Origin of the sequence: Kocuria sp. SL71 (genome assembly GCF_026672465.1) — a bacterium.
In the GTDB taxonomy this organism is placed as follows: domain Bacteria; phylum Actinomycetota; class Actinomycetes; order Actinomycetales; family Micrococcaceae; genus Kocuria; species Kocuria palustris.
The window spans coordinates 852,823-910,493 of the sequence record NZ_JAPPRE010000001.1 but is presented as its reverse complement, the minus strand read 5'-3'; the positions used below and the strand labels follow the sequence as shown (position 1 = coordinate 910,493).

The following is a 57,671-nucleotide window of genomic DNA, read 5'->3' as shown; positions in this document are numbered from 1 at the left end:
GCGGGCGCCCTTGCAGACCTCGCACGGGACGTAGACGTCCGGCAGGAAGTTCATCTCGATCTTCAGGGTGCCGTCGCCGGCGCAGGCCTCGCAGCGCCCGCCCTTGATGTTGAACGAGAACCTGCCCGGCTGATAGCCGCGGATCTTGGCCTCCTGGGTGTCCGCGAACAGCTTGCGGATCCGGTCGAACACACCGGAGTAGGTGGCCGGGTTGGAGCGCGGGGTCCGTCCGATCGGCGACTGATCCACGTGCACGATCTTCTTGAGCTGGTCCATGCCCTCGATGCGCTTGTGCCGCCCGGGGACCTGCTTGGCGCCGTTGAGCTCATTGGCCAGGCGGGTGTAGAGGATGTCGTTGACCAAGGAGGACTTGCCCGATCCGGACACGCCCGTCACCGCGGTCAGCACGCCCAGCGGGAACTCGACGTCCACCCCGCGCAGGTTGTTCTCCTTGGCGTCGATGACCTTGAGCATGCGCTTCCGGTCGATCGGCCGGCGCTGAGCGGGCACCGCGATCTCCCGGCGACCGGCCAGGTAGTCGGCGGTGATCGACTCGCGGTTCTCGAGCAGCTCGTCATAGCCGCCGGTGTGCACGATCCTGCCGCCGCGCTCGCCGGCGCCAGGGCCGACGTCGACGATCCAGTCGGCCTCCCGGATGGTGTCCTCGTCGTGCTCGACGACGATCAGCGTGTTGCCCATGTCCCGCAGCTTGATCAGGGTCTGGATCAGGCGCCTGTTATCGCGCTGGTGCAGGCCGATGGACGGCTCGTCCAGGACGTAGAGCACGCCGACCAGCCCAGCGCCGATCTGCGTGGCCAGGCGGATGCGCTGGGCCTCGCCGCCCGAGAGCGTGGCGGCCGGGCGCTCGAGGTCCAGGTAGTCCAGTCCGACGTCCAGCAGGAAGTTCAGCCTGGCGTGGATCTCCTTGAGCACCTGGTCGCCGATCTGCGCCTCCCGGGTGGAGAGATCCAGCGACTGGAAGAACTCGAGGGCCTCGCGCATGGGCAGGCGCGTGGCATCGGCGATGGACAGCCCGCCCACGGTCACGCTGAGCATGGTGGGGTTCAGTCGCTTGCCGTCGCAGGCCGGGCAGGGCACCACGCGCATGTACTGCTCGTAGCGCTCCTTGGCCGAGTCCGACTCGGTCTCCTCCCGCTTGCGGCGGATGTAGCCGTAGACGCCCTCGAAGCCCTGGGTGTAGCGGCGCTCGCGGCCCCAGCGGTTCTTGTAGGAGACGGTGACCTTGAAGTCCTTGCCCTCGAGCAGCGCCTTGCGCGCCGCCTTGGGCAGGTCCTTCCACGGAGTGACGAGATCGAAGCCCATCTCCTCGCCCAGTCCCGCCATGAGGCGGTTCCAGTAGTCGCTGTGGGCCTTGCCCTGCGACCACGGCTGGATGGCGCCCTCGACCAGCGTGAGGTCCTCGTCCGGCACGACCAGGGTCTCGTCCGCCTCCAGGCGCGAGCCGATGCCGTCGCACTCCGGGCATGCGCCGAACGGAGCGTTGAACGAGAACGACCGGGGCTCGATCTCCGCGGCCCCGATGGGGTGGTCATTGGGGCAGGCCAGGTGCTCCGAGAACGTGTGCCGACGCTCCACGCCCTCCGGCAGCTCCTCCCCCTCGCGGGTGACGATCTCGATGACGACGCGGCCGTCGGCCAGCCCCAGCGCGGTCTCGACGGAGTCGGTGAGGCGGCGCTCGGCGCCCTCCTTGATGACCAGGCGGTCGACGACGACCTCGATGTCGTGCTTGATCTGCTTCTTGAGCTTGGGCGGATCGTCCAGCGAGATCTGCTCGCCGTCGATCACGGCGCGCGAGTAGCCGGACGTGGTCAGGGAGGACAGCAGGTCCTCGAACTCGCCCTTGCGACGGCGGACGACGGGGGCCAGCACCTGGAAGCGGGTGCGCTCCGGCAGCTGCATGACGCGGTCCACGATCTGCTGCGGGGTCTGTCGCGTGATCGGCTCTCCGCACTGCGGGCAGTGGGGGTGGCCCACGCGCGCCCAGAGCAGACGCATGTAGTCGTAGATCTCGGTGATCGTGCCGACCGTGGAGCGGGGATTGCGCGAGGTCGACTTCTGGTCGATCGACACCGCCGGAGACAGGCCCTCGATGAAGTCGACGTCCGGCTTGTCCACCCGCCCCAGGAACATGCGGGCGTAGGAGGACAGCGACTCGACGTAGCGGCGCTGGCCTTCCGCGAAGATGGTGTCGAACGCCAGGGACGACTTCCCGGACCCGGACAGGCCGGTGAACACGACCATGGAGTTGCGGGGGATGGTGAGGTCGACGTCCTTGAGATTGTGCTCGCGGGCGCCGCGGATCACGATCTCCTTCAGGTCGGCTCCGGGCGCGGTGCTGCGGGGGCTCTCAGGAGCGTGCTGGCTGGGGGTGAGAGTTCGTTCGGACACGTCCGGAATGGTATCGGCAGGAGCCGACACCGCAGGCACGGATCAGCCCACCGCGAAGGCCCCGCCAGGCGACTCAGTGCAGGCCGCGCCGGTAGGCCACCAGCAGCCAGCCCACGTTCACGAAGATCCCGATGATCGCCGGCAGCGCGACCCCGAAGCTCCACAGCAGGCCCGTGGCCGCCGACAGCGCGAAGACCACCAGCCCCAGGAAGCACAGCACCGCCATGACGTGCAGCATCCAGTGCTGGCCCCACAGCCAGATCAGCAGCGGCACGACGTAGAGGATCGTCAGGCCCAGGGCTGTGGTCAGCGAGGGGCCCGGCTCGGTCCCCTGGACCTCGGGCAGGGAGGAGGCCTCGACGATCTCGGCGTCGTGGCTCTGCACGTAGATCATGGCCAGGAAGCTGAGCAGCGAGGCGAGGCTCAGGACGATCAGCCGCGGCGGACGACGCGTCTCCCAGACCTCGTCGGCGGGCGGGAGGATCTGAGGCACGGCGGGCTCCTGGGGGTCGGCGGACGGCCTGGTCGGTCTCGAGCGTGGCAGCGCCCGCGGCCAGGGTATCGGGGTCGGACCCGTGGCACGTCTCCGCAGCCGAGGGGTGAGAGGGGCCTCACATCAGTGCTGTCAGGTGCCACGCCGGGGTGCCGCGGGCCGGAAGAATCTCTACAGTGGGCGCCATGAACGTCACCGAGACCGCCGCCATCGAGCTGGCGGAGATCACCGTCCGCCGCATCGTGGTCGGCGAGATGCAGAACAACGTGTACCTGCTCACCTCCAAGGAGCACGGCTCCCAGGTGCTGATCGATGCTGCGGCCGATGCTCGCGCCATCGCCGGGCTCGTGGGCGCCGGCTCCACGGACTGCTCGCTGTCGGGCAGCCTGCAGATGATCATCACCACGCACTCCCACCACGATCACATCGGGGCGCTCGAGGAGGTCAAGTCCCGCTCCGAGGCCGTCACGGCCTGCGGCACCGACGACGAGGACGACATCGACGTCGAGATGGACCTGACGCTCGATGACGGAGACGTCGCCGAGTTCGAGGGCTTCGACCTGGAGGTCATCGGCCTGCCGGGTCACACCCCCGGCTCCATCGGCCTGGTCTACCGCGACCCCCAGGGCCCGGTGCGCATCTTCACCGGTGACGCCCTCTTTCCGGGCGGCGTCGGCAAGACGAACTCGCCGGAGGCCTTCCAGCAGGCCTACACGTCAGTCGTCGAGCGGATCTTCGACCGCTTCGACGACGACACCGTGATCCACCCCGGCCACGGCGAATCCACCACGCTGGGCCAGGAGCGCCCGTCGCTGGACGAGTGGCGCGAGCGCGGCTGGTGAGCCGCAGCCCGTCCGCAGCCTCCGCCCGCTGAGATGGAGATCCAGCGCAGGTCCTTCGACCCGGATGAGCTCGGCGCTCGCGAGACGACGCTGCTGGTCAAGTCCCTGTTGATCCCGCGGCCGATCGCCTGGGTCGGCACCCGCGACGCCGACGGCACGGACAACCTCGCGCCGCACTCGTTCTTCACGATGGCCTCCGAGGATCCGCCGATCGTGCTGTTCACCTCGAGCGGGCGCAAGGACACCCTGCGGGCGATCGAGCAGACCGGCGAGTTCACGATCTCGCTCATCAGCGCCGCCCAGCGCGAGGCCGCGAACCAGACCTCAGCGCCCTACGCGCCCGAGATCAGCGAGTTCGACGCCGCACGCATCCCGGCTCTGCCCTCCCAGCTCGTCTCGGCCCCGGCGGTCGCCGGCTCCCCCGCCGTCCTGGAGTGCCGGTGCGAGCAGGTCATCCCGGTCGGGGACAGCTTCGTGGTCCTGGGACGCGTCCTGCACGTGAGCGTGGACGAGTCGGTCCTGCGCACCGACGACCGCGGCCGGACCCTGCCCGATGCTCGGCTGCTCGATCCCATGAGCCGCCTGGGGCGCAACGAATGGGCGCAGCTGGGGACCATCCACGCGATGGACCGGCCGCAGCAGGCCTGAGTGCTGCACCGGCGGGCACCGGGCTGCGGCGGTGCTGCGCTGTCGTCGGGCCTGGCTAGGCTTGGCCCACGATGACACTGCTGAGCGCCCTCTCCCCCGCCCTCGCCGCCGCCGGCTCCCGCTATCTGCGCGGTGACTTCGCGCGCAACCCTCTGAGCTCGGATGAGATCTACGAGGGGTTCCACGGCTGGGCCGCCGAGGCCGGGATCGAGCTCTACCCGCATCAGGACGAGGCCGTGCTCGAGTTCGCAGGCGGCGCCAACGTCATCCTGGCCACGCCCACCGGATCCGGGAAGTCGCTCGTGGCCATGGGCGCGCACTTCGCGGCCATGGCCCGGGGACAGCGCTCGTACTACACCGCCCCGCTCAAGGCGCTCGTGTCGGAGAAGTTCTTCGCGCTGTGCCAGGCCTTCGGGGCGGAGAACGTCGGCATGGTCACCGGCGACTCCGCGGTCAACCCGGACGCGCCGATCGTGTGCTGCACGGCGGAGATCCTGGCCAACATCGCGCTGCGCGAGGGCTCGGACGCCGACCTCGGGCCCGTCGTCATGGACGAGTTCCACTTCTACGCCGACCCGCAGCGCGGCTGGGCCTGGCAGGTGCCGCTGATCGAGCTGCCGCAGGCCCAGTTCCTGCTGATGTCCGCCACCCTGGGCGACGTCACCCGGTTCGACGACCGGATGCGCGAGCTCACCGGTCGGGAGACCGCCGTCGTCGACGATGCCGAGCGCCCGGTCCCGCTGAGCTACTACTACTCGGAGGTCCCGGTCCACGAGCAGATCGATGAGCTGGTGAGCACGCACCAGGCGCCCGTCTACGTGGTCCACTTCTCCCAGCTGCAGGCCATGGACCAGGCACAGGCGCTGATGAGCGTCAACGTGCTGTCCAAGGAGGAGAAGGAGCAGGTCGCCGAGATGATCGCCGGCTTCCGCTTCGCGGCCGGCTTCGGCAAGACCCTGAACCGGCTCGTGCGCCACGGGATCGGCGTACATCACGCGGGGATGCTGCCCAAGTACCGGCGGCTCGTGGAGCAGCTGGCCCAGCGCGGTCTGCTCAAGGTCATCTGCGGCACCGACACCCTGGGGGTGGGCATCAACGTCCCCATCCGCACCGTGCTGATCACCGCGCTGTCCAAGTTCGACGGCAACCGCACCCGGCGGCTCAATGCGCGCGAGTTCCACCAGATCGCAGGCCGCGCGGGGCGTGCGGGATTCGACACCCAGGGCACCGTCGTGGTGCAGGCTCCCGAGCACGACATCGAGAACAAGCGGGCGCTGGAGAAGGCGCGACGCAAGCATGGGGACGATGAGAAGAAGCTGCGTCAGATCCCGCGCAAGAAGCCCCCGCAGGGCTTCGTGGCGTGGTCGCGCAAGACCTTCGAGACCCTCATCGCGGCCCAGCCCGAGCCGCTGCGGGCATCGTTCCACATCACGCACGCCATGCTGCTGAACCTGCTGCAGCGCCCCGGAGACCCCGTCCGGGCGACCGCCCATCTGATCGCCCACACGGACGCCCCAGCACCGGAGCGCCGCCAGATGGTCCGCGACGCCCTGTCGATCCTGCGCGAGCTGCTGGCCACCGAGGTCGTCGAGAAGCTGCCCGAGCCGGATGAGCACGGCAGCCGCTACCGTCTCACGATCGACCTGCAGGAGAACTTCGCCCTCAACAGCCCGCTCTCGCCGTTCGCCCTGGCCGCGCTCACCCTGCTGGATCCGGAGTCGCCGGAGTACACGCTGGACATCGTCTCCGTCATCGAGGCCACCCTGGACCGTCCGCGCCAGGTGCTGATCATGCAGGAGAAGAAGGCCAAGACCGAGGCACTGGCCACCATGAAGGCCGAGGGCCTCGAGTACAACGAGCGGATGCGCGAGCTCGACGAGATCACCTGGCCCATGCCGCTGCGAGAGATGCTCGAGGACGCGTTCGAGACCTATCGCACCTCCGCCCCCTGGGTCGCCCAGCACGAGCTGACGCCCAAGTCGGTCGTCCGCGACATGTTCGAGCGCGCCATGACCTTCGGGGACTACGTCCAGTACTACGGGCTGGCCCGCTCCGAGGGCATCCTGCTGCGCTACCTCTCGGACGCCTACCGCGCGCTGCGCCAGACCGTGCCCCAGGACCTGCGCACCGAGCCGTTCGACGACCTCGTCGAGTGGCTCGGCGAGACCATCCGCCAGACGGACAACTCCCTGCTCGACGAGTGGGAGAAGCTCACCGAGGGCGGCTCCCCCGCCGGCACCCCGCAGGACTCCGTCGAGGAGCTGCTCGAGGAGCAGGCCCCCGCGATCACCCGCAATCCTCGGGCCTTCCGGGTCATGGTGCGCAATGCGCTGTTCCAGCGCGTGGAGCTGTTCGCCGACGAGAAGGAGAAGGTCCTGGGCGCCCTCGACGGCGAGTCCGGCTGGGACCGGGAGCGCTGGGCGGAGGCCATGGACGCCTACTTCGGCGAGTACCAGGACATCTACACCGATGCCCAGTCCCGCGGTCCCGCACTGATCCGCATCGATGAGAGGCCCGAGGGCCTGGACGGCTTCTGGAGCGTCCAGCAGGTCTTCGACGACCCCGACGGCCACCACGACTTCGGGATCAACGCCAGGATCGACCTGGCGGCCTCGGACGAGGACGGATTCCCCGTGGTGCGCGTCGACAACGTGGGCCCCCTCACCGAGACCGGCAGATAATGCGCTTGCAGCACCATAGTGGTCTATGATGCGTTCAGATCCGCATAGGGGGACATCATGTACGCACTGACGGTCGATCGTCGCCGCTCGCGCTCGGAGGGGGCCGAGCTGGACATGGCGGGCGCGCGCGATCGGCTCAACCAGCGGCATCCGGAGGCGGTGCTCCCCTGGAGCATCTCCGCCGGCGACGAGCTGCAGGCCCTGTTCGAGGATCCGCAGACAGTGGTGACCGCCGCCCTGGAGCTGGCCGAGACCGGCCGCTGGCACGTGGGGATCGGCCTGGGGCCGGTGGAGACGCCGCTGCCGGAGACGGTGGCCGAGGCGACCGGGCCGTGCCTGGTCCTGGCCCGCGACGCCGTCGAAGCCGCCAAGAAGCTGACCAGCCGCACCGCGGTGCGCGCGCCGCGCCCCGGTGCTCGTGCGGCTCGCGACGCCGACGCCCTGCTGGCGCTGCTGTCGGTCATGCGCCAGCGCCGCACGGACGCCGCCCGTGAGGCGTCCCGGTACGCGGATCAGGGCATGACGCAGGAGCAGATCTCTCAGGTGCTGGGCATCGATCAGTCCTCCGTCTCCCGACGACTGCGCACCGCCCTCTGGTACGAGGAGTCCGAGGCGCGCACCGTCCTCGTGGATCTGCTGGGCCGGGCCCACGAGCGCGGCATGGACGCAGAAGCCAAGCTGGTCTCATGACCTCCGCGGCTTCCCCCGAGCCCCGCTTCACCTCCGGATCGCTCGCAGGCCTGCGCGGGGCGCTGACCGTGTGGCTGCCGGGGGTCGTGCTCGCTGCGACTCTCCTCTGGTGGCTGCTCGAGGGAGTCCCCCTGTGGTGGTCGGCCCCCGCTCTGACGGTCGCCGGTGCTCTGCTGGGCGATCCGGCGGTGCGGCTCGTGCTGGAGATCGCCCGGGACACGGAGACCGCCGAGCGCGCCCGGCTGGAGCACCTGGAGCAGCTGCGCGCGGACCCGGTTCTCAGTGCACCGCAGCCGGAGCCCTCCGAGCAGGAGGAGCAGGACGCCCCGCCGCTGCGCGGAGGTCTCGTGATCGGCGTGCTCGAGCGCATCGCCGTGAGCGTGTGCGTGATCAGCGGCTACGCGACCGGCATCGCCGTGGTCGTGGCGATCAAGGGCCTAGCCCGGTACGGGGAGTTCACCTCGCCGAGCCAGCGCGAGCAGTTCATCATCGGCACCCTCGCCTCGCTGCTCTGGGCCGCCGGCACGGCCGGTCTCGTGCTGCTGGTCTCCCCCGTCGGCTGAGTGCAGCCCCGTCAGCAGAGTCGAGCCCTTCCAGATCCTGCTGCCGCGCGCCTGACGAGCATCGAGCTCCAGGCCGTCGAGCATCGCGCTCGCCGAGCCGGGTCCTTCGGATCCACGAGCCTGCTCGAGCGGACAGATGAAAGACCCCGCCGCCCCAGAAGGGGCGGCGGGGTCTTCGCTCAGGCACTGCGGCCGATGATCAGCGACGCCGATCATCGGGTCAGGCGGTCACTGATCAGCGGCTGTGCTGCCGGTGCCGTTCGCGGCGGTATGCGAGCCGTTGTCTGACGAGGTGCCGGGGACGGCGTCGGTGTCCTTGGGGACGGTCACCGGCTTGGGCGCTTCGCCGGTCCGCTCGTACTCCTGGTGGGCGCCGCGGGCGCGCTCCACGAGGTCCTGGTAGGCGCTGTGGTCGTCGATGAGCTCGTCGCGGTGCTTGTCCTTGATGGACGGCATCTTCTCGACCAGGGCGGCGCCCTTGGCGGCCAGCTTCTGGCGCTGCTCGTCCGAGGCGTCCTTCGGCAGGGCGATGTACTCCTTGGACACGCGGCGCAGGCCGTCGACCACGCGCAGGGCGCGGCCCTTGGGGCTGAGCAAGGAGGCCACGACGGTCACGAGCAGGACGCCGACGATCACGGACAGCGACTGGCCGATGGTGACCTCCGGCGGGAAGTGCACGGCCTCGCCGCCGTTGATGAACGGCAGATCGTTCTCGTGGAGGGCGTGGACGATCAGCTTGTAGCCGATGAAGCCCAGGATGACCGCCAGGCCCCAGGAGAGGTAGATGAGGCGATCGAGCATGCCGTCGATCAGGAAGTAGAGCTGGCGCAGGCCCATCAGCGAGAACGCGACGGCGGTGAAGACCAGGTAGGTCTCCTGGGTGAGGCCGAAGATGGCAGGGATCGAGTCGAAGGCGAACAGGATGTCCGTGCCGCCGATGCAGACCATCACGAGCAGCATGGGGGTCATGGCCCGCTTGCCGTTCTCGTAGGTGAACAGCTTGTCGCCGTCGTAGTAGTCGGTGGTGTGCATGTACTTCTTGGCGGTGCGGACGATGAAGTTGTCCGCCTCGTCGTCGTCCTCGCCGGACAGCTCGCCCCGGATGAGTCCGATGGCCGTGAAGATGAGGAAGGCGCCGAAGATGTAGAACAGCCAGGCCAGCTGGTTGATGGCCGCGGCGCCGATGAAGATGAACGCGGTGCGGGCCACCAGGGCGAAGGTGATGCCGAAGAGCAGAACCTTCTGCTGATCAGCGCGCGGCACCTTGAAGGAGGCCATGATGATCAGGAAGACGAAGAGGTTGTCGACCGACAGCGCCTTCTCCGTGATGTAGCCGGCGTAGTACTCGGTGGCGTAGACCCCGCCCCATTCGATCAGTACGAACAGGCCGAAGATCAGTGCGACTCCCACGTAGATCGCCGACCAGATGGCGGCTTCCCTGATGTGCGGCTCGTGCGCCTTGCGCACGTGGAAGAAGTAGTCGAAGGCGAGCATGCCGATGATCACGGCGATGGTCAGCCCCCAGACGAGGGGTGAGACATCCATGGGGAGGTCCTCTCGATGGCAGATCGGGGCGGAAACGCAAGTCTCTCCATCGGCCCGACCAGTTCAGCGCGCTGTGCGCGCTGAACGACGGCGGCCCGATCACTGCACCCGGCGGGGTTAGGCGCCCCGCGTGCTGACGTGCACAGTGCGATCGGATACTCCCCTACGCTGACCTGCATCTTACACAGGCAGCTCTTGCGATCCGGCTGTGCCGCTCAGGCAGTGCTCAGGATCCGCTGGCCTCGCGGACGTGGCGGATCTCCCGCTTGACGTCGTGCAGCTCGTCGCGGATGCGCGCGGCGAGCTCGAACTTGAGGTCCATGGCCGCCTGGTTCATCTGCTCCGTGAGCTGCTGGGCCAGGTCCTCGAGGCTGTCCGCCGGGACGTCCGAGCGCGACTCGCGCAGCTTGGCGGCCTCGGCATCCGCCTCCTTGGTGCGCTCGTCCCGCCTGCCCTTGGTGGGCGCCAGCTTGCCGCTGGCCCCGGCACGCGCGGCCAGCAGCTCGTGGGTGTCCTCCGACTCGCGGGCCAGCTGCTCGGTGATGTCCCCGATCCGCTTGCGCAGCGGAGTGGGGTCGATCCCGTGCTCCTTGTTGTACGCGATCTGGACGTCGCGGCGGCGATTGGTCTCATCGATGGCGGTGCGCATGGAGTCGGTGATCTTGTCCGCGTACATGTGCACCTGGCCGTCGATGTTTCGCGCGGCACGGCCGATGGTCTGGATCAGCGAGGTGGTGGAGCGCAGGAAGCCCTCCTTGTCCGCGTCCAGGATGGCCACCAGCGAGACCTCCGGAAGGTCCAGGCCCTCGCGCAGCAGGTTGATGCCGACCAGGACGTCGAACACGCCCTGCCGCAGCTCGGAGAGCAGCTCCACCCGGCGCAGGGTGTCCACGTCCGAGTGGAGGTATTGGACCTTGACGCCGTGCTCGAGCAGGTAGTCGGTGAGGTCCTCGGCCATGCGCTTGGTCAGCGTGGTGACCAGGACGCGCTCGTCGCGTTCGGTGCGGGCGGTGATCTCGTCCATGAGGTCGTCGATCTGGCCCTTGGTGGGCTTGACCACGATCTCCGGGTCGACCAGGCCGGTGGGGCGGATGATCTGCTCGACGTAGCCGTCCGCCTGGCCGAGCTCGTACGGTCCGGGCGTGGCGGACATGTAGACCGTCTGCCCGATCCTCTCCAGGAACTCGTCCCAGGTCAGGGGGCGGTTGTCCAGCGCCGAGGGCAGGCGGAAGCCGTGGTCCACGAGCGTGCGCTTGCGGGACATGTCGCCTTCGTACATGCCGCCGATCTGCGGGATCGTCACGTGGGACTCGTCCACGATGAGCATGAAGTCGTCCGGGAAGTAGTCCAGCAGGCAGTGCGGGGCGGAGCCGGGGGCGCGGCCGTCGATGTGACGGGAGTAGTTCTCGATCCCGTTGCAGTAGCCCATCTGCTCCATCATCTCGAGGTCGTACGTGGTGCGCATGCGCAGCCGCTGGGCCTCGACGAGCTTGTTCTGGGACTCGAGCTCCTCCAGCCGATCCCGCAGCTCGTCCTCGATCTGGCCGATGGCACGGGACATGCGCTCGGCTCCGGCGACGTAGTGCGAGGCCGGGAAGACGTACATCTCCTGCTCATCTCGGATGATCTCGCCGGTGACGGGGTGCAGGGTGTAGATGGCCTCGATCTCATCGCCGAAGAACTCGATGCGGATCGCGTGCTCCTCGTACATGGGGATGATCTCCACCGTGTCCCCGCGCACGCGAAACGTCCCGCGGTGGAAGTCCATGTCGTTGCGGGCGTACTGCATGTTCACGAACTGGCGCAGCAGGCCGTCGCGATCGAGCTGGTCCCCCACCCGCAGGGTGACCATCTGCTGGATGTACTCCTCCGGGGTGCCCAGGCCGTAGATGCAGGACACGGTGGAGACCACCACGACGTCCCGACGGGTCAGCAGAGCGTTCGTGGCCGAGTGCCGCAGCCGCTCGACCTCCTCGTTGATCGAGGAGTCCTTCTCGATGAAGGTGTCCGTCTGCGGGACGTAGGCCTCCGGCTGGTAGTAGTCGTAGTAGGAGACGAAGTACTCGACCGCGTTGTTCGGCAGCAGCTCCCGCAGCTCGCTGGCCAGCTGGGCGGCCAGGGTCTTGTTCTGGACCATGAGCAGCGTGGGCCGCTGCACCGACTCGATCAGCCAGGCGGCCGTGGCCGACTTGCCGGTGCCGGTGGCGCCGAGCAGGACGATGTCCTTCTCCCCGTCCTCCACGCGCCGCGTCAGCTCGGCGATGGCCTTGGGCTGGTCGCCGGCGGGCTCGAACTCCGAGATGACCTCGAACGGGGCGACGACGCGATGGATCTCCTGGGCCAGACTCATGGGTCCAGGCTACGGCCAGGCACCGACAGCACAGCAGCCCTCCACAGCTGCGCGGACAGCGCAGCTGTGGAGGGCGATATCGGGGCACCCGAAGGTCGGTCGGCGCGGGTACGGCGTTCAGCGGCGGCGGCCCGCCGCCGCGGTCTCGTCCGAGTCGACGACGTCCTGCTCGCCGGTGCGGCGGCGGTAGTCCTGCACCACGTCAGGCTGCTCCGGGTGCTCGAGCTCGGGCGAGTGCTCCGGCTCCGTGCCGTGGTAGTGATCTGGGGCGATCACGTACTCCGGATCCAGCTCGCCGGTCTGCGCACGGCGCTCGTACTCCTCCGGCGGCAGCGTGCGCCGCCAGCGGCGGCTCTTCAGCGGAGCCACCTCCCCGGCGTCCTCCCGCATAGCGCGCAGCAGCGACCACATCTGGAAGTAGCCGAGCACGAAGAACGGCAGCCCGATGAGGATCGCGACGTTCTCCAGGGCGCTGAGACCCGACTTGCCGGCGCCGACGAGGATCGTGGCCGCCACGAGGCCGATGGCCACGACCCACCACACCCGCTGGTGCGCCGGTGCGGCGTCGTCATGCCCGCTCGCCATGTTGTCCATGACGAGTCCTGCCGAGTCCATGGACGTGATGAAGAACAGCGTGACGATCACGATCGCCAGCACCGAGAGCGCCTCCGTGAGCGGGAAATGGCCCAGGAAGGCGAAGATGGCTCCGGGGATGTCTCCCTCCCCCACGACCGTCTCCACGAGACCACCGCCCTGGTTGAACTCGATGTCGAACACCGCCGTGCCGAAGATCCCGAACCAGATCACGGAGAACAGCACGGGCAGACACAGGACTCCGCCGATGAACTGACGGATGGAGCGCCCCTTGGAGATCTGAGCGATGAAGATGCCCACGAACGGCGACCAGGTGATCGTCCAGGCCCAGTAGAAGACCGTCCAGCCGTTCTGCCAGCCGGTGTCCTCGAGGGTGTCGTTCCAGAACATGAGTCCCGGGAGCTCCTGCATGTACACGCCGAACCATTCGATGGTGCCGCGCAGCAGCATCACGGTCGGGCCCGAGACCAGGACGAAGACCAGCAGGCCGATCGCCAGCAGGATGTTCGTGTTGGACAGCACCTTGATGCCTCGGTCGAGTCCCAGTGCCACGGAGACCGAGGCCACGAGGGTCACTGCGGCGATGATGAGGATCTGGCTGAGAGCGGACTCGGAGATGCCGAAGAGGCTGGCCAGTCCGGCGTTGATCTGCAGCGTGCCCAGGCCGATGGACACGGCCACGCCCGTCAGCGTCCCCACCAGCGCGACGATGTCGATCAGCTTGCCGATGGGGCCGTGGATCCGGGCCCCGAGCAGGGGCTGGAACATGGAGGAGACTCGCGGCGGCAGGCTGCGCTTGTACATGAAGTACCCGAAGCACAGCGCAGGCAGGGCGAAGATCGTCCAGGTGTGCAGACCGAAGTGGTACAGCGTGATGGCCATGGCGCTGCGGGCAGCATCCTTGGATTCCGGCTCGACTCCTCGGAAGGGTGGTGCAGCGAAGTGGGAGATCGGCTCGGCGACCGCCCAGAACATGAGGATCGTGCCAATGCCTGCCGCGAAGAGCATGGCGAACCACGCCAGCGTCGAATGCTCCGGACGGGAGTCCTGGGTCCCCAGCCGGAGTCCGCCGAACCTGCTGATCCCCACGTAGATCAGGAAGAGGAGGAAGACGGAGACACCGAGGATGTAGAACCAGCCCAGGTTCTCCATGACCCAGCCCGCTCCGGTGACGAAGACCGCGTTCATGGTCTCGGTGAACAGCAGCGAGCACAGGACGAAGCCGAGCACGATGGCCACGGCGGAGAAGAAGATGATCGGATTGGTGCGAAGACGCGCAGCGTCGTGGAGTCTGTCGAGCATGAGAGCGTCCAGGGCCGACTCGCATGCGCCGCTGCGTCGGCGGAGGTGGTGGGTGACGAGTGCGGAGGTCGCCCATGCGTGCTCACCAGCAGCGATGAAGCATGGACTCTAAAGCCGCCTCGAGCGCACTTCCACAGTAGGCCGACGACGGCACTGACCCCAGGCCGAACGGAAAACGCCGAGCTGACCTGGGGCTTCGTCCACGTCACACAATCCTCCTCTGCCACCATGCGTCCACTGCGGCCTCGAGCTCGGCCACGGTCCCGTCATTGACCAGGACGTCGTCGGCGGCCTCGCGGCGCTGCTCGTCGGTGGCCTGGGCTTCGATGCGCGCGGCGGCATCCTCCGGGCTCATCCCCCGGTCCTCGACCATGCGCCGGATGCGCTGGGCGCGCGGGGCCTCGATCACCAGGACCAGGTCCATCTGATCCGCCTGCCCGGTCTCCACGAGCAGGGGGATATCCCGCACGATCACCGCATCGGGGCCCTTCTGCGCCCTGGCCTGCTCCACGAGCTCGAGGGAGCGATCCCTCACCAGGGGGTGCACGATCGCGTTGAGCTGCTCGCGCGCCTGCGGATCGGAGAAGATCCGCCGTCCCAGCGCGGGACGGTCCAGGGCGCCGGCGTCGTCCAGGATCCCCGGCCCGAAGGCCTCCACCATGGGTGCGATCGCGGCACCTCCGGGAGCCTGCAGCTGCCGCACGACAGCATCCGCGTCGATCAGCACCGCGCCGTGGTCCTGAAGCCGTCTGGCCGCCGTGGATTTGCCGGAGGCGATGCCTCCCGTGAGCCCGATCATCGTCATGGGCCCAGGCTAGCGCCCGTCGGCGGGCTCCTCCTGGGCTCTAGGATCGTTCGCATGCCCCAGCGCTACACCGTCCTGGCCCATCGCCGCGAGATCAGCCATGAGATCGAGATCAAGCGATCCCGCTTCCTGTGCGTGCTGCGGCGCGTGCAGTCCGAGGACGAGGCGCGCGAGCTGATCGCAGAGCTGCGTCGCCGCCACCACGACGCCCGGCATCACTGCAGCGCCTTCGTGCTGGGGGCCGATCGGATGATCCAGCGCTCCAACGACGACGGCGAGCCCTCCGGCACGGCCGGGGCGCCCATGCTCGAGGCGCTGACGCAGCACCGGTTCCCCTCTTCGCCAGAGGCAGCCCACGACGCCGGCGCCGAGGAGCAGCCAGAGCTCTCCGATGTCTGCGCGGTCGTCGTGCGCTGGTTCGGCGGCACCCTCCTGGGCGCCGGTGGTCTGGTCCGCGCCTATTCGCAGGCCGTGACCGAGACCCTGGACTCGGCGCCTACGCTGGTGCGGGAGCGTCGTCGGCACCTCAGCGTCGCCGTCTCCCCCGCCTTCGCGGGCAAGGTCGACAACGAGCTGCGGGCTTCGGGCATCGCCGTGCTCGACACCGACTACGGGGCCTCCGAGGCCGTGCTGCACACGGGGGTTCCGGACAGGGACGACGCCGTGGAGCACCTGCGCGCCGTCGTGTCCGAGGTGACCTCCGGTCAGGGAAGGATCGACGACGGCGGGACGGGGTGGGTCGACCTGGCCTGAGGACTCGCTCGCCGTGGGCTCGGTCCGATGGTCACCGAACCCGGGGTGGCCAGCTGCCCCGGGCTCAGTCCTGATCGCGGGCCGAGCGCTGGAGATCACCAGGCTGCACGGCAGGCAGCTGACCCGTGGCCCCGCGCTCGGTGCGCCAGGTGCGGGGCTGGTGCGTCTCGTACTCCGGCTCGGTGCCGGGCTCGAAGTCAGGACGCATCGTGTACTCGCTCATGTCCACGTCGTCGTCCTGGGAGCGTCGGTGGTACTCCTCCAGCGGGAGCACCTGCTTCCACTGCCTTGTACGGATGGGACGGGCACCGCCGAAGTCCTCGCGCACCGCCTGGATCACCATCAGCGCCTGCACGAACATCATGGCCGTGATCGGCAGCCCGATGACCTTGATGACCTCCTGCAGCGCCGCCAGCGCGTCCTCGCCGGCCCCCAGCAGCAGCGACACGCAGATCGCGCCCACCGCCAGGGTCCAGAACACGCGCTGGCGCACCGGCGCCTCGTCCTCGTGCCCGGAGGCCATGGCATCCAGCACCAGCGCCCCGGAGTCCAGGGAGGTGATGAAGAAGACCGTGATCAGCACGAGCGCCACCACAGCCGTGAGTTCCAGCAGGGGGAAGTGGCCCAGGAACTCGAACAGCGAGGCCGGGACGTTGCCCTCATCGACGATCGTCTCCACCAGGTTGCCGCCCTCGCGCTGGATCCGGAACGCGTTGACGCCCATGATGCCGATCCAGCACAGCACGAACAGCGACGGGATGATCAGCACGGCGATCACGAACTCGCGGATCGTGCGTCCGCGCGAGATCTTGGCGATGAACATGCCCACGAACGGGGCCCAGGTGGCCGTCCACGCGAAGTAGAACACCGTCCAGGTGCCGGTCCAGTCGCTCTCGCCCCAGGCCGTGTTGAAGAACGACAGCGTGGGCAGCATGGCCAGGTAGCGGCCCGCGGATTCGACGGTGCCCTTCAGGACCTCGGTGGTCGCTCCGAACATCAGCAGGTACAGCAGCAGCGCGATCGCCAGGAAGATGTTGGCGTAGGACAGCCGCTTGACGCCCTTGTCCATGCCCGCGACCACCGACACCAGCGCCGCGGCGGTGATCACCGCGACGATCAGCGCCTGCAGCCACCCGGACATGGGGATCCCGTACATGACGTCCAGGCCGCCGTTGATCTGCATGGCGCCCTGACCGATGGACACCGCCAGCCCGAAGATCGTGGCGATCACGGCCACCGAGTCGATGGTCTTGCCGATCGGACCGTGGATGCCGTCGCCGAGCAGCGGCTGGAAGGACGACGAGACCCGCGGCGGCAGCTTGCGCTTGTACGTGAAGTACGCGAAAGCCAGGCCCGGAACGATGAAGATCCCCCACATGTGCAGCCCGAAGTGGAAGTTCGCGATGCCCAGCGCATCGGAGGCGGCCTGCACCGACTGCGGCTCCACCCCGTACATGGGCGGATCGGCGTAGTGCGTCACCGGCTCGGCCACGCCCCAGAACATGAGCACAGCGCCGACGCCGGCGGCGAAGAGCATCCCGAACCAGGCCAGCCCGGAGTACTCGGGCTCGGCGTCGTCGTCCCCCAGCTTGATCCGACCGTAACGGCTCATCGCCAGGGAGAAGGCGAAGATCAGCATGCAGGTGATCGCCGTGACGTAGAACCAGCCCAGGTTCGCAGTGATCCACGCGGCCAAGGAGCCGAAGATACCGGCGACGCCGTCGGGGAAGACCACCATGATGATCGCGAAGACCACCACGAAGCCGGAGGTCGAGAAGAAGATCTGCGGGCTGGTCCGCAGCCCCAGTCGGTCGTGGAGCCTGGTGAGCATGAGGGGGTCTCCCGGTGGTGTGGAGAGGATGGGCTGCGCGTGCCGGTCCGCGGCATGAGCGGGTGGGGCCGTCTGGCGCCCGGAACACACTATCGGGATCCTCGCGATGCTCAGCACTCTGCCGAATCGCGTGTCCCCAGCTCCCTGCCGCCTCCCCCGGGCAGCGCGAAGGCCCCCTTGCGCATCGCAAGGGGGCCTTCGTGGATGTCCGTCAGGTCAGAGCCCGACGGCGACGCTGATCAGCAGGTGATCAGTTGCCGGTGAGCTTCTCGCGCAGAGCGGCGAGAGCCTCGTCCGAGGCCAGCGTGCCGCCGTCCTCCGCCGGAGCATCCGACGAGTAGGAGGACGGAGCCGACGAAGCGGACGACGAGGAGCTCGACGACGAGGAGGACGAGGTGGCGACACCGGCGCCGGCGACGGCGGCCTCGGCATCCTCATTGAGGTGACGACGCACCTGCTCCTTGTGAGCCTCCCAGCGGCCCTGAGCCTCGGCGTACTGCTGCTCCCAGGCCGTGCGCTGCTCCTCGAAGCCCTCGATCCACTCGTTGGTCTCGGGATCGAAGCCCTCGGGGTACTTGTAGTTGCCCTGCTCGTCGTACTCAGCGGCCATGCCGTACTGAGCCGGATCGAACTCGGTCGAGTCCGGATCCACGCCCTCGTTGGCCTGCTTGAGCGACAGCGAGATGCGGCGGCGGTCCAGGTCGATGTCGATGACCTTGACGAACAGCTCCTCGCCGACGGAGACGACCTGCTCGGCCATGTCCACGTGGCGCTGAGCCAGCTCGGAGATGTGCACCAGGCCCTCGATGCCGTCCTCGACGCGCACGAACGCGCCGAAGGGGACGAGCTTGGTGACCTTGCCCGGCACGACCTGACCCAGGGCGTGGGTGCGGGCGAAGAGCTGCCAGGGATCCTCCTGGGTGGCCTTCAGCGACAGCGAGACGCGCTCGCGGTCCATGTCGACGTCCAGGACCTCGACCTTGACCTCCTGGCCGACCTCGACGACCTCGCCCGGGTGATCGATGTGCTTCCAGGACAGCTCCGAGACGTGCACCAGGCCATCGACGCCGCCGAGATCGACGAAGGCGCCGAAGTTGACGATCGAGGACACGTGGCCCGTGCGGACCTGGCCCTTCTGGAGCTTGTTGAGGAAGTCGGAGCGGACCTCGGACTGGGTCTGCTCGAGCCACGCACGACGCGAGAGCACGACGTTGTTGCGGTTCTTGTCGAGCTCGATGATCTTGGCCTCGAGCTGCTGGCCGATGTACGGAGCCAGATCGCGGACGCGACGCATCTCGACGAGCGACGCGGGCAGGAAGCCGCGAAGACCGATGTCGAGGATGAGGCCGCCCTTGACGACCTCGATGACGGTGCCGTTGACGACGCCGTCCTCCTCCTTGATCTTCTCGATGTCGCCCCAGGCGCGCTCGTACTGGGCGCGCTTCTTGGAGAGGATCAGGCGGCCTTCCTTGTCCTCCTTGGTGAGGACCAGGGCCTCGATCTCATCGCCGACGGCCACGACGGAGTCGGGGTTGATGTCGTGCTTGATCGAGAGCTCGCGAGAAGGGATGACGCCCTCGGTCTTGTAGCCGATGTCGAGGAGGACCTCGTCACGATCGACCTTGACGACGGTGCCTTCCACCAGGTCGCCGTCGTTGAAGTACTTGATGGTCGCATCGACGGCGGCGAGGAAGTCCTCCTCGGTTCCGATGTCGTTGACGGCAACCTGCGGGGTGGTGGTGGTCATGTAGTAGGGACTCCGATGGAATTGATGATGGTCAGTTCGGGCTGCTGCTCGCCTGTGGAGCGCATGCGCCGATGGCTTGCAGTTCGTACGAGTGCGCAGTACGCACCGACGGAAGTCTAGCCGCCCGGTCTGCGGCCTTCAACATGTCCGGACGCTTCCGTCGCGCCGTGTCAAGCCGAAGCCGGAGGTGCCGGAGCTCAGTGCGCCGCGGCGTTCCAGTCGGGGCCGGTGCCCACGTTGACCTCGAGCGGAACGGTCAGCTCGGCGGCCGCGCCCATCTGCTCGCGCAGGATCTCGGTGACCCGCTCCACCTCCCCCGAAGCGGCCTCGACCACGAGCTCGTCGTGGACCTGCAGCAGCACGCGCGAGCGCAGTCCCTCGCGGGACAGCTCGGCGTCCACGTTGATCATGGCGCGCTTGATGATGTCCGCGGCCGAACCCTGGATGGGGGCGTTCAGCGCGGCGCGCTCGGCTCCCTGACGCGCCTGGCGGTTGTCGCTGGCCAGATCCGGGAGGTAGCGGCGGCGACCGTCGATCGTGGCGGTGTAGCCGACCTCCCGAGCCTCCTCGACGACGCCGCGCAGGAAGTCGCGCACGCCGCCGAAGCGCTTGAAGTAGTCGGACATCATGGTCCGCGCCTCGTCCACCGAGATCTGCAGCTGCTGGGACAGGCCGTAGGAGCTCAGCCCGTAGACCAGTCCGTAGCTCATGGCCTTGACCTTGGAGCGCATCTCCGGCGTCACGTCCTCCGGGGCGACCCCGAAGACCTTGGAGCCCACGTACTGGTGGAGGTCCTCACCCGCACGGAAGGCCTCGATCAGGCCCTCATCGCCGGACAGGTGCGCCATCACGCGCATCTCGATCTGGGAGTAGTCGGCGGTCACCAGGGTCTCGAATGGGCCCTGATCGTCCTGGCCCACCACGAACACCGCACGGGTGCGGCGCCCCTCCTGGCTGCGCACCGGGATGTTCTGCAGGTTCGGATCGGTCGAGGACAGCCGGCCGGTGGCGGCCACCGTCTGCTGGTAGTCGGTGTGGATGCGGTCATCCTCGGCCACCGCCTGGCGTAGGCCCTGCACGATCTGCCGCAGCTTGGTGAAATCGCGCCAGCGCATCAGGGCGAGCAGGAAGCGGGCGCCCTCGGAATCGGGATCGACCTTGCCGAGCAGGTCTGCCACTGCGGAGGCGGAGGTCGTGTAGCCGGTCTTGATCTTCTTGGTCGGCGGCAGCCCGAGGGTCTCGAAGAGCACGACCTGCAGCTGCTTGGTGGAGCCCAGGTTGATCTCCGCCGCGCCCTCCTTCCGGGACACGATCTCCTGCGCGGTGTCCCACGCCTGCTGGATCGGGCCGTCGAGGTCGTCGATCAGCTCTGCCACGCGCTGGGCGTCGACGGCCACGCCGGTGAGCTCCATCTGCCCCAGGATCCGGGCCAGCGGGAGATCCATGTCCGTGAGCAGCCCGAGCTGGTCGTCGGCCTGCAGCTTCTCGCGCAGCACGCGCGAGAGCTCCAGGGTCGACAGGGCCAGCGAGGCCTCATGCCGCAGCCGCGCCTGGGAGGTGCGGGCAGCGGTGCCGGGCTCCCCCGCGGAGACGTCGAGCGCGGTCTGGCCTTCAGCGGCGGAGTCGTCCTCCCGGAACTGCTCGACCTCGATATCCAGGTGGGTGGCCAGCAGGCCCTCGAGGTCGTAGTGCGTGCGCGCCGGCTCCAGGAGGTAGGCCGAGAGCTGGATGTCATCGACCGCACCGGCGAGCTCGAGCCCGCGGACGGTCAACGACTTCCACAGCTCCTTGAGGCCCACGGCCACCTTGGGCTGCTCGGCATCGGCCAGCCACGCGGCCAGGGTCGACTCCAGCTGCGCGTCCGAGGCCGTGAGATCCAGTCGCAGTGCGGACGGTGACTTCGCTTCGGCGCCTGCGCGCACCAGCAGCAGCTCGGTGATCTCGCGCGCACCCGGCAGGCGGGCGTCGTCGTCGTGGCGGATGGGGCGCACGACGACCTCGCCCTCGGCGTCCTCCAGCCAGGCCGTGAGCTCTGCGGAGGATTCGGCGTCCTCGACCGACTCGATCGTGGGTGCGGAGGCTCGGGGGGAGTCGTCGTCGGCGGCGAGGGCGTCGAAGAGGCGCCCGCGCAGGCCCGAGCCGAACTCGAGGGCATCGAACAGCTCGTCGACCTTCTCGGCATCCGGGGCGGGCAGCGCCGCGTCCGCCAGGTCGAAGCCGAGCTCGAGCGTGGTCTCCAGGCGATTGAGCTTCCGGTTGCGACGGACCAGGTCCAGGTTCTCGCGAAGGGCCTCGCCCTTCTTGCCCGTGATCTTGTCCGCGTTGTCGATGATCGACTCGACGCGGCCGTAGGCCTCGATCCACTTGGCCGCGAAGCCCGGTCCCACGCCGGGGACGCCGGGCAGGTTGTCCGCCTGCTCTCCGGTGAGAGCCGCCAGGTCCGGGTAGTTCTGCGGGGCCACCTTGTATTTCTCCATGACCGCCGCCGCGTCCATGAGCCGCAGATCCGACGGCGTGCGTCCCGGGTAGACGATGGTGACGTTCTCGTCGACCATCTGGAAGGCGTCGCGATCGCCGGAGAAGACCAGGACCTCGAACTCCTGAGCGGAGCCCGCAGCCGACAGGGTTGCCAGGACGTCGTCCGCCTCGTAGCCCTCCTTGGTCACGATCGGGATGTTCAGCGCCTGCAGGATCTCCTGGATGCGCTGGACCTGTCCGTGGAACTCCTCGGGCGTCTCATCGCGGCCGCCCTTGTACTCGCCGTACTCCTGGGAGCGCAGCGTGGGGCCGTCGAGGTCGAAGGTCACCACCAGATGCGTGGGCTTCTGCTCGCGCAGCATCTTGGCCATGGTGTTCAGGAAGCCGTAGACGGCCTCCGTGTGCGTGCCGTCCGAGGTCACGAACGACGGACCGCTGCCGTACTCCGCGGCCCGCGACAGAGCGAAGAAGGCGCGGAAGGCCAGCGAGTGGCCGTCGATCAGCAGCAGGCGCCGCTCCGGGCGCTCGATCCGCTGAGGCAGCGGGATCTCGACGGGGTCGTCCGTCTTGATCCCGATCGTGACGGAGGCGGGGGCGGCGGTCTCGGTGCTGGTCTTCGTGCTCACGGGCCCATCCTAGGGGCGCGCCCGGACAGCACGACGCCCCTCATCCCCTCCCCGATGGGCGCGCGGGACACGGGTGGGTGCTCAGCCCACCTGGTTGAGGATCGCGTCGGCGACCTCGCGCATGGACAGGCGGCGGTCCATGGAGGTCTTCTGGATCCAGCGGAAGGCCTCCGGCTCGGTCAGGCCCATGCGCGAGATCAGCAGCGACTTGGCGCGCTCGACCAGCTTGCGGGTCTCGAACTGGTCCTTCATCTCGGTGACCTCGTCCTCGAGCGCCACGATCTCGTCGAAGCGCGAGACGGCGATCTCGATCGCGGGGATCAACTCTGCGGCGGTGTAGGGCTTGACCACGTAGGCCATGGCCCCGGCTTCCCGGGCCCGCTCTACGAGCTCCTTCTGGCTGAAGGCCGTCAGCAGCACGACCGGGGCGATGCGCTCGGCGGCGATCTCCTCGGCGGCCGAGATGCCGTCGAGCACCGGCATCTTCACGTCCATGAGCACCAGATCGGGCTCGTGCTCGCGGGTCAGCTCCACCGCACGGCGGCCGTCGGCGGCCTCCCCCACGACGTCATAGCCCTCGGAGGACAGCATCTCCACCACGTCCATGCGGATCATGGAGTCGTCCTCGGCCACGACCACGCGTCGGCGGTGTGCTGCTTCCGATGCTCCAGCGTCGTCGGCCTGGGATTCGGAGCCGCCCGGGACGGGGAGATCCAGCGGTTCGGTGTTCTCGGTCACGGCGGTGGCTCCTTCGGCACAGGCGACAGGATGGGCTGGGCCTCCCGCTCACTGCTCCGGGGACCTCGAGCACGTGTCGGAGCCGCAGGACTGCGCCCCGACAGGCGATGCTCCCAGCCTAGTCATCCATGCCGCGGCGTGCCGGATCCCTGCGGTAGGGTTCTGCGTGCGCCTCGCGCGCCCAAGTGGCGGAATCGGCAGACGCGCCGCACTCAAAATGCGGTTCTTCGGAGTGTGGGTTCGAGTCCCACCTTGGGCACCCTGGGCCATCCCCGGCCCCACGGAAGCGCCCCGAGCCACAGGCTCGGGGCGCTTCTCGTCTATCCCGAGGGCAAGGGACTCCCCCGCCTGCCTGAGCGCGCGACAGTCTCTGCCCAGCCATGGAACAGCGCAACGGGAGGGCTTTGTGCGGCCCGCCGCCTTGGATCGAGTCATGACCGACAGACCAGCCAGCAGCTGCGTTCGCACCTCGGACGCGCAACGGCCCCGTCCACGAGCCGTTGCTCGTGGACGGGGCCGCAGACCTCGCAGGATCAGATCCGCTCCGCGGGATCAGTCCGCCTGCTCCTTGATCAGTGGTTCCAGGGCCTCACGGACTCGTGACGCTCCTTCTGGGAATCCTCGACGGTGGCCCCGGAGTCGTTGGCATCGCCGACGCGATGCACCTTGACCAGGTTGGTCGAACCGGCCACGCCTGGGGGCGAGCCGGCGCAGATGACCACCAGGTCCTCCGGCGAAGCCAGATCATGCGACTGGAGGTAGAGGTCCACCTGTCGGGTCATCTCGTCCGTGTGGTCGACCTGATCGCTGAGGATCGGCTGGACGCCCCACAGCAGCGAGCAGAACGCCACGACGTTGGGGTCCGGGGTGAAGGCCAGGATCGGCTGCTGCGGGCGCAGACGGCACAGGCGGCGGGCCGTGTCACCGGACTGCGTGAACGTGGTGAGGTACTGGACGTCCAGCTGACGGGCGATGGTCACGGCCGCGCGGGTGATCGCACCGCCGCGGGTGCGCGGCTCCGTGACCATCTGGCTGATGCGCTCCCAGCCCTGGCGCTCGGTGGCCAGGATGATGCGCGACATGGTCTGCAGCGCCTCGATCGGGTAGGCGCCGATCGAGGTCTCGCCGGAGAGCATGACCGCATCCGCCCCGTCGAGCACGGCGTTGGCGCAGTCCGAGGCCTCGGCGCGCGTGGGGCGCGGGTTCTCCATCATGGTCTCGAGGACCTGGGTGGCCACGATGACCGGCTTGGCCCAGCGGCGCGCCAGCTCGATCGCGCGCTTCTGCACGACCGGGACCTCCTCCAGCGGCAGCTCGACGCCGAGATCGCCGCGAGCGACCATGATGCCGTCGAAGCTGTCGATGATCTCGTGGAGGTTCTCCACGGCCTGCGGCTTCTCGATCTTGGCGATGACGGGGACGCGGCGGCCCTCCTCGTCCATGATCTCGTGCACGCGGGTGATGTCGTCGCCGGTGCGCACGAACGACAGAGCGACGAGGTCGCAGCCCGTGTTCAGGGCCCAGCGCAGGTCCACCTCGTCCTTGTCGGACAGGGCGGGGACGTTCACGGCCACGCCGGGCAGGTTGATGCCCTTGTTGTTCGAGACCTTGCCGGGCACCTCCACGACGGTGGTGACGTCGGTGTCGGTGACCTCGGTGGCCCGCAGGGCGACCTTGCCGTCGTCGATCAGCAGCGGGTCGCCGGGCTTCACGTCCTGGGGCAGCCCCTTGAACGTGGTGGAGCAGCGGGTGCGATCGCCCAGGATGTCCTCGACGGTGATGGTGAAGACATCGCCCACGGCCAGCTCGTGGGGGCCGTCGGCGAAGCGGCCGAGGCGGATCTTGGGCCCCTGCAGGTCGGCCATGATCGCGACGGTCTGGCCGAGATCCTCCGAGGCACGACGCAGGTTCTGGTACGACGCCAGGTGGGTGTCGTGGGTGTCATGGCTCATGTTGAGGCGGGCGACGTTCAGCCCGGCCTGGATGGCTTCGGTGATCTTCTCATAGGAGCTGATGGCCGGACCGATGGTCGCCACGATCTTCGCTCTGCGCAAGGCACTTCCTCCTGCTCGATGTCGGAACTGGCAGACCGACGCGCAGACCCCCGAAGCTGCGAGGGAGGAATCCTGCGCGGCAGCTCTGCCGGGGTCATGCTGCGGGCCTCGAAAGGACCCGCTCTTCTCCCCACCATACTCGCCCTGCAGGCGATCGGTCGGAGATGGGCGAAGTCGGATGCGCGCTGAGGGCTAACAGCGAGATGCTCGTCACTCCTGGTGACGGAGACGATCCGCCGCAGCCACGAGCGGGCCGCGACCCCCGGACCAGGGGTGCGCGGCCCGTGCGCCCGCGGGCTCACGGAGGTGCCTGCGCAGGGCCGGAACCCTCAGGGCGGTGCCGAGTGGCTCAGCGCAGGTCGATGGCCCGCGTGCTGGGCCGCACCGGCGCGGGCAGGCGCGTGCTGCCGGTGAGGTGCTTCTCGACCTCGGCGGCGCAGGCGCGCCCCTCGGCGATGGCCCAGACCACCAGCGACGCACCGCGGCCCGAGTCCCCGCAGGCGAAGACGCCGCGCACCGAAGTCATGTAGTGGTCATCGCGGGCGACCGTGCCGCGGGGCTCGCAGCTGACCTGCAGCTGCGAGACCAGCTCATCCGACTCGTTGCCCGTGAACCCCAGCGCCAGCAGCACCAGATCCGCGGGGATCTCGCGCTCGGTGCCGGCCTTGGGCCCGCGGCTGCCGTCCGGAAGGTACTCGGTCTCGGCCAGGCGCAGGGCGCGCACCCGGCCGTCCTCACCGGCGATCAGCTCGACGGTCGAGGACAGGTACACGCGGTCCACGCCCTCCTCGTGCGACGAGGAGACGTCGAGCACCTTGGGCGCCATGGGCCACGGCTCGGAGTCCGGACGCTGGGCGGGCGGCTCGAAGCCGATCGCGATGTTCGTCACCGAGGCGGCACCCTGACGGTTGGCGGTGCCGATGCAGTCGGAGCCGGTGTCCCCGCCGCCCAGCACCACCACGTGCTTCCCATCGGCCCGGATCTGATCCGCGACCTCGTCGCCGGCGACGACGCGGTTGGACTGGGTGAGGTACTCCATCGCCTGGTGCACCCCGTCCAGCTCGCGGCCCGGCACCGGCAGCTCGCGGGGCTTCAAGGCTCCGGTGGCCACGATGACGGCGTCGTAGCGGCGGCGCAACTGGTCCCAGGTGATGTCCCGGCCGATCTCCACGCCGGTGCGGAAGCGGGTGCCCTCCTGGCGCATGACCTCCAGGCGGCGCTCCAGCACCTCCTTCTCGAGCTTGAAGTCGGGGATGCCGTAGCGCAGCAGCCCCCCGATGCGGTCGTCGCGCTCGAAGACCGCCACCGTGAACCCGGCCTGCGTGAGCTGCTGGGCCGCGGCCAGACCGGACGGGCCCGAGCCCACGACGGCCACGGTCTGCCCGACCAGGCGATCCGGGATGAACGGCTCGAGCAGGCCGTCGTCGAGCGCCTTCTCGCCGATCTCGTACTCGACCTGCTTGATCGTCACCGCGGGCTGGTTGATGCCCAGCACGCACGCCGACTCGCACGGGGCCGGGCACACGCGCCCCGTCAGCTCCGGGAAGTTGTTGGTCGCGTGCATGCGGGCCACGGCCTCGCGGTCGCGTCCGCGCCACATGAGGTCGTTCCACTCCGGGATGAGATTGCCCAGAGGGCAGCCCTGGTGGCAGAACGGGATGCCGCAGTCCATGCAGCGACCCGCCTGCTGATGGATCACGGACGGATCCTGCCGGGTCTGGACCTCGGCGAAGTCCATGATGCGCACCGGCACCGGCCGCTTGGGCCGGTCCACGCGCTCGGTCGTCTTGAGGAATCCACGGGGATCAGCCACGGGTCGTCGCCTCCAGGATCTGGTTCCAGGCCTCGGTCCCGTCCGGGTCCAGGCCGTCGCGCTCGGCATCGGCACGGATGCCGAGCACGGTCGAGTAGTCGCGCGGGAGCACCTTGGTCAGGCGCGCGCAGGTGGTCTCGAGGTCGTCGAGCAGGCGCTGGGCCAGCTGCGATCCGGTCTCCTCGGCATGGCGGCGCAGGAGTCCTTGCACCGTGGCGCGGTCGTCGTCGTCGAGCTCGAGCAGCTGCAGCTCGCCGCTGGTGCGCGACTGGAGGTTCACCGCCGCCTCGCTCAGGTCCAGGACGTAGGCGACGCCGCCGGACATCCCGGCCCCGAAGTTGCGGCCGGTGCGCCCGATGATCAGCGCGGTGCCGCCGGTCATGTACTCGCAGCCGTGATCGCCGATGCCCTCGGCCACCGCGGTCGCTCCGGAGTTGCGCACCAGGAAGCGCTCCCCCACCTGGCCGCGCAGCAGGATCTCGCCGCTCGTGGCGCCGTAGCCGATCACGTTGCCGGCCACCACGTTGTCCTCGGCGGTGAAGGACGCATCCCGAGCGGGGCGGATGATGATCCGACCGCCGGAGAGGCCCTTGCCGGCGTAGTCGTTCGCATCGCCCTCCAGCCGCAGGGTGACGCCTTGGGGCAGGAAGGCCCCCAGAGACTGCCCGGCCTGCCCGAGGAGGGTGATGTCGATCGTGTCGTGGCCGAGCTCGTCGGTCTGGAAGGTGCGGGTCACCTCATGCCCGAGCATGGTGCCCACCGACCGATCGGTGTTCACGATCTCGTGCTGCAGCCGCACCGGCTCCCGGTCCCTCAGCGCCGGCTGGGACTCGCGGATCAGGGCGACGTCGAAGTGCTGATCGAGCTCGTGGTCCTGGCCTCTACGGCACCGGACCTCCTTGCCCTCGTGCTCGAGCACCGAGGAGTGCAGCACCGGGGTCAGGTCCAGTCCCTCTGCCTTCCAGTGCCGGATCGCCCGGTCCGTGCGCAGGATCTCGGCGTGGCCGATGGCCTCGTCGAGGCTGCGGAAGCCCAGCTGGGCCAGCAGCTCGCGGACCTCCTCGGCCAGGAACGTGAAGAAGTTCACCACGTGCTCGGCCCTGCCTGTGAACCGCTCCCGCAGCAGCGGGTTCTGGGTGGCCACGCCCACCGGGCAGGTGTCCAGGTGGCACTTGCGCATCATGATGCAGCCCTCGACCACCAGCGGCGCGGTCGCGAAGCCGTACTCCTCCGCGCCCAGCAGCGCCGCGATCACGACGTCGCGCCCGGTCTTCATCTGCCCGTCCGCCTGCACGACCACCCGGTCGCGCAGCCCGTTGAGCATCAGGGTCTGCTGGGTCTCGGCCAGCCCGATCTCCCAGGGCAGCCCGGCGTGCTTGAGCGAGTTCAGCGGGGCAGCGCCCGTGCCGCCGTCGTGGCCGGAGACCAGCACGACGTCCGCGCGGGCCTTGGTCACGCCCGAAGCCACGGTGCCGATGCCGAGCTCCGAGACCAGCTTGACGTGCACCCGCGCCGAGGGGTTGGAGCGCTTGAGGTCGTAGATCAGCTGCGCCAGGTCCTCGATCGAGTAGATGTCGTGGTGCGGCGGCGGCGAGATCAGCGACACGCCCGGGGTCGAGTGACGGGTCCGGGCGACCCACGGGTAGACCTTCTGGGCCATGAGCTGGCCGCCCTCGCCGGGCTTGGCGCCCTGTGCCATCTTGATCTGCAGATCCTCGGCGTTCGTCAGGTACAGGCTCGTGACCCCGAAGCGCCCGGAGGCGATCTGCTTGATCTTGGACCGTCGCTGCGGATCCATGAGCCGCTCGACGTCCTCGCCGCCCTCGCCCGTGTTCGACTTGGCGCCGATCCGGTTCATGGCGATCGCCAGGGTCTCGTGGGCCTCCCTGGAGATCGATCCGTAGGACATGGCCCCGGTCGAGAACCGCTTGAAGATCTCCTCGACCGGCTCGACCTCCTCGAGCGGGACCGGGGTGCGGTCCGAGTCGAAGGACAGCAGGCCTCGGATGGTCTTGAGCTGCTCCGACTGCTCATCCACCAGCCGGGTGTAGGAGCGGAAGATGTCGTAGCTGCCGGTGCGGGTCGAGTGCTGCAGCCGGAAGACGACCTCCGGGCTGAACAGGTGCGGGGCGCCGTCGCGGCGCCAGTCGTACTCGCCGCCGGTGTCCAGCCCGATGTGCGGCTCCACCACGCCGTCCTCGGGGTAGGCCCGACGATGCCGCGCATGCGTCTCCTCGGCGATGACGTCCAGGCCCACGCCGTCGAGCTGCGAGACGGTTCCGGTGAAGAAGTCCTCGATCAGCTCCTTCGACAGGCCCAGCGCCTCGAAGGTCTGGGCCCCGCAGTAGGACGAGACGGTCGAGATGCCCATCTTGGACATGATCTTCTGCACGCCCTTGCCGAGCGCCTTGATGAGGTGGGCGACCGCCTGCTCCTCCGTGACCCCGGCGATCTGCCCGGCGCGCACGAGGTCCTCCGCGGACTCCATGGCCAGGTAGGGGTTCACGCCCGAGGCGCCGTAGCCCAGCAGCAGGGCCACGTGGTGGACCTCGCGGACATCGCCGGCCTCGACCACGAGCGAGCACTTGGTGCGGGTGGCCGAGCGCAGCAGGTGGTGGTGGATCGCGCTGGTGAGCAGCAGCGAGGGGATCGGCGCCCACGAGCCGTTCGAGTCGCGGTCTGAGATCACGACGTACTGCACGCCGCGGTTGACCGCGGCCGAGACCTTCTCGCAGATCTCCGCGATGCGCGCCCGCAGCCCCGCTCCCCCACCCTCGGGGCGATAGAGGCCGCGCACCTTGAGGGCGATCGGCATCTCGTCCTCGTCGCTGAGGTGCAGGACCTGATCGAGCTCGTCGTTGTTGATGACGGGGAACTCGAGGATCACCTGGTGCGTGCGGACGCGCTTGGTGGTCAGCAGATTGCCCATGGGCCCCAGCGCGCACCGCATGGAGGTCACAAGCTCCTCGCGGATCGAGTCCAGCGGCGGATTCGTCACCTGGGCGAAGGACTGCACGAAGTAGTCGAAGAGCAGGCGCGGGCGCTCGGCCAGCACGGCCACCGGGGTGTCGGTGCCCATGGCGTAGATGGGCTCCGCGCCCTTCTCGGCCATGGGGCCGATGATCTTGGCGAGCTCCTCGTGGGTGTAGCCGAAGGTCTTCTGCCGCAGCTCGATCGACGAGCGCGGGTGGCGCATGTGCTCGCGCTCGGGCAGATCCGCGAAGCGGACGGTGTTGCCCTCGGACCACTCCTGCCACGGCTGCAGGTCAGCGATCTCCTGCTTGAGCTCGGCGTCCTCCACGATCCGGCCCTCGACCGTGTCCACCAGGAACATGGTGCCGGGGGCCACGCGGCCCTTGCGCACGATCGTGCGGTCCGACAGGTCGACCACGCCGACCTCGGAGGCGAAGACGACCAGGCCGTCCTCGGTCTCCCAGAAGCGCCCGGGCCGCAGCCCGTTGCGGTCCAGCACCGAGCCCACGCGGCGGCCGTCGGTGAAGGCCACGGCGGCGGGGCCGTCCCACGGCTCCATGAGCGTGGAGTGGTACTCGTAGAACGAGCGCCGGTCGACGTCCATGGTCTCGTGGTTCTCCCAGGCCTCCGGGATCATCATCATCATGGCCTGCACGAGCGGACGGCCGGAGAGCATCAGCAGCTCGGCCACCTCGTCGAGGGACTGCGAGTCGGAGGCGCCCTCGGAGCAGATCGGGAACAGCTCCTCCGGATTGCGGCCCAGCAGCGGCGACTTCAGCTGCGACTGGCGCGCGCGCATCCAGTTCCGGTTGCCCTTGACGGTGTTGATCTCGCCGTTGTGGGCCAGGACGCGCATGGGCTGAGCCAGCGGCCACGACGGGAACGTGTTGGTCGAGAAGCGCGAGTGCACCACCGCGAGCCGCGTGCCGAAGCGCTCGTCCGACAGATCCGGGTAGAACGGCTCGAGCTGGGCCGTGGTGAGCATGCCCTTGTAGACGATGGTCGAGGTGGAGAACGACGAGCAGTAGATGCCCAGTCGGTTCTGGGAGCGCTTGCGCAGCCGGAAGGCCTTCTGATCGAGCTGCAGTCGGGCGGCGGAGCCGTCGAGGTCCTGGACCGGGATGTGGCCGGTGAAGGCCTCCTGCGCGTCACGACGCTCCTGGACGAAGGGCTGGACGAAGTACGGCATGACCGAGCGCGCCGCGCTGCCGATCGCGGAGTCGTCGACGGGGACCTCGCGCCAGCCGAGGACCTCGAGGCCCTCTTCCTGGGCGATCTCCTCCATCTGGGCGCGGATCTGCGCCTCGTCGCGACCGCCGGTGGGGAGGAAGACCGAGCCCACGGCGTAGGCGCCCGGAGCGGGCAGCTCGAAGTCGAGGACCTCGCGGAAGAAGGCGTCGGGGATCTGCAGGAGGATGCCCGCGCCGTCGCCGGAGCCGGAGTCGCCGCCCACGGCGCCTCGGTGCTCCAGGGCCCGCAGAGCGATCAGCGCCTTGTCCACGATCTCGTGGCGGGGCTGCCCGTCGAGAGTCGCGATCACGGCCAGGCCGCAGGCGTCCTTCTCCTGATCCGGTCGGTAGAGGCCCTGCTGCTCGGGGGCGGTGGAGAACTCGGTGAACGGCGAGCGGACGGACCCGTCCGAGGACTCGGTCGGGGCGGCCTCAGGGACCTGGTCCTCGCTCTGCGGGGCCGGGTGCGCCCGGGGACCGGGATCGGACTGCGACATGGAATTCTCCTCACCTGATGACTGCGGCTCGGCACCGCCCGACGGTGCCTGCCTCAGCCGATGGGACCGAGCGGCGTCAGCGGAGCGCATGCTGATGCGGCGATGAGGATACTGCCGGGGTGTTTCCTGGCTGTTTCATGCCGCGTCACAGGGCTGCCGCCCCGGCCGAGGCGGAGGCGGTCCGATGCGTCTCAGCCGCGCACCGGCTGGCGCGACGGATCGGTTGCGCGCGTCTCGACGAAGGCCTGCAGCCGCACGTCACCGGAGGGGTCAGCCTGCTCGCCGAGCTCGGCGGTGTCGGTCTCGGGCTCGGCAGCCGCCGCAGTGCGGTCTGCGCGGTCGAGATCGGGCAGCCGGTTGATCCGGGCACCGCGCCAGGGCTCGGAGGGGGTTTCGGCCCCGGGGGCAGCGGCGGCGTCGGACTGCCGAGCCGCAGCGACGGCCCGGTGGCTGCCGCTGCCGTTCGCGGCGCGGGTCGAGGCAGGGTGCTCGGCGACCGAGCCCAGGACGGCGGCCTTGCGGCGGGAGAGCCACGCGTAGAGCAGCAGGCCGACGACGATCAGCGCCGCAGCGGTGAACACGTGGATGCGCACGCCCAGGAACATGGCGGAGGGGTCGATGCGCAGGAAGATCTCGATCAGCATGCGACCGGTCCCGTACCAGATCAGGTAGAGCGCCATCGAGCGGCCGCCGTCGACCCGGTGCGCCGTGCGGCGGCTGCGCCCGAGCCAGATGATCAGCGCCGCCCCCAGCAGGTTCCACAGCGACTCGTAGAGAAACGTGGGGTGGAACAGCGTGCCCGCCGGAAGCCCGTCCGGGAAGTTGGGGGACGTGGGGGCGATCTCGAGGCCCCAGGGAAGCGTGGTGGCGCGGCCGAAGAGCTCCTGGTTGAACCAGTTGCCCCAGCGGCCCACGGCCTGGGCCACCAGCAGGGCCGGAGCCACGCAGTCCGCGAACAGGGCGTAGGAGGTCCCGCGCACCCGGCACATGATCCACACGGCCAGGGCGCCGAAGGCCACGCCGCCCATGATCCCCAGCCCGCCCTTCCACAGCTGCGGGATCTCCATCAGCCCCTCCGCGGAGCCGAAGTAGTAGCCGGGGTCGGTGATGACCACGTGGTAGAGCCGGGCGCCGATGATGCCCAGCGGGATGGCCAGCAGCGCCGCATCCATGACGAAGTCGCCGTCCTGACCGCGGGCGTCCATGCGCCGGGTCGTGATCGCGATGGCCGCGGCCATCCCGAGCAGGATGCATAGAGCGTAGGCGTGGACCTCGAACGGCCCCAGCGAGAACCCGCTCCAGCCGGGCGAGGGGATCGACAGCGTCGGCGAGACGAGCATGAGTGCCTTCCTGGTTCCGGTGCGCCCGGGCGGGTGGGAGGGGAGCCGGTGCGGGCGCAGCGTCCGCACCGGCTGCGCGTCAGCTGCGGCCGGCGAGCTCGGCGGCCAGGCGGCCGACGGCCTCGGGTCCGCCGTCGCGCAGGGCCTTCACGAGCGCGGTGCCCACGATCGCGCCGTCGGCGTAGGCGCCGATCTCCTCGACGTGCTCGCGGCGCGACACGCCCAGACCGACGCACACGTTCTGCGCACCGGCGGCGCGGGCTCGCCGGACGACGTCCTGGGCGGCGTCGGAGACTGAGTCCCGCGCACCGGTGACGCCCATGACCGACACGGCGTACACGAAGCCCGACGACGCCCGCGCCGTCATCTCCATGCGCTCCCGAGTGCTGGACGGGGCGACCAGGAAGATCCGGTCCAGGCCGTGGGCGGAGGAGGCCTCGAACCACTCCTGGGCCTCGTCCGGAATCAGGTCGGGGGTCACGATCCCCGACCCACCCGCTGCCGCCAGGTCTGCGGCGAAGCGGTCCACGCCGTGCTGCATGACCAGGTTCCAATAGGTCATCAGGACGGCCACGGCATCCGTTCGCTCGGTGATCGCCCGGACCACGCGGAAGGCGTCATCCGTGCTCACGCCCTGGGCGAGGGCCTGCGTGGTGGCTGCCTGGATGACCTCGCCATCCATGACGGGATCGGAGTACGGCAGACCGACCTCGATGACATCGGCCCCGCCGAGCCCGAGTGCGACGGCGGCCTCGATGGACTCCTCGACGCTGGGATAGCCGGCGGGCAGGTAGCCGATCAGCGCGGGTCGGCCCTGCGCGCGGCACTGCTCGATGCGCGCGGCCAGCCGGGAGTCGGGGTCCTGGGCCAGGCCCGCGGGGATGATCCGATCGATCAGGGATCCCAGCCCGGACAGGCGCTCGGCCTGCACGGCCGCCTGCGGCGCACCGGTCTGCTCGGTCGCTGAGGCCTCTGAGGGGTCCTGGGACCCGGAACTGGTGGTCTGGTTCACAGCTGCTCCCCCTTCTCGGCGATCTTCTCTTCCCTGGAGCCGCCCGGCAGCATGTCGAACCACTCGGCGGCCGTGGCCACGTCCTTGTCGCCGCGGCCCGACAGGGACACGACGACGATCTTCTGCGCTGCGGCCTCCTCGCCGAGCTGCTCGCGCCAGGTCTGGCCGAGCCGCACGGCACCTGCCAGGGCGTGCGAGGACTCGATCGCAGGGATGATGCCCTCGGTGCGGCACAGGGCGCGGAAGGCGTCCATGGCCTGGTCATCGGTGATCGCCGTGTAGACGGCGCGTCCGCTGGCGGCGAGGTAGGCGTGCTCGGGACCCACTGCCGGGTAGTCCAGGCCGGCGGAGATCGAGTGCGACTCGATGGTCTGCCCATCCTCGTCCTGCATCAGGAACGTCTTGGCCCCGTGCAGCACGCCGGGACGTCCCAGCGTGATGGTCGCGGCGTGGCGAGGGGTGTCTACCCCGTCGCCGCCCGCCTCGAAGCCGTGCAGCTCGACGTCGGCGTCGTCGAGGAACGCGTGGAAGATGCCGATCGCATTCGATCCGCCGCCCACGCAGGCCGCCACGGCATCCGGCAGCCGACCGGTCTGCGACAGGATCTGGGCGCGGGCCTCGTCGCCGATCTGCTGGTGGAACCAGCGGACCATGGCCGGGAAGGGATGCGGCCCGGCGGCGGTGCCCAGCAGGTAGTGGGTCGTGTCCACGGAGGCCACCCAATCGCGCAGCGCCTCGTTGATGGCGTCCTTGAGCGTCTGCGAGCCGTGCTCCACGGCCACGACCTCGGCGCCCAGCAGATTCATGCGCGCGACGTTCAGCGCCTGGCGCCGGGTGTCCTCCGCGCCCATGTAGACCACGCACTCCATGCCCAGCAGCGCGGCGGCGGTGGCCGTGGCCACGCCGTGCTGCCCGGCCCCGGTCTCCGCGATCAGGCGGGTCTTGCCCATGCGCTGGGCCAGCAGGGCCTGGCCCAGGACGTTGTTGATCTTGTGCGAGCCGGTGTGGTTGAGGTCCTCGCGCTTGAGGAACACGCGGCAGCCCGCGTGGGCGCCGAAGCGCTCGGCCTCCGTCAGCAGCGACGGCCTGTTCGCGTAGTCGCGCGACAGCCGCTGGAACTCCGCCAGGAACTCCGGATCGGCCTTGGCCTTCTCGAAGGTGTCGGTGACCTGGTCCAGGGCGGCGATCAGCGACTCGGGCATCCAGCGCCCGCCGAAGTCGCCGAAGTACGGGCCCTGGGCGTTCGAGTAGCGCCGCTGCCCGTCGCGGGCCTCCTGCTCCCCCCGGTGCGCGGCGCGGATGGACTCGCCGAGGGTGCGGAACTGGGCGACGGTGCCCACTGGGTCGCCCGCCCGGACCAGCGCCTCGCCGGTGAGCACGGCATGAGCGCCCTGACGCGCGTAGTCCTCGATCTGCTCGGGGCCGCTGACGCCGGACTCCGCCACCAGGACGGCGTCTGCGGGAAGGTGCTCGGCCAGGTGCCCGAAGCGGTCGGTGTCGACGTCGAGGGTCTTCAGATCACGGGTGTTCACACCCACGATCTTGGCGCCCACCGCCGCGGCACGGCGGATCTCCTCCTCCGTGTGCGTCTCGACGAGCGCCTGCATCCCGAGGTCCTCGGTGACCTTCAGCAGATGGGCCAGCGCGTCGTCGTCGAGGGCCGCGACGATCAGCAGGATGAGATCGGCCCCGTGGGCACGGGCCTCGAGGATCTGGTACTCGTCGACCGTGAAGTCCTTGCGCAGGATCGGCACGTCCACGGCAGCGCGCACCGCGTCCAGGTCGGCCAGCGAGCCGCCGAAGCGGCGCTGCTCGGTGAGCACGGAGATCACGGCCGCTCCCCCGCGCTCGTACGCGGCGGCCAGAGCGGCGGGGTCCTCGATCGGCGCCAGGGCGCCCTTCGAGGGCGACGAGCGCTTGACCTCGGCGATGATCTCGAGCGTGTCCTCGTGGGATCCGCGCAGTGCCGCGATCGCGTCGCGGGGCGCCGGCGCCTGCGCTGCGGTGCGTCGGATCTCCTCGAGCGGAACGGCGGCGCGCCGAGCCTCCAGATCCTCGCGGACCCCCTCGATGATGGAGTCGAGGACCGTTCCGGTGGCCCTCACGCTTCCCTCGGGATGCTCGGTCATGCGGTGACGTGTCCTCTCCTGGAAGATTGCGATGGTCGTGGCACGCACCGACCCGCAGGCCGGCGGCGCCGGTGCGGGTCGGGCAGAGCGCGGAGACGATGCGGTCTGCGGCTCAGGGGCGTGTCAGCCGCCCTGATGAGGAGGGGCTCAGTGCTTGAGCTCGCCGCGCTCGTACTTGCGGACCTCGCCCTCATAACCCATGCCCATGCCCTTGAGGACGGCGCCCACGATCAGGCCGAGGACGATGACGCCCACGCCGACCCACATCAGGACGCTGCCGAGCTCCTGGACCAGGCCGATGAGCCCCAGGACGACGCCCACGGCCATGATGGCGATGCAGGTCCAGGCGGCGACGGTGTTGCCGTGCCCGACGTAGGCGGTGTGATCCAGGACGATGACGTCGGGGCCGTGGGCCTCGCGCTCGGCCTCGAGGCGGGATGCGGCCTCCGACGCAGTGCTGGAGTTGGTGGTCGCGTGCGACATGAGTTCAGGTCTCCCTGTGGTGCTCGGGGTCGGGCTCCGCTGAGGGACTCCGACCATTGGTGGCGGTGCTCGTCCTTATTGTGCCACTCACCGCGCCTGTGACGGTGACCGACAGGTGCGGTGACGGCTGCTCAGGAGCCGGTGGGGTCCCGTCCCTCGGTGAGGGCGTCCCAGGAGTCGATGTCATCGCGGCGCTCGGACTCGCGATCGTCGTCGCCCGCGGCCCGACGCTGGGCGGTGCCGCGCTCGAAGCGCGAGGCCGTCGGCCTGGCCCAGGTCCTGGACGAGATGAGCGCCCAGACGCCGCCGAGGATCACGAGCACGGAGGCCGCGGCGCACAGCCAGGGGCCGACGGTGAGCTCGTGCTCGGCTCCCGTGCCGACCACGCCGGTCATCTCCCCGACGACGCCCTCGGAGACCCCGACGGGGTCGGCAATGGCGCCGATCACGGCGATCAGGGAGCCCAGTCCGGCACCGGCGATCACCAGGGACACCACGGGTCGCAGTCGCGGACCGGCGATGCTCAGTGCGACCGCGCCGGCCATGGCGACCAGTCCGAGGGCCGAGACGGCCGGTGCGGCATCGCTGCCGCGCACGTCCACGTCGATCTGCGAGACCGCCGTGGCCACGCTGGCGTGGACCCAGCTCATGGCGGAGGCGCCGAACAGCGCCGCACCCAGCACGAGGCACAGCAGGACGACGATGGGCTTGCGCTTCAGGGCCGTCATCGGGCGGCTCCCTCGGCTGTGTCGACCTGCTGCCGGGCATCGGCGCTCAGGCGGCGAGGGCGGTGCACGGACTGGGCGGCGAGGGCCGCTCGCAGCGGCGCGGCGGCCTTGTTCAGCGATTCCAGCGCCTCCGTCTCCGGCACCGAGTCGGCGACGATGCCGCCTCCGGCCTGGACGTACGCGCGTCCGTCGACCAGCAGCGCCGAGCGGATCGCGATGGCCACGTCCATGGAGCCCGCGAAATCCATGTAGCCGACCACTCCGCCGTAGACGGCGCGGCGACGGGGCTCGTACTCGTCCAGCAGCTTCAGCGCCCGGGGCTTGGGCGCCCCGGAGAGCGTTCCAGCGGGGAAGGCTGCGGCTAGCACGTCGTACGCGCTCACGTCCGGGCGCATGCGCCCGACCACGTTGGAGCACAGGTGCATGATGTGGCTGAAGCGCTCGATCGCCATGAACTCGGTGACCTCCACGGAGCCCGGCTCGCAGACCTTCGAGAGGTCGTTGCGGGAGAGGTCCACGAGCATGAGGTGCTCGGCGCGCTCCTTCTCATCGGCCAGCAGCTCCTGCCCCAGCGCCTGGTCCTGCTCCGCGGTGGCACCGCGAGGACGGGAGCCGGCGATCGGGTGCGTGACGACCTGCCCGTCCGAGACGTTCACGAGCGCCTCGGGCGAGGACCCGACCACGTGGAAGGGCCTGCCCTCGGCATCCTCGAAGGCGTACAGGTACATGTAGGGGCTCGGGTTGATCGATCGCAGCATGCGATAGACCTCGAGCGGATCGGCCGTGCACTCGGTCTCGAAGCGCCGTGAGATGACGACCTGGAAGATCTCGCCGTCAACGATGGCCTGCTTGGCCTCCTCGATCGCGCTGAGGAAGTCCTCGCGCGGCCACGACTGTTGCACCGCCTCCTCGATCCGGTCCCGGTCGATCACGTCCTCGGCGATCGAGACCGGGGCCTGGGACGACGGCCGGTCCAGCTTCTCGAGCATCCCGTCGAGGCGCTCGACGGCATCCAGCCAGGCCTCGTCCACGCGCTCGTCCGTGCCGTCGGCGTTGTACGCGTTGGCCACGAGCGTCACGGAGCCGTCCGTGTTGTCGTGCACGGCCATCTCCGAGACCAGGTTCATGGCCAGTTCGGGGATGCGCAGGTCGTCCAGCGGCGGATCGGGCAGCCGCTCCCAGCGGCGCACGACCTCCCAGCCGAGGAAGCCGACCATGCCCGAGGACAGCGGAGGGGCGTCCTCGAAGCGCTCGGTGGCCAGCACCGCCAGGGTCTCGCGCAGAGCCTCGACCGGGCTGCCCTCCGTGGGCAGCCCGACGGGGACGTCGCCGACCCAGTGCGCCTGGCCGTCCCGGCTGATCAGGGTGGCCCTGGAGCCCGCGCCGATGAACGACCAGCGGGACCAGATCCCCTGGGCGGCGGACTCCATCAGGAAGGTGCCCGACGGCGCCGTGCCGTCCTCGCGCAGCACGAGGCTGCGGTAGATCCCGATCGGGGTCAGCGCATCGGCCATCACGGTGGTGCGCACCGGGATGACGCGGTGGTGCCTGGCCAGCTCGCGGAACTCCTCGAGGCTCGGGGAGACCGTGCCCATCTGGTGCATCATGCGACTTCTTCCTGCCGGGCGATGCACGGCCGTGATCTGGGGTTGGCGCCGCTCACGTGGGGATCCCGGCGCCTGCGGCGGCGCCCGGGCGCAGCGTGCCGGTCAGCGCTGCCCCTGGACGGCCTTCAGCTGCCGGTCCTCGAAGCAGGTGCGGGTGCCCGTGTGGCAGGCCGCCCCCACCTGCTCGACCTCGACCAGCAGGGCATCGCCGTCGCAGTCCAGGCTGACGCGGCGCACGAGCTGGATGTGTCCGGAGGTGTCGCCCTTGCGCCACAGCTCCCGGCGGGACCGGGACCAGAACGTCACGCGACCGGTGGTGAGGGTGCGGTGCACAGCCTCCTCGTCCATCCAGCCGAGCATGAGCACCTCTCGGGTGTCGTGCTGCTGGATGATCGCGGCCACGAGGCCGTCCGCATCGCGCTTCAGGCGCGCGGCGACCGCGGGGTCCAGCTCGGGCGAGGACGGGCGGGCTGAGGGGCTGGGCTGTTCGGACATCACCGGACACTATAGGCCCGCGCTCGGACGCCTCGGCCGCGCAGCTCGGCTCAGCGCTCGCAGCGATCCGCTCAGCGGACCTCGTGGCCCTCGGCGCGCAGCGCCGCCTTGACCTCGGCGATGGCGTCGACCGGCCCGAAGTGGAAGATCGAGGCTGCCAGCACGGCAGCGGCGCCGGCGGCCACGGCGGGCGGGAAGTCGGCGGAGCGCCCGCGCCCCCGGAGGCGATCAGGGGCACGCTCACCGCGGAGCGCACCTCGCGGATCATCTCCAGGTCGAAGCCGTCACGGGTGCCGTCGGCGTCCATGGAGTTGAGCAGGATCTCCCCCACGCCGCGGCGCTCGGCCTCCACAGCCCACTGCACGGCGTCGATCCCGGTGAGCTCGCGGCCGCCGTGCGTGGTGACCTCGAAGCCCGAGGGGGTGTTCCCGGTGCGCTTGGCATCGCAGGACAGCACGAGCACCTGATTGCCGAAGCGGCGGGTGATCTCGTCGATGACCTCCGGGCGCTTGATCGCCGCCGTGTTGATCGAGGCCTTGTCCGCCCCGCAGCGCAGCAGGCGGTCGACGTCCTCGGCGGTGCGCACACCGCCGCCGACGGTCAGCGGGATGAAGACCCGATCGGCGGTGCGGGCGACGACGTCGAACGTGGTGGCCCGGTCCGATGACGAGGCGGTGACGTCCAGGAAGGTGAGCTCATCCGCACCGGCGTCGTTGTACCGGGAGGCCAGCTCGACCGGATCGCCTGCATCGCGCAGGTTCTCGAAGTGGACGCCCTTCACGACGCGCCCGGCGTCGACGTCCAGGCAGGGGATGACTCGGATGGCCACGCTCATGGCTGCTCCTTGCGGTGCCCGGGCAGGCGGGCTGGTGATTCGGGATCGGTCGGCTCTGAGGATTCCGGGGCCGCAGCCCCGGGGGCTTCACAGCCGGGCGGCGTGGATCGGCGAGACCAGGATGGCCCGGGCGCCCACGGCGTAGAGCTCGTCCATGACCTTGTTGGTGTCCGAGCGGCGGACCATGGCGCGCACCGCCATGGCTCCGTGGTGGCCCAGCGGCGAGATCGTGGGACCCTCCATGCCGGGGGTCACGGCCGTGGCGGCCTCAAGAAGGTCCTCCGTGATGTCGTAGTCGATCATCACGTACTGCCGGGCCACGAGCACACCTTGGATGCGCCGGCGCAGAACCTCCAGGCCCTCGGCCTCCGCCTTGGCGGCGTTGCGGATGAGCAGGGCCTCAGAGCGCATGATCGGCTCGCCGAAGACCTCCAGTCCGGCCGCCCGCAGCGTGTTGCCGGTCTCCACGACGTCGGCGATGGCATCTGCGACGCCCAGGCGGATCGAGGACTCGACGGCACCATCCAGACGCACGACCTCGGCCTGGACTCCCTGCTTCGCCAGGTGGCGGCGCAGAAGGCTGTCGTAGCTCGTTGCCACGCGGCGGCCCTCGAGGTCCTGCAGCGAGGAGAACTGCCCGGCCGGGCCGGCGAAGCGGAAGGTCGAGCGGGCGAAGTCCAGGCCCAGGTCCTCGACGGCGTCGGCCTCGGAGTCCAGCAGCAGGTCGCGGCCGGTGATCCCGACGTCCAGCACTCCTCCCCCGACGTAGACGGCGATATCGCGCGGACGCAGGTAGAAGAACTCGACGTGGTTCTCCGGGTCGACCAGCACGAGCTCTCGGCTGTCGCGGCGCTGGCGGTAGCCCGCCTCGCTCAGCATGGCGGCGGCGGACTCTGACAGGGCGCCCTTGTTGGGCACGGCGACGCGCAGCATGGTCGGTGATAGCTCCTGAGGATTCGTGCGGCGGATTTCGTTCAGGGGTGAGGGCGCCCCGGGGCCTTCCGAGCCGGGCCGGCTCAGAGGTGGTTGTAGACGTCCTCGAGGGAGATGCCCTTGGCCACCATCATCACCTGCAGGTGATACAGCAGCTGGGAGATCTCCTCGGCGGCTTCGTCGTGGGTCTCGTGCTCGCAGGCCATCCAGACCTCGGCGGCCTCCTCGACCACCTTCTTCCCGATGCCGTGGACTCCGCGGTCCAGCTCGGCGACGGTCCCCGAGCCCTCGGGGCGGGTTTCGGCCTTCTCTGTGATCTCTGCGAAGAGCTGCTCGAACGTTTTCACGGGCCTCACCCTATCCTGCGGCGGCGGGGTGCTCCCGCGCGCAGCCCGTCCGCTGTCGGTGCCCGGACGGTGCGAGCCTCCCGGCGCCGCGGCGCTTCAGAACGTGTACGTCGTCGCCTCGATGGCGCGCTGCTGCGCCGCGTCCTCCCTGTCCGCGGAGCTGCCCGCCAGGGCCCGCCACAGGCTGCGGGCCAGAGCGTCGCTGCTGCGGAACGGCTCGGAGTTCTGCCGCGGCCGGGCGAAGGCTCCCAGCGTCGGCACGGTCGTGAACACGCCGGCGGCGAACAGGTCCGGATGCGCCCGGCCGTGGCGGTCCACCACTCGGTACTGGGCATCCACCTCCAGCTTGCCGGTGGTGACCATGGTCGACCCGTCGTCCGATGGGAAGGACTGCTCCTCCCCCAGCTCCCCGGCCAGCACGGAGCGCAGGACCGGATTGGCCGTGCCCGCCATCGACGGGCCGGGCAGGCGGGCCTCGATGAAGTGCGGGGCCTTGATCCACGGACCGCCCGCCCGGGAGCGGGCGGCGAACCCTCCGCCGGCCTCGTCGTGCTCGACGATCACGTCCGGACCCAGGAAGCGCACGAACCCCGCCTCGTGCAGGGCCAGCAGCTCCTGGAGACGGTGCGCCGGCGGACCGGAGTCCACGAAGCTGAAGAACCCCGGCCACCAGCGGTTCATCATGCGCAGCCCGGCCTCAGTGAGCCGGTCCTCCGGCACCAGGTCCATCAGGGCCACCCGCAGGTGCAGCAGTGCCAGGAACAGCGCCAGGGTCTGGCTGCGCTGCGGATCGCTGCGCTCGTCCATGTCCCGGCGGATGCTGCGCAGCACCGCCTCCTGCACCTGCTCGGCGTCCTCGAAGGTCAGCCCTTCCAGCGGCCGGTCGATCGCGTGCAGGTCCAGCAGATCGCGCGAGTCCCGGAACGTCTCGTGCAGCAGCCGCGACAGCTCGCTGGGCCCCGCCGCCGCGTACCGCCGGGCGAAGTCCTCCCAGCGCACGCCGTCGCGGACGCGCTCGGGGTGGCCCAGGACGATCTCGCGGTACCAGTGGTGCCCGGCCTCGCGGGTGATCAGGGGCCACAGGTGCTCATCCCAGTCCAGCTGGGAGTTCTCGTCCAGCAGCCTCTCGATGGCGGCTGCGGTGACGAACTGCAGCCCGTCCGGGGCGAAGGGGGCGCGCAGCTGCGTGGAGATCTTGGAGTGGAAGGGCACGCCGCGGCGCGAGCCGACCCACAGCAGGGGCTCACTGCCCGAGGGCTCGTAGACCAGCGCCTCGCCGGATTCGATCCTGGCAGGATCCGCGGAGCCGTCGCGCGTGCGGAAGCGCCCGCCGCGGCCCTCGTAGAGCAGCACCATCAGGTCGATGAAGCCCAGGCCCATGCCGGTGACGACCGCGCGCTGACCGGGCCCGAGCGCGCTCCAGTCGACCTCCTCAGTGTAGGAGGGCCGCGTGTAGCTGCCCTCCGACGCACTGGCGGCGGCGCCGCGGCGGCGCTGCCCGCGGGTGGCCAGGGCATCGGTGTGCCCGAGCAGCAGCACGGCGGCATCGGCGTGCAGGACGGTCCCGTCCTTCAGGCGCACGTCGTGGCCGCCGCGGGAGCATTCCGTGATCTCATCGGCCCACGTGGGGTGCACGATCACGTCGTCGATGCCCGGCGAGGCGAGCGCGCGGCTCACCACGCGGCGCCACACCCACTGCAGGTAGCGCTGGTGGACGCGTCGGGTCGGGAAGTCCGCGCCGCGCAGCTGCCGGATGCGGCGCAAGTCGTCCTCGTCGTCGATCTCGGCGTCCTCGATCGAACCGTCGGCCACACCGGCCGCCCACTCCTCGAGCGAGGGGCCGTCCCAAGCCGGACCCTCGGCGACCACGGTCTCGTCGGTGAACATCGTCACGTCACGGGCCATCGAGTTGAGCTTGAGCAGCGGTGACTGGTCGTGGCGCCAGATCCGCCCTGAGCCGGCCTCGAAGGGCTCGATCACGTGGACCCGCACGGGCCGGTCCACCGTCCCGGACAGCTGTGCGGCATTGGCGGCCAGACGCTCCAGCACGAGCGTGGCGCGCGGGCCGCCTCCGATCAGCACCAGCTCCCTGGTCCTGCGCGCGCCGCCGGGGCGGCGTCCGGCTGCCGAGCTCGTGTGCTGCGTCATCGTGTGTCCTCCGGGGCTGTCGTCCCCGCGGTCCGGGCTGCGCGGGCCGCTGCCGGCCTGCCGCGCTCCGCGCCGCGTCGTCGGAGCCTCGACGCTAGTCCAGCCGGGGCGCCGAGCGCCTGGCCGTATGACGAAATATGAGGTCGGAGGCGCGTGCTGGGACGTCTGGCGAGAGGATGGGGAGCATGAGCACTGCCGAGAACCGCCCACGCCGCCGTGTCCATCTCGCGGCGCACTTCCCGGGCGTGAACAACGAGACCGTGTGGTCGGATCCCGTGCGCTCCGGCTCCAACATCGCCGTCGAGTCCTTCGTGCGCATGGCCAGCGACGCCGAGGAGGGCCTGATGGACTTCCTCTTCCTGGCGGAGGGTCTGCGCCTGCGCGAGCAGGGCGGGCAGATCCACGACCTGGACGTCGTGGGCCGCCCCGACACGCTCACGATGCTCTCGGCCGTGCTGGGGGCCACGGACCACATCGGCGTGGCCGGCACCCTGACGGCCACCTACCACGAGCCGTACGAGCTCGCCCGGCAGCTGGCCACCATGGATCACCTCTCGGGCGGGCGCACGGCCTGGAACGTCGTGACCAGCCCGGACGCCTTCACCGGCGAGAACTTCCGCCGCGGCGGCTACCTCCCGTACGAGCAGCGCTACGAGCGCGCCGTCGACTTCATCCAGGCGGCCCGCACCATGTGGGAGTCCTGGCCCCTCGATCCGGCGCAGGCAGGCCCGGACGCCGGGCGCTTCGTCCACCGCAGCGAGTTCTTCGATCTGGAGGGCCGCTTCGGGGTGCCGCGCAGCCCGCAGGTCCACCCCGTGGTGATGCAGGCCGGCGACTCCCCTTCCGGGCGCGACTTCGCGGCGGGCTCGGCCGATCTGATCTTCACCCGCCACTCCGGCCCGGAGAACGGGCGGGCCTTCCGCGACGACATCCGCTCCCGGCTCACCGCGATCGGCAGGGATCCCGACGAGATCCAGATCTATCCCGGCGTGTCCTTCGTGATCGGGGACACCGAGGAGGACGCGCAGGAGAAGAGCCTGGAGCTCGCCTGGGCGCAGCACTCCGGGGCCACTGCGCTGGCCACCGCCTCGCGGCTGTGGAACATGGATCTCTCCGAGCGCGATCCCGACGATCCGGTCCCGGACTTCGACCCGGTGGTCGACGGCCCCCAGCTCTCCCAGGGCCGGGTGAACCACTACCCCGACCCCGTGGGCACGGCAGAGTCCTGGCGCGAGCTCGGGCGGCGCAACGGCTGGTCGCTGCGCAAGGTCGTCTCCGTGGTGGATTCGCGGCATCACTTCGTGGGCACGCCCCGCTCGATCGCCGAGGCCATGAGCCGGGAGGTCGATCAGGGCGCGGCCGACGGCTTCATCCTGGTGCCGGCCTATGTCCCGGGCGGCTTCCGGGAGGTCGTGGACCGGGTGGTGCCCGAGCTGCAGGAGATGGGCGTCTACCCCGATCACCACGAGCCCGCGACGCTGCGCCAGAGGCTCGGGCTGCCCGAGCACCGCCCCGCCGAGCAGTGGGCAGCGCTGCGGGACGGGCAGGCGGCCGCCGCATCCGACGCCGCAGCAGCGGCCCAGCAGAGCCAGGAGGCCTGAACCCATGACCGAGACGATCCTCTCCGTCGGGCTGGGAACGCTGCCCGACCTCGACGGCCCTCACGACGATCCCGCCGCCCTGCTCACCGGCCGGCTGCATCTGCGCGCCGCCCAGGACCTCGAGGCGCTGGGCGTCACGCAGCTGATGCTCGACGACGTCCTCGACGCCGGCGACGGCACCGGCTCCGCCGCGATCCGGCTCTCGGCCCTGGAGCTCGCCGCTTGGCTCGCACCGGCCACGCAGCGGATCGGCCTAGTGCCCACGCTGACCACCACGCACACCGAGCCCTTCCTGCTGGGGACCATGACCGCGACGCTGGACTACGCGAGCCGCGGTCGCGCCGGCGTGCAGCTGGCGCCGTCCCTGCGCGCCTCCGAGGCCGCCGTCGTGGGGCGCCGACCGCTCGCCGAGCCGGCAGAAGCCTGGCGCGAGACCGGCGAGGTCGCGGATCTGCTGCGCCGCCTGTGGGACTCGTGGCAGGACGACGCGATCATCGCGGACACCTCCACCGACCGCTTCATCGATCGCGAGCGGCTGCACTACACGGACTTCGAGGGCACGGACTCCGTCGGGCAGCCCTTCACCGTCAAGGGCCCCTCGATCGTGCCGCGTCCCCCGCAGGGCCATCCGGTGATCGTCGTGCGGCTCGAGGACGGGCACGGCCTGCGCGGTCCCCTCCCGGGCACCGCTTCCGACGTGGCCGTCGCGGCCGCCCGGGCGGATGCCGTGATCGTGCCGGCGGCGATCCCCGACGACGAGCTCGCCGTGCTGCGCCGCGGGGCCCCGCATGCGCGTTTTCTGGCAGCACTTCCCCGCGAGGATCTCGCCGCGGCGATCGACGCACTCGTCGAGCGCCTCGCCGCGGCGGGGTCCGACGGTCGGGGCCTCGTCTTCGCCGGCGTGCACCTCGACGCGCGGCCGCACGATGCCGCCGAACTCGCCGAACGGGCGATCTCGGCCCTGTCCCGGGCGGGGCTGAAGCCGGTGGCCGGCGAGACCGGATCGCTGCGGCAGCGCTGGGGACTGCCGGCGGCCGACAACCAGTACGAGGGCGCCTGAGGCGGCTCAGCTCGCGGACAGTGCGTCGCGCATCTGCTGCGCGTCGGTGACGGTCCGGGAGTCGTCGAGCCCCTCGTCCTCCAGCCCCCAGCGCTCCAGCGCCGCCTCGTAGCTGCCGTCTCCCATTGCCGAGTCCAGCGCGGCCTCCAGCGCCGGGGCCAGCCCGCTGTCCTTGGCCGTGGGCGCGGCCACGAGCGTGTTATTCGGCCATCCCGCGCTGATCCGCCCCACGACCTCCGTCTCGGATCCGGAGTCCTCCCGGAACGAGCCGCCGGGATACGGCCCCAGGTGCAGATCCGTCCTTCCGGAGACCAGCGACAGGATGGCGTCGGCGTCGTTGAGGTAGTACGACAGCTCGGCCGGCTCCAGACCCCGCTCCTCGAGCTCGCGGTTCCACTCGAGCAGGATGGCGTCCTGGTTGGTGCCCGGCGAGACGGAGACCTTCAGCCCGGAGATGTCCTCCGGGCCCTCGACGTGCAACTCGCTGCCCTGCCTGGCCTCGAAGCCCATGTACGCGGTGCGGTACGTGGCGAAATCGTAGAGCTCGAGCCGCGGCTCGGTCAGGCCCACGTTGATCATCACGGTCTCGATCTGACCGGTCTCCAGGCGCAGCGGCCAGTTCTCCCAGGTGGTGGCCTCGACCTCGAGCTCCAGGCCGAGCTTGTCCGCCATGAGCTGGGCGAGGTCGACCTCGGAGCCCACGACCGTGGACTGATCAGTGGCCGCGAAGCCCAGCGGCACCGCCGCAGGGTTGGCCGCCACCGTGAGCTTGCCGTCCGCGGCCACCGACTCCGGCACGAGCGCTGCCGCCTTCGGATCGATGTCCGTGCGCACCCGATCGTCCTGCTCCGGCGAGAAGTCGAAGCGCTGGGCGGCCTCCACGCCGCCGCCGGCCGCTGCGGTGTTGATATCCACGGGATCGGCCGTGCACCCCGGCAGGATGCCCAGGCCGAGCACCGCGGCACCGGCGATCAGTCCGCGCCCCATCCGCCCCGACCTCCCTCCGACCGGGCTCACAGCACGTACTCCGGGGCGAGGTGTCGGCCCAGGAACTCCCGGGTCCGGGCATGCTGCGGGGCGGAGAACAGCTTCTGCGGCGGGCCCTGCTCCACGATCTCCCCGTCGGCCATGAACACCACGTGATCGGCCACCTCCCTGGCGAAGGACATCTCGTGGGTCACCACGATCAGGGTCACGCCCTCATCGGCCAGGCCCCGGATGACCTCGAGGACCTCCTCGACGAGCTCGGGGTCCAGGGCGGAGGTCGGCTCGTCGAAGAGCAGCACCTTGGGGTGCAGCGCCATGGCTCGGGCGATCGCCACCCGCTGCTGCTGCCCGCCCGAGAGCTGACGGGGAAAGGCACCGCCCCGGTCCCCCAGCCCCACGCGATCGAGCAGGACCTGGGCGGTGCGCCGCGCCTCCGCGCGGGGGCGCCCCTGCGCGTGCACAGGAGCCTCGATGATGTTCTGCTCCACCGTCATATGCGGGAACAGGTTGAACTGCTGGAAGACCATTCCCACCTGAGCGCGGCGGCGCAGGACCTCGCGCTCGGGCAGCTCGCGCAGGGCCTGGCCCTCGGGCTGGTAGCCGATCATCTCGCCGTCGATCGTGACCCGGCCGGCGTCCTGGGCCTCCAGGTGATTGATCGTGCGCAGCAGCGTGGACTTCCCGGACCCCGACGGGCCCATCAGGACCACGACCTGCCCGGGCTCGACGCTCAGGGAGACGCCGTGGAGGATCTCCCGGCCCGCGAACGACTTGCGCACGCCCTCCAGCACGACCCGCCCTCGCGTGGGCACCCGGTCCTCGATCGAGTGGTTCGTCTCCTGCGCGCTCACAGCGAGCTCCCTTCCGTGTGCAGCCGTGTCCTCTTCCGCTCGCGGGCGTCGGCCCGCTCACTCGCCAGCCGTGCGCGCACCCGCTGCCAGGGGGTGGGCGGCAGGGTGCGCACCGCACCGCGCGCGACCCGGCGCTCGACGTAGTACTGGATGATGTTCAGCGCAGTGGTGATCACGATGTACCAGATGGTGGCGACCATGAGCATCGGGATGACCTCGTTGGTGCGCGAGTAGATGATCTGCGCCGTGTAGAACAGATCCCCCAGCGCCAGGACGTAGACGATCGAGGTGCCCTTGACCAGGCTGATGATCTCGTTGAAGGCCGGGGGCAGGATCGCGCGCAGGGCCTGCGGCAGCACGATCGCCACGGATCGCCGCCATGGCGGAAGCCCGAGCGCCTTGGCCGCCTCGAGCTGTCCCGCATCCACCGAGAGGATGCCGCCGCGGATGATCTCGGCGGCGTAGGCGGCCTGATGCAGGCTGAGTCCCAGGGCGGCCGCGGCGAACTTCCCGACGAGCTCCGTGGTGCTCGCCTCGAGGAGGACCACGTCGGTGAACGGGATGCCCAGGACGATCGTCTCGTAGAGATAGCCGATGTTGTACCAGAGCAGCAGCTGCACGAGCAGCGGCACGGAGCGGAAGATCCAGATGTAGGTCCAGGCCAGTCCCGCGAGCACCGGCGAGCTCGACATCCGCAGCAGGGCCAGCGCGAAGCCGAGCACGAACCCGGCGACGCCGGCGATGGCCGTCAGTGACAGCGTCAGCCCCAGGCCTCGCACGATCGACTCGGCGGTGAACCACTGCGCCACGACTCCCCACTGCCAGCGGGGGTTGGTGATCAGGGCCCAGACGATGACCAGGATGACGATGACGCCGAGCATCGAGGCGAGGCTGCGCCAGGGGTGGCGAGCCGGCAGCACCCGCACGGGGCTGTCCGGCTCGGGGGTGGAGGGCGAACGGCTGTTCATGGGCTCCGGCCTTCGAGGGGGCGTCGGCGAGTCGAGGAGTCGAGTGATCGCCGCGGACCCGGCTCAGCCTAGGAACGGGCTTCAGACCTCCCAATTCCGACGTCACGCAGTGACATGCGGCGACGCCCCACTGGACGACAGCCCAGCATCAGTCCGTCCCAGGCAGGTCGGCACTCGGCCGCCACAGCAGCCTGCACCCGGACATGCGAAGGGCCCCGCCGCTCCCTTCAGGGAGCGGCGGGGCCCTCGACCGGCGGAGCCGGAGATCAGTGGGCGTGCTCTCCGCGGCTGTGCTCGAAGACCATCCCGAAGACGCCCAGCATGGCGATCGGGAAGGCCAGCCCGACGATCCACCAGTCGATGGCCAGGCCGAGCACGAAGATCATGGCACCGGCGCCGAACAGCAGCGGCGTCCAGGACCACGGGGAGAAGTGCCCGTAGTCGCCGGCGCTGTCCGAGATCTCGCCCTCGAGGTCATCCTCAGGGAGCATCGCCTTGGCGCTGCGCAGCGTCAGCTGGAAGTAGACCGCAAGGAAGGCGGACATCACGCCGACGGCCAGCAGGGCCGGGAAGCCGACCAGCTCGTGGAAGTCGGTCACGAACCCGTAGATGAAGCCCACGACGATGCAGAACACCGTCAGCAGCCACATGACCTGGATCGTTGCCTTCATCGGGTGGCCTCCATGGTGTCGTGCTCGCGGCGATCCCGCTCGGTCGGGTTGGCCTCGGTGTCACCGGTGACCGGGTCCGGCGACAGGGCCGCCAGCTCCGGGTGGTGCAGGTCCAGGGCCGGGCGCTCCGAGCGGATGCGCGGCAGCGAGACGAAGTTGTGCCGCGGGGGCGGGCAGGACGTCGCCCACTCGAGCGAGCCGCCGAAGCCCCAGGGATCGTCGACCTCGACCTTCCTGCCGCGCTTGTGCGTGATGTACACGTTCCAGAAGAACGGGATCATCGAGGCTGCCAGCAGGAAGGCGCCGATGGTCGAGAACTGGTTCATGAACGTGAACCCGTCTTCCGGCATGTAATCGGCGTAGCGGCGGGGCATGCCCACCACACCGAGCCAGTGCTGGATCAGGAAGGTCATGTGGAAGCCCACGAAGAGCATCCAGAAGTGGACCTTGCCGACACGCTCGTTGAGCATCTTGCCGGTGAACTTGGGCCACCAGAAGTAGAACGCGGCGAACATGCCGAACACGACGGTGCCGAAGACCACGTAGTGGAAGTGGGCGACCACGAAGTAGGAGTCCGACACGTGGAAGTCCAGCGGCGGGGTGGCCAGGATGACGCCGGTCAGGCCGCCGAAGAGGAACGTGAACAGGAAGCCCAGGACCCACAGCATGGGAGTCTCGAAGGTGATCGAGCCCTGCCACATGGTGCCGATCCAGTTGAAGAACTTCACCCCCGTGGGCACCGCGATCATCATGGTCATGAACGAGAAGAACCCGAGCATGACCGAGCCGGTGACGTACATGTGGTGGGCCCACACGGTCACGGACAGCGCGGCGATGGCGATGGTCGCGAAGACCAGGCCGACATAGCCGAACAGCGGCTTGCGGGAGAACACCGGGATGATCTCCGAGACGATGCCGAAGAACGGCAGCGCCAGCACGTAGACCTCGGGGTGGCCGAAGAACCAGAACAGGTGCTGCCACAGGATCGCGCCGCCGTTCTCGGCGTCGAAGATATGCCCGCCCAGTCGACGGTCCATGCCCAGTGCGAACAGCGCGGCCGCCAGCGGCGGGAAGATCATGATGATCAGCAGCGCGGTGACCAGCGAGGTCCAGATGAACACCGGCATGCGCCACATGGTCATGCCCGGAGCGCGCATGCACAGGATCGTGGTGATGAAGTTGACGCCGCCCATGATCGTGCCGAAGCCCTGCAGGCCCAGGCCGAAGACCCAGAGGTCACCACCCACTCCCGGCGAGAACGTGGTCGAGTTCAGCGGAGCGTAGGCGAACCAGCCGAAGGACGCGGCGCCCTGCGGGGTCAGGAAGCCGATCACTGCGACGGTCGAGCCGAAGAGGAAGAACCAGAAGGCCAGCGCGTTCAGTCGCGGGAAGGCGACATCCGGCGCGCCGATCTGCAGCGGCACCAGCACGTTGGCCAGGCCGATGAACAGCGGGGTGCCGAACATCAGCAGCATCAGCGTGCCGTGCATGGTGAACAGCTGGTTGTACTGCTCCTTGGTCTCCAGGATCTGCATGCCCGGAGCGAAGAGCTCCGCGCGGATCAGCAGCGCCATGACACCGCCGAGGCAGAAGAAGGCGAAGGACGTGATCAGGTACATGTACCCGAGCGTCTTGTGGTCCGTGGTGGTCAGCCAGTTGACGATGATCCGGCCCTTGGACCGGGGGACGACCCGCGGTGCGACCGCGGTGGAGTCATTGGCTGAGTACTCGAGAGTGGTCATCGTCTCTCAATCCCTCAGTTCTCGTCGTACGTCGAGCCGGGCATGGAGTCCTGGTTCTCGATCGCTTCGTCGTTGGTGTTCGGGTTGCGGTCGTACTCGGTGCCGAGCTGACCGGTGTTGCCCTGGTCGCGCAGAGTCTGCATCTGCTGGTCGTACTCCTCCTGGGAGACGATCTCGACGTTGAAGAGCATCTCCGAGTGGTACTCGCCGCACAGCTCGGCGCACTTGCCCTGGAAGGTGCCCTCATCGCCAGTGGTGAACGACAGGTAGTTGGTCTGGTTCGGGATCATGTCCATCTTCTCGAGGAAGGCGGGAACCCAGAACGAGTGGATGACGTCGCGGGAGGTGACCTCCAGCTCGACATCGCTGTTCGCCGGCAGGTACAGCGTGGGCAGCGTCTCCTCGACGCCCTCCGAGCCGTCCGTGTTCAGGTGCGCCTGCGTGCCCGAGTAGTAGACGTCGTCATCGGTGTAGTTGAAGTCCCAGGCCCACTGCTTGCCGATGACCTGGACGGTGGTGTCCGGGTTGTCATGGCGCGGGGTGATGTCCGCCAGTGCGCGCTCCGAGAACACGAACAGCGTGACGACCAGAGCGATCGGCACGAAGGTGTAGAAGATCTCGAGCGGCAGGTGGTAGGCCACCTGGCGGGGGTAGCCGACCTCGTTCTTGCGACGGCGGTAGGCGATCATGCACCACAGCATCAGTCCCCAGGTCACGAGCCCGACCAGCATGGCCGCGATCCACGAGCCGACCCAGAGGTCGAGGATGGCCTGGGCGTTGTCCGTGGGGGCGGAGTCCCCCACTGGCATGAAGCCGTTGCGGACCTGCTGGTTCAGCTCCGCGGAGCAGCCCGTCAGGGCGAGCAGCGCTGCGCCTCCGAGAGCGCTCAGCGTGAGCGTCCGACGGCGTCGGCTGACGGTTCGGGAAAGCGAACTCACAGACAGCCCTTCCTGTTCTCGATCGCGGTCCCGCCCGTCACGCTGCTGGCGCGGGTCGGGAGCCTGGGGTTTCTCCTGGAGTTTACCCCCTGCGCCCCGAACGTGCTGACACTTCGTCAGCCGTGTGTCCTTGTTGCCGGGGCATGCTCGCGTCCCCCTAGGCCGGGTCCTGGGCGGGACGACGACGGGCCCCGCGCCTCCTGATCAGGAGGCGCGGGGCCCGTGCTGATGCGCTGCCGAGGCTCGCCCCGGTGCGGATCAGCTGAAGGAGTCGCCGCAGGCGCAGGAGCCCTGGGCGTTGGGGTTGTCGATGGAGAAGCCCTGCTTCTCGATCGTGTCCTCGAAGTCGATGGTGGAGCCCTCGAGGTAGGGCACCGACATCTTGTCGACGATGACCTCGACCCCGCCGAAGTCCTTGGCGGCGTCGCCGTCGAGGACGCGCTCGTCGAAGTAGAGCTGGTAGATCAGACCGGAGCAGCCGCCGGGCTGCACGGCCACGCGCAGGCGCAGGTCGGTGCGCCCCTCCTGCTCGAGCAGGCCGCTGACCTTCTGCGCGGCGGTATCGGTCAGATTGACCCCGTGCGTGGGCAGTCCCTCGGTGGTGACGGTGTCGGTGGTGACGGTCATGAGCTCTCTCCTCCTTGCTGTCCGCTCCTCGAGCTGAGGAGCGGGACGTGGCAGCCTTCCTGCGCCGTAGAACCAGTGTGGACCCGAGAACATTCCCGCGTCCATCCGCCGCGCGGTCGCGGCGCGCACGCCGGCTCCGGCGCGCCGGGGCAGCGGCTCAACTGCCCGACGAGGCCGCCCGAGCCGCGAGCCACAGCGCCTCGGCGAGGATCGCTCGGCGGTAGTCCTCCAGATGCAGGGACTCGTCGATCCCGTGGGCGCGCGTGTCTGGGTCCTCGATCCCCGTGACGAGGATCGCGGCCTCCGGGTACATGGCCTGCAGGTCGGCCGTGAACGGGATCGATCCGCCCATGCCCATCTCCACGCTGGGACGGCCCCAGGCCGCGCCCAGCGCCCAGAGCATCTCCTGGGCGGGAGGGGCCGAGGTGTCGGTGGCGAAGGCGGGACCGGTCTCCTCGATCTCGACCTCCACCCGGGCGCCGAAGGGAGCGTGCGACTCGAGGTGGCTCACCAGGGCCCGCGCGGCCTCCTTCGGGTCCTGGCCCGGGGCGATGCGCAGCGAGATCTTGGCCCGGGCGCTGGGGGCGATCGTGTTCGAGGCGACATCCACGGCGGTCGCGTCGAAGCCGGTGATCGAGATCGCCGGCTGCGTCCACAGCCTCGAGGTCAGGCTCCCCCGCCCGGCCAGCCGGACGTCCGGCAGCACTCCGGCATCGGCGCGGAACTGCTGCTCGTCGTAGTGCAGCTGATCGCCGCTCTCGGCTCCCTCGTGGCGCTGCAGGCCCTCGACGGCCACGGCGCCGTCGTCGTCGTGCAGCGTGGCGATCAGACGGGAGAGCAGCGTGGGCCCGTCCAGCACCGGCCCGCCGTAACCGCCGGAATGGAGGGTGTGGTCCACGCCGCTGACCTCGACGATCGCGCCCACGACGCCCCGAAGGCTGGTGGTCAGCGTGGGGACCCCGACCTGCCAGTTGGCGGAGTCGGCGATGACGATCGCATCGGCGGCCAGGGCCGAGCTGTGGCGGGCCAGGAACTCGGCGAAGTGCGGGGAGCCCGCCTCCTCCTCCCCCTCGATGAACATGGTGATGCCCAGGCCGTGGTCCTCTCCGAGTATCCGGCGCAGCACGCGCACGGCGGCCACGTGGGCCAGCACGCCTGCCTTGTCATCGGCTGCGCCTCGGCCCCACAGGCGCCCGTCGCGCTGCTGGGCCTCGAACGGCGGGGTGGTCCAGGCGGAGAGCTCTCCTGGGGGCTGGACATCGTGGTGGGCGTAGAGCAGGACCGTCGGGCGCCCTTCTGCGGCTTCCTTCCGGGCCAGGATCGCCGGGTGGGACTCGGAGCCGTCGGCCGCGTGGATCTCGACCGAGTCGAAGCCCTCGGCCTCGATCAGCGCGGCGACGGCCTTCGCCGATCGCTCGAGGGGCTCCTGGTCGAACGAGTCCCAGGCGATGCCGGGGATCGCCACCAGCTCGGTGAGCTGATCGATCACAGTCTCGAAATCGTCGTCGACCGCCCGGCGGAAGGCCTCGCGGTCGATGCCGGCCACATGGGCGGGGGCCGTCAGGGGCGGTGTCTGCTCGCTGTCGCTCATGGACGCCGATCCTAGCGACGACAGCGCGCTGCGTCGCGGGCGGTCGTCTAGACTCGACGGGTGATCGGACGCAGAAGCAAGGAAGCACAGACCACCGACGAGCCCGTCGGCGGCTCCACGGCCGCCGCCCCGGAGGCCGAGCAGACGGAGCACGACGAGGCTCGGCACCGCGGTCCCAAGACCGAGGGCAAGGGCCGTCCCACGCCCTCGCGCCGTCAGCAGGAGGCCGCGCGCGTGCGCCCGCTGGTCCCGGAGGACCGCAAGGCCGCCAAGCAGGCCGACCGCGCCGCCCGGCGCGAGCAGCGCCTCACGGCCCAGCAGGGGATGGCCGCCGGCGACCGCCGCTACCTGCCCGCACGCGATCAGGGCGAGCAGAAGGCCTTCGTGCGCGACTGGGTCGACTCCCGCTGGAACGTCGCGGAGGTCCTCATGCCCATCGCGCTGATCGCCCTGGTCTTCCTGCTGATCCCCTCCGGGTTGCAGCAGATCGGTGTGGCCGTGTTCTACGCGCTGATCGCCATGGCGGTGCTCGACAGCATCCTGCTGGTCATCGGCGTGCGTCGCGGCCTGAACCGCAAGTTCGGCAGCCGCGAGTCCGGCACGAGCTTCTACGCGGTGACCCGCGCCATGAACCTGCGCTCGACTCGCATGCCCCGCCCCCAGGTCAAGCGCGGCCAGCGCCCCTCCTGAGTCTCCCTCCTCGCTCCTGCGCGGTGCGAGCAGCTGTGCTGAAGGCCCTCTCCCCGCGGGGAGAGGGCCTTCAGCCGCTCTTGAGGGCTCGTGCTCAGCCCCGGCGCGCGCGGCGGCCCGGACGGCGGCTCCCGCGACGCAGCCCGCGCACGATCCTGGCGGCGTAGAACGGCCCCTCGTAGAGGAAGGCCGTGTAGCCCTGGACCAGATCGGCACCGGCCTCCAGCCGGCGCCGGGCGTCCTCGGCGGAGGCGACTCCCCCGGCGGCGATGATCGTGAGCCGGTCCCCCACGTGCGCGCGGACGATGCGCAGGACCTCCTCGGCCCGCGGGGCCAGCGGCGCGCCCGAGAGGCCTCCGGCGCCGATCTTCGCGACCGCCCCCGGATCGGTGCGCAGCCCCAGGCCATCGCGGGCGATCGTCGTGTTCGTGGTGGCGATCCCGTCCAGGCCCAGCTCCAGGGCCAGGTCGGCAACAGCGCGGACGTCGTCATCGGCCAGGTCCGGGGCGATCTTCACGAGCAGCGGGATGCGGCGCCCCGCAGCGGCCTCCGACTCCTCCCGCACGGCGGCGAGGATGGGCCGCAGCGACTCGACGGCCTGCAGCTCGCGCAGTCCCGGGGTGTTCGGCGAGGAGACGTTGACCATCATGTAGTCGGCCAGCGGAGCGAGCTGGCGGGTCGAGGCGCGGTAGTCGGCCACGGCGTCCTCGAGCGCGACCGCCTTGGTCTTGCCGATGTTGACCCCGATGACCGGACGGGCCCGCCCGGACCAGTCGGCGTCGAGCTCGCGACGGGCCCGGGCCAGGCGAGGTGCGACGGCTGCGGCGCCGTCGTTGTTAAAGCCCATCCGGTTGATGACGGCGCGGTCCTCGACCAGGCGGAACAGCCTCGGCTGCGGGTTGCCCGGCTGCGCCTGGGCGGTCACCGTCCCGATCTCCACATGCCCGAAGCCCAGGTCCGCCAGCGCGGGGATCCCCTGGGCGCCCTTGTCGAAGCCGGCGGCCAGTCCGAAGCGCGACGGGAAGCGCAGGCCCATGACCTCCACGGCCTGATCGCGACCGGGCCCGCACAGCCGGCGCAGCACCGCCGAGACGCCGAGGCTGCGGCACAGGCGGATGCCCAGGAAGCCGAGGTGATGGGCCCGCTCGGGATCCATCCCGGAGAACGCGAGGCGGAAGAACATAGGGTAGAGGCGCATGACCGACATTCTCGCAGAATGCCGGCGCCGTTCGTCGCGCCCGCCCCAGGAGGCAGCCATCGTGCCCAGTGCCCAGGACCGGCTCCCGCGTTCGGACGACGGGGACCAGGAGGGCCTCTGGGACGAAGACGTGCTGGGCCCGGGCTTCGAGTCCCGTCGGCTGCGGGTCACCGGCCGCGGAGCCCATGACCGCGCAACGCTGGTGCGCCACCTCCCCTGGCTGGATCCCGTCCACGAGCGCCTCGACGCCGAGTCCTGGCGGCGAGCCCCCGGCACGGTGATCTACGTCCACGGCTGGTCGGACTACTTCGCGAATCCCGAGCTCGCCCGCACGGTCTCGGCGGCCGGGTTCCGCTTCTACGCCGTGGACCTGCACGGCTACGGCCGCGCCCTGGACGACGACGTCCTGGCCCGTCCGGACGTCCCCGGCTACGCCGAGTCCATGCGCGAGTACCGCGAGGACCTGCAGCAGGCCGTGCGCGCGATCGACGAGGACGGCGCACCGGCCGAACCGGGGCGCATCGTGTGGATCGGGCACTCGACCGGAGGGCTGCTGCTCAGCCTTGCGGCCCTGCTGGCCCAGGAGCCTCCGGCGGGCCTCGCACTGGCCACGCCGTGGATCGCCTCGCATGCCCACGACCTCACGGGCCGGGCCCTGGTCGCCGTGCTACGCAGGGTGCCGCGGCGCTGGCACGGCCGTCCGCTGCCGCTGCGGCTGACGAGCAGCTACTACCGCAGCCTCTCGGCCGACCACGAGGGTGAATGGGAGCTGGACCCGCGCTGGCGCCCGCAGACCTCGTTCCCGCTCACGGTCGGCTTCCTGCTGGCCGCGCACCAGGGGCATCTGCGGCTGCGCCAGCTGCACCTCGCCGGATCCCAGGTGCAGGCCCCGGTGCTGCTGCAGACCGCCCGCGCCAGCCTGTTCCTGCCGTGGTGGACTCCGCTGGCCAGCCGCCGCGACACGGTGCTGGACGTGCGGCAGGTGCGGCGCGGGATCGGGGTGCTGTCCCGTACGCCGCGGGTGATCTC

General features: G+C 69.9%; 42 protein-coding genes, 1 tRNA gene and 1 pseudogene (2 of these 44 only partly in view). 11 read left to right on the top strand and 33 right to left on the bottom strand.

Annotated elements, in window-relative coordinates:
- Both uvrA and OVA15_RS04160 read right to left on the bottom strand, forming a co-directional pair.
- Positions 1-2,409: the 5' portion of an excinuclease ABC subunit UvrA gene (gene uvrA, locus OVA15_RS04165; protein WP_442786721.1), read on the bottom strand. The gene continues 567 nt to the left of window position 1, outside the view; only the first 2,409 of its 2,976 coding nucleotides appear in the window; its start codon is at positions 2,407-2,409; its stop codon lies beyond the left edge, outside the window.
- Between the two features lie 73 nt (positions 2,410-2,482).
- Positions 2,483-2,902, bottom strand: a complete 420-nt coding sequence (locus tag OVA15_RS04160) for a hypothetical protein (protein ID WP_006213195.1) — start codon at positions 2,900-2,902, stop codon at positions 2,483-2,485.
- Positions 2,903-3,087: 185 nt separating this feature from the next.
- Here OVA15_RS04160 and OVA15_RS04155 point away from each other — a divergent pair, with 185 nt between their 5' ends.
- The 5 genes from OVA15_RS04155 to OVA15_RS04135 all read left to right on the top strand — a co-directional run bounded on the left by OVA15_RS04155 (position 3,088) and on the right by OVA15_RS04135 (position 8,326).
- Entirely contained in the window at positions 3,088-3,744 is a 657-nt protein-coding gene (locus OVA15_RS04155; RefSeq protein WP_024290458.1) for an MBL fold metallo-hydrolase, read from the top strand.
- Positions 3,745-3,777: 33 nt separating this feature from the next.
- Positions 3,778-4,392 carry a flavin reductase family protein gene (locus OVA15_RS04150; protein ID WP_024290459.1) on the top strand — a complete coding sequence of 205 codons (615 nt, stop codon included), beginning with the start codon at positions 3,778-3,780 and terminating at the stop codon, positions 4,390-4,392.
- A gap of 71 nt (positions 4,393-4,463) precedes the next feature.
- Entirely contained in the window at positions 4,464-7,073 is a 2,610-nt protein-coding gene (locus OVA15_RS04145; RefSeq protein WP_268143283.1) for a DEAD/DEAH box helicase, read from the top strand.
- 57 nt (positions 7,074-7,130) lie between these two features.
- The gene (locus tag OVA15_RS04140) at positions 7,131-7,763 is read left to right on the top strand and encodes a transcriptional regulator (RefSeq protein ID WP_206390170.1); all 633 of its coding nucleotides are present in this window, start codon (positions 7,131-7,133) and stop codon (positions 7,761-7,763) included.
- Positions 7,760-8,326, top strand: coding sequence for a hypothetical protein (locus OVA15_RS04135; RefSeq protein ID WP_024290462.1), 567 nt, complete (start codon positions 7,760-7,762; stop codon positions 8,324-8,326). Before OVA15_RS04140 ends, OVA15_RS04135 begins: the two co-directional genes overlap by 4 nt.
- Before the next feature lie 228 nt (positions 8,327-8,554).
- Here the strand turns inward: OVA15_RS04135 and OVA15_RS04130 are convergent, their stop codons facing one another.
- The 4 genes from OVA15_RS04130 to coaE form a co-directional block, all read right to left on the bottom strand.
- A complete protein-coding gene (locus OVA15_RS04130) occupies positions 8,555-9,871 on the bottom strand; it encodes a TerC family protein (protein WP_053447366.1) in 1,317 nt (438 codons plus the stop codon).
- 226 nt (positions 9,872-10,097) lie between these two features.
- The gene (gene uvrB / locus OVA15_RS04125; RefSeq protein ID WP_268143276.1) at positions 10,098-12,221 is read right to left on the bottom strand and encodes an excinuclease ABC subunit UvrB; all 2,124 of its coding nucleotides are present in this window, start codon (positions 12,219-12,221) and stop codon (positions 10,098-10,100) included.
- 117 nt (positions 12,222-12,338) lie between these two features.
- Positions 12,339-14,117, bottom strand: coding sequence for a BCCT family transporter (locus OVA15_RS04120; RefSeq protein WP_268143274.1), 1,779 nt, complete (start codon positions 14,115-14,117; stop codon positions 12,339-12,341).
- A 205-nt stretch (positions 14,118-14,322) separates the two neighbouring features.
- Positions 14,323-14,922, bottom strand: a complete 600-nt coding sequence (coaE, locus tag OVA15_RS04115; protein WP_268143271.1) for a dephospho-CoA kinase — start codon at positions 14,920-14,922, stop codon at positions 14,323-14,325.
- Positions 14,923-14,976: 54 nt separating this feature from the next.
- Here coaE and OVA15_RS04110 point away from each other — a divergent pair, with 54 nt between their 5' ends.
- Positions 14,977-15,675, top strand: coding sequence for an IMPACT family protein (locus OVA15_RS04110; RefSeq protein ID WP_053447362.1), 699 nt, complete (start codon positions 14,977-14,979; stop codon positions 15,673-15,675).
- 64 nt (positions 15,676-15,739) lie between these two features.
- Here the strand turns inward: OVA15_RS04110 and OVA15_RS04105 are convergent, their stop codons facing one another.
- From OVA15_RS04105 to OVA15_RS04090, 4 genes are all read right to left on the bottom strand, one after another.
- On the bottom strand, positions 15,740-17,506 hold the full coding sequence (locus tag OVA15_RS04105) for a BCCT family transporter (protein WP_053447361.1): 1,767 nt from the start codon (positions 17,504-17,506) through the stop codon (positions 15,740-15,742).
- Between the two features lie 250 nt (positions 17,507-17,756).
- Positions 17,757-19,253 carry a 30S ribosomal protein S1 gene (rpsA, locus tag OVA15_RS04100; RefSeq protein ID WP_268143266.1) on the bottom strand — a complete coding sequence of 499 codons (1,497 nt, stop codon included), beginning with the start codon at positions 19,251-19,253 and terminating at the stop codon, positions 17,757-17,759.
- 197 nt (positions 19,254-19,450) lie between these two features.
- Positions 19,451-22,357: a DNA polymerase I gene (gene polA, locus OVA15_RS04095; RefSeq protein WP_268143264.1), complete on the bottom strand. Its 2,907-nt coding sequence runs from the start codon at positions 22,355-22,357 to the stop codon at positions 19,451-19,453.
- An 81-nt stretch (positions 22,358-22,438) separates the two neighbouring features.
- Positions 22,439-23,095, bottom strand: coding sequence for an ANTAR domain-containing response regulator (locus OVA15_RS04090; RefSeq protein ID WP_006213209.1), 657 nt, complete (start codon positions 23,093-23,095; stop codon positions 22,439-22,441).
- A 179-nt stretch (positions 23,096-23,274) separates the two neighbouring features.
- On the opposite strand from OVA15_RS04090, the gene OVA15_RS04085 reads away from it, so the two are divergent.
- Positions 23,275-23,354, top strand: a tRNA-Leu gene (locus OVA15_RS04085).
- Between the two features lie 313 nt (positions 23,355-23,667).
- Here OVA15_RS04085 and pyk read toward each other — a convergent pair.
- From pyk to OVA15_RS04015, 14 genes and pseudogenes are all read right to left on the bottom strand, one after another.
- Positions 23,668-25,149, bottom strand: a complete 1,482-nt coding sequence (gene pyk, locus OVA15_RS04080) for a pyruvate kinase (RefSeq protein WP_006213210.1) — start codon at positions 25,147-25,149, stop codon at positions 23,668-23,670.
- A gap of 349 nt (positions 25,150-25,498) precedes the next feature.
- Positions 25,499-26,962, bottom strand: a complete 1,464-nt coding sequence (locus OVA15_RS04075) for a glutamate synthase subunit beta (RefSeq protein ID WP_006213211.1) — start codon at positions 26,960-26,962, stop codon at positions 25,499-25,501.
- Positions 26,955-31,661 (bottom strand): glutamate synthase large subunit, encoded by a 4,707-nt coding sequence (gene gltB, locus OVA15_RS04070; RefSeq protein ID WP_268143261.1) that lies wholly within the window; start codon positions 31,659-31,661, stop codon positions 26,955-26,957. The genes OVA15_RS04075 and gltB overlap by 8 nt, the downstream gene beginning before the upstream one ends.
- A gap of 191 nt (positions 31,662-31,852) precedes the next feature.
- Positions 31,853-33,001 carry a prolipoprotein diacylglyceryl transferase gene (lgt, locus tag OVA15_RS04065; RefSeq protein WP_268143259.1) on the bottom strand — a complete coding sequence of 383 codons (1,149 nt, stop codon included), beginning with the start codon at positions 32,999-33,001 and terminating at the stop codon, positions 31,853-31,855.
- A 79-nt stretch (positions 33,002-33,080) separates the two neighbouring features.
- A complete protein-coding gene (trpA, locus tag OVA15_RS04060; RefSeq protein ID WP_442786746.1) occupies positions 33,081-33,908 on the bottom strand; it encodes a tryptophan synthase subunit alpha in 828 nt (275 codons plus the stop codon).
- A gap of 101 nt (positions 33,909-34,009) precedes the next feature.
- Positions 34,010-36,142 (bottom strand): tryptophan synthase subunit beta, encoded by a 2,133-nt coding sequence (gene trpB / locus OVA15_RS04055; RefSeq protein WP_268143257.1) that lies wholly within the window; start codon positions 36,140-36,142, stop codon positions 34,010-34,012.
- Positions 36,143-36,289: 147 nt separating this feature from the next.
- Positions 36,290-36,625: an HGxxPAAW family protein gene (locus tag OVA15_RS04050; protein WP_268143255.1), complete on the bottom strand. Its 336-nt coding sequence runs from the start codon at positions 36,623-36,625 to the stop codon at positions 36,290-36,292.
- Between the two features lie 131 nt (positions 36,626-36,756).
- Complete coding sequence (locus OVA15_RS04045) at positions 36,757-37,353, bottom strand: Trp biosynthesis-associated membrane protein (RefSeq protein WP_024290475.1); 597 nt, start codon at positions 37,351-37,353, stop codon at positions 36,757-36,759.
- Complete coding sequence (locus tag OVA15_RS04040; RefSeq protein WP_268145598.1) at positions 37,350-38,957, bottom strand: anthranilate synthase component I; 1,608 nt, start codon at positions 38,955-38,957, stop codon at positions 37,350-37,352. The genes OVA15_RS04045 and OVA15_RS04040 overlap by 4 nt, the downstream gene beginning before the upstream one ends.
- Before the next feature lie 105 nt (positions 38,958-39,062).
- Complete coding sequence (gene hisI, locus OVA15_RS04035) at positions 39,063-39,455, bottom strand: phosphoribosyl-AMP cyclohydrolase (RefSeq protein ID WP_029643801.1); 393 nt, start codon at positions 39,453-39,455, stop codon at positions 39,063-39,065.
- A gap of 71 nt (positions 39,456-39,526) precedes the next feature.
- A pseudogene (gene hisF / locus OVA15_RS04030) lies at positions 39,527-40,290 on the bottom strand (imidazole glycerol phosphate synthase subunit HisF).
- Between the two features lie 87 nt (positions 40,291-40,377).
- Complete coding sequence (hisG, locus tag OVA15_RS04025) at positions 40,378-41,223, bottom strand: ATP phosphoribosyltransferase (protein ID WP_268143251.1); 846 nt, start codon at positions 41,221-41,223, stop codon at positions 40,378-40,380.
- A gap of 83 nt (positions 41,224-41,306) precedes the next feature.
- Positions 41,307-41,570 (bottom strand): phosphoribosyl-ATP diphosphatase, encoded by a 264-nt coding sequence (locus tag OVA15_RS04020; RefSeq protein ID WP_006213222.1) that lies wholly within the window; start codon positions 41,568-41,570, stop codon positions 41,307-41,309.
- Between the two features lie 96 nt (positions 41,571-41,666).
- On the bottom strand, positions 41,667-43,718 hold the full coding sequence (locus tag OVA15_RS04015; RefSeq protein WP_268143248.1) for an FAD/NAD(P)-binding protein: 2,052 nt from the start codon (positions 43,716-43,718) through the stop codon (positions 41,667-41,669).
- A gap of 185 nt (positions 43,719-43,903) precedes the next feature.
- On the opposite strand from OVA15_RS04015, the gene OVA15_RS04010 reads away from it, so the two are divergent.
- Together OVA15_RS04010 and OVA15_RS04005 are read left to right on the top strand one after the other, a co-directional pair.
- Complete coding sequence (locus tag OVA15_RS04010) at positions 43,904-45,319, top strand: NtaA/DmoA family FMN-dependent monooxygenase (protein ID WP_268143246.1); 1,416 nt, start codon at positions 43,904-43,906, stop codon at positions 45,317-45,319.
- A 4-nt stretch (positions 45,320-45,323) separates the two neighbouring features.
- On the top strand, positions 45,324-46,379 hold the full coding sequence (locus tag OVA15_RS04005) for an LLM class flavin-dependent oxidoreductase (protein ID WP_268143244.1): 1,056 nt from the start codon (positions 45,324-45,326) through the stop codon (positions 46,377-46,379).
- 6 nt (positions 46,380-46,385) lie between these two features.
- Here OVA15_RS04005 and OVA15_RS04000 read toward each other — a convergent pair whose 3' ends face one another.
- The 8 genes from OVA15_RS04000 to OVA15_RS03965 all read right to left on the bottom strand — a co-directional run bounded on the left by OVA15_RS04000 (position 46,386) and on the right by OVA15_RS03965 (position 54,754).
- On the bottom strand, positions 46,386-47,366 hold the full coding sequence (locus tag OVA15_RS04000) for a transporter substrate-binding domain-containing protein (protein WP_268143242.1): 981 nt from the start codon (positions 47,364-47,366) through the stop codon (positions 46,386-46,388).
- 26 nt (positions 47,367-47,392) lie between these two features.
- A complete protein-coding gene (locus OVA15_RS03995) occupies positions 47,393-48,217 on the bottom strand; it encodes an amino acid ABC transporter ATP-binding protein (RefSeq protein ID WP_326493259.1) in 825 nt (274 codons plus the stop codon).
- Positions 48,214-49,185 (bottom strand): amino acid ABC transporter permease, encoded by a 972-nt coding sequence (locus OVA15_RS03990; RefSeq protein WP_268143240.1) that lies wholly within the window; start codon positions 49,183-49,185, stop codon positions 48,214-48,216. Before OVA15_RS03990 ends, OVA15_RS03995 begins: the two co-directional genes overlap by 4 nt.
- A 266-nt stretch (positions 49,186-49,451) precedes the next feature.
- The gene (locus OVA15_RS03985) at positions 49,452-49,856 is read right to left on the bottom strand and encodes a cytochrome c oxidase subunit 4 (RefSeq protein WP_268143238.1); all 405 of its coding nucleotides are present in this window, start codon (positions 49,854-49,856) and stop codon (positions 49,452-49,454) included.
- Positions 49,853-51,598, bottom strand: a complete 1,746-nt coding sequence (gene ctaD, locus OVA15_RS03980) for an aa3-type cytochrome oxidase subunit I (RefSeq protein WP_268143236.1) — start codon at positions 51,596-51,598, stop codon at positions 49,853-49,855. Before ctaD ends, OVA15_RS03985 begins: the two co-directional genes overlap by 4 nt.
- Positions 51,599-51,612: 14 nt before the next feature.
- Complete coding sequence (gene ctaC, locus OVA15_RS03975; RefSeq protein WP_268143233.1) at positions 51,613-52,536, bottom strand: aa3-type cytochrome oxidase subunit II; 924 nt, start codon at positions 52,534-52,536, stop codon at positions 51,613-51,615.
- Positions 52,537-52,794: 258 nt separating this feature from the next.
- Positions 52,795-53,163, bottom strand: coding sequence for a HesB/IscA family protein (locus OVA15_RS03970; protein ID WP_006213232.1), 369 nt, complete (start codon positions 53,161-53,163; stop codon positions 52,795-52,797).
- A gap of 157 nt (positions 53,164-53,320) precedes the next feature.
- Complete coding sequence (locus OVA15_RS03965) at positions 53,321-54,754, bottom strand: dipeptidase (RefSeq protein ID WP_268143231.1); 1,434 nt, start codon at positions 54,752-54,754, stop codon at positions 53,321-53,323.
- Positions 54,755-54,814: 60 nt separating this feature from the next.
- Here OVA15_RS03965 and OVA15_RS03960 point away from each other — a divergent pair, with 60 nt between their 5' ends.
- Positions 54,815-55,444 (top strand): DUF3043 domain-containing protein, encoded by a 630-nt coding sequence (locus OVA15_RS03960; RefSeq protein WP_024290489.1) that lies wholly within the window; start codon positions 54,815-54,817, stop codon positions 55,442-55,444.
- Positions 55,445-55,538: 94 nt separating this feature from the next.
- Here the strand turns inward: OVA15_RS03960 and OVA15_RS03955 are convergent, their stop codons facing one another.
- Positions 55,539-56,642 (bottom strand): quinone-dependent dihydroorotate dehydrogenase, encoded by a 1,104-nt coding sequence (locus OVA15_RS03955; protein WP_204781726.1) that lies wholly within the window; start codon positions 56,640-56,642, stop codon positions 55,539-55,541.
- A 61-nt stretch (positions 56,643-56,703) separates the two neighbouring features.
- On the opposite strand from OVA15_RS03955, the gene OVA15_RS03950 reads away from it, so the two are divergent.
- Positions 56,704-57,671, top strand: partial view of an alpha/beta hydrolase gene (locus OVA15_RS03950; RefSeq protein WP_268143228.1) — the 5' portion only. 115 nt of this gene lie beyond the right edge of the window; 968 of the gene's 1,083 nt are visible here — the first part of the coding sequence; its start codon is at positions 56,704-56,706; its stop codon lies off the right edge, out of view.

Bases quoted from the DNA above. Each gene is read 5' to 3' on its own strand.
- OVA15_RS04155 (WP_024290458.1), top strand. From the start codon at position 3,088: ATGAACGTCACCGAGACCGCCGCCATCGAGCTGGCGGAGATCACCGTC.
- lgt (WP_268143259.1), bottom strand. From the start codon at position 33,001: ATGCTCGTCTCGCCGACGCTGTCGATCCCCTCGCCCGGCTGGAGCGGG.
- OVA15_RS04010 (WP_268143246.1), top strand. From the start codon at position 43,904: ATGAGCACTGCCGAGAACCGCCCACGCCGCCGTGTCCATCTCGCGGCG.
- gltB (WP_268143261.1), bottom strand. From the start codon at position 31,661: ATGTCGCAGTCCGATCCCGGTCCCCGGGCGCACCCGGCCCCGCAGAGC.
- uvrB (WP_268143276.1), bottom strand. From the start codon at position 12,221: ATGAGTCTGGCCCAGGAGATCCATCGCGTCGTCGCCCCGTTCGAGGTC.
- OVA15_RS04145 (WP_268143283.1), top strand. From the start codon at position 4,464: ATGACACTGCTGAGCGCCCTCTCCCCCGCCCTCGCCGCCGCCGGCTCC.
- OVA15_RS04050 (WP_268143255.1), bottom strand. From the start codon at position 36,625: ATGTCGCACGCGACCACCAACTCCAGCACTGCGTCGGAGGCCGCATCC.
- OVA15_RS03985 (WP_268143238.1), bottom strand. From the start codon at position 49,856: ATGAAGGCAACGATCCAGGTCATGTGGCTGCTGACGGTGTTCTGCATC.
- OVA15_RS04040 (WP_268145598.1), bottom strand. From the start codon at position 38,957: ATGCACCAGATGGGCACGGTCTCCCCGAGCCTCGAGGAGTTCCGCGAG.
- OVA15_RS03990 (WP_268143240.1), bottom strand. From the start codon at position 49,185: ATGAACAGCCGTTCGCCCTCCACCCCCGAGCCGGACAGCCCCGTGCGG.
- OVA15_RS04135 (WP_024290462.1), top strand. From the start codon at position 7,760: ATGACCTCCGCGGCTTCCCCCGAGCCCCGCTTCACCTCCGGATCGCTC.
- trpB (WP_268143257.1), bottom strand. From the start codon at position 36,142: ATGACCGAGCATCCCGAGGGAAGCGTGAGGGCCACCGGAACGGTCCTC.
- OVA15_RS04000 (WP_268143242.1), bottom strand. From the start codon at position 47,366: ATGGGGCGCGGACTGATCGCCGGTGCCGCGGTGCTCGGCCTGGGCATC.
- hisI (WP_029643801.1), bottom strand. From the start codon at position 39,455: ATGTCCGAACAGCCCAGCCCCTCAGCCCGCCCGTCCTCGCCCGAGCTG.
- OVA15_RS04120 (WP_268143274.1), bottom strand. From the start codon at position 14,117: ATGCTCGACAGACTCCACGACGCTGCGCGTCTTCGCACCAATCCGATC.
- OVA15_RS04105 (WP_053447361.1), bottom strand. From the start codon at position 17,506: ATGCTCACCAGGCTCCACGACCGACTGGGGCTGCGGACCAGCCCGCAG.
- OVA15_RS04110 (WP_053447362.1), top strand. From the start codon at position 14,977: ATGCCCCAGCGCTACACCGTCCTGGCCCATCGCCGCGAGATCAGCCAT.
- coaE (WP_268143271.1), bottom strand. From the start codon at position 14,922: ATGACGATGATCGGGCTCACGGGAGGCATCGCCTCCGGCAAATCCACG.
- ctaD (WP_268143236.1), bottom strand. From the start codon at position 51,598: ATGACCACTCTCGAGTACTCAGCCAATGACTCCACCGCGGTCGCACCG.
- OVA15_RS03965 (WP_268143231.1), bottom strand. From the start codon at position 54,754: ATGAGCGACAGCGAGCAGACACCGCCCCTGACGGCCCCCGCCCATGTG.
- OVA15_RS04045 (WP_024290475.1), bottom strand. From the start codon at position 37,353: ATGACGGCCCTGAAGCGCAAGCCCATCGTCGTCCTGCTGTGCCTCGTG.
- OVA15_RS04005 (WP_268143244.1), top strand. From the start codon at position 45,324: ATGACCGAGACGATCCTCTCCGTCGGGCTGGGAACGCTGCCCGACCTC.
- OVA15_RS04130 (WP_053447366.1), bottom strand. From the start codon at position 9,871: ATGGATGTCTCACCCCTCGTCTGGGGGCTGACCATCGCCGTGATCATC.
- rpsA (WP_268143266.1), bottom strand. From the start codon at position 19,253: ATGACCACCACCACCCCGCAGGTTGCCGTCAACGACATCGGAACCGAG.
- OVA15_RS03955 (WP_204781726.1), bottom strand. From the start codon at position 56,642: ATGCGCCTCTACCCTATGTTCTTCCGCCTCGCGTTCTCCGGGATGGAT.
- OVA15_RS03970 (WP_006213232.1), bottom strand. From the start codon at position 53,163: ATGACCGTCACCACCGACACCGTCACCACCGAGGGACTGCCCACGCAC.
- hisG (WP_268143251.1), bottom strand. From the start codon at position 41,223: ATGCTGCGCGTCGCCGTGCCCAACAAGGGCGCCCTGTCAGAGTCCGCC.
- OVA15_RS04015 (WP_268143248.1), bottom strand. From the start codon at position 43,718: ATGACGCAGCACACGAGCTCGGCAGCCGGACGCCGCCCCGGCGGCGCG.
- OVA15_RS04140 (WP_206390170.1), top strand. From the start codon at position 7,131: ATGTACGCACTGACGGTCGATCGTCGCCGCTCGCGCTCGGAGGGGGCC.
- OVA15_RS04150 (WP_024290459.1), top strand. From the start codon at position 3,778: ATGGAGATCCAGCGCAGGTCCTTCGACCCGGATGAGCTCGGCGCTCGC.